The 57,212-nt window shown below is 70.5% G+C and carries 47 protein-coding genes, 1 tRNA gene and 1 pseudogene (2 of these 49 cut by a window edge); 25 read left to right on the top strand and 24 right to left on the bottom strand.

The features are described 5' to 3' along the window. Positions 1-439 carry the 5' portion of a GTP cyclohydrolase II gene (ribA, locus tag ACWC1K_RS13625; protein ID WP_365841053.1) on the bottom strand. 221 nt of this gene lie to the left of the window's left edge, so the window shows 439 of its 660 coding nt (coding positions 1-439); it begins with the start codon at positions 437-439; its stop codon lies off the left edge, out of view. Positions 440-477: 38 nt separating this feature from the next. Here ribA and ACWC1K_RS13620 point away from each other — a divergent pair, with 38 nt between their 5' ends. Then, complete coding sequence (locus ACWC1K_RS13620; protein WP_450831076.1) at positions 478-1,284, top strand: creatininase family protein; 807 nt, start codon at positions 478-480, stop codon at positions 1,282-1,284. A 143-nt stretch (positions 1,285-1,427) separates the two neighbouring features. Here the strand turns inward: ACWC1K_RS13620 and ACWC1K_RS13615 are convergent. The 5 genes and pseudogenes from ACWC1K_RS13615 to ACWC1K_RS13595 form a co-directional block, all read right to left on the bottom strand. Beyond that, positions 1,428-2,258 (bottom strand): annotated as a pseudogene (locus ACWC1K_RS13615) (lysylphosphatidylglycerol synthase transmembrane domain-containing protein); the annotation flags it as partial. 359 nt (positions 2,259-2,617) lie between these two features. Next, the gene (locus ACWC1K_RS13610) at positions 2,618-3,601 is read right to left on the bottom strand and encodes a class I SAM-dependent methyltransferase (RefSeq protein ID WP_450831075.1); all 984 of its coding nucleotides are present in this window, start codon (positions 3,599-3,601) and stop codon (positions 2,618-2,620) included. Next, positions 3,598-4,800 (bottom strand): glycosyltransferase family 4 protein, encoded by a 1,203-nt coding sequence (locus ACWC1K_RS13605; protein WP_450831073.1) that lies wholly within the window; start codon positions 4,798-4,800, stop codon positions 3,598-3,600. Before ACWC1K_RS13605 ends, ACWC1K_RS13610 begins: the two co-directional genes overlap by 4 nt. Continuing rightward, complete coding sequence (locus ACWC1K_RS13600; protein WP_450831072.1) at positions 4,797-5,195, bottom strand: 6-pyruvoyl trahydropterin synthase family protein; 399 nt, start codon at positions 5,193-5,195, stop codon at positions 4,797-4,799. Before ACWC1K_RS13600 ends, ACWC1K_RS13605 begins: the two co-directional genes overlap by 4 nt. 116 nt (positions 5,196-5,311) lie before the next feature. Beyond that, the gene (locus ACWC1K_RS13595) at positions 5,312-6,292 is read right to left on the bottom strand and encodes a zinc-dependent alcohol dehydrogenase (protein ID WP_450831071.1); all 981 of its coding nucleotides are present in this window, start codon (positions 6,290-6,292) and stop codon (positions 5,312-5,314) included. A 108-nt stretch (positions 6,293-6,400) separates the two neighbouring features. On the opposite strand from ACWC1K_RS13595, the gene ACWC1K_RS13590 reads away from it, so the two are divergent. The 3 genes from ACWC1K_RS13590 to ACWC1K_RS13580 all read left to right on the top strand — a co-directional run bounded on the left by ACWC1K_RS13590 (position 6,401) and on the right by ACWC1K_RS13580 (position 8,692). Next, positions 6,401-7,177 carry a CDP-alcohol phosphatidyltransferase family protein gene (locus ACWC1K_RS13590; protein WP_450831069.1) on the top strand — a complete coding sequence of 259 codons (777 nt, stop codon included), beginning with the start codon at positions 6,401-6,403 and terminating at the stop codon, positions 7,175-7,177. Positions 7,178-7,292: 115 nt separating this feature from the next. After that, positions 7,293-8,249 carry an ATP-binding protein gene (locus ACWC1K_RS13585; RefSeq protein ID WP_450831067.1) on the top strand — a complete coding sequence of 319 codons (957 nt, stop codon included), beginning with the start codon at positions 7,293-7,295 and terminating at the stop codon, positions 8,247-8,249. A 50-nt stretch (positions 8,250-8,299) separates the two neighbouring features. Next, positions 8,300-8,692 carry an SCO5389 family protein gene (locus ACWC1K_RS13580; RefSeq protein ID WP_450831066.1) on the top strand — a complete coding sequence of 131 codons (393 nt, stop codon included), beginning with the start codon at positions 8,300-8,302 and terminating at the stop codon, positions 8,690-8,692. A 42-nt stretch (positions 8,693-8,734) separates the two neighbouring features. Here the strand turns inward: ACWC1K_RS13580 and ACWC1K_RS13575 are convergent, their stop codons facing one another. The 5 genes from ACWC1K_RS13575 to ACWC1K_RS13555 all read right to left on the bottom strand — a co-directional run bounded on the left by ACWC1K_RS13575 (position 8,735) and on the right by ACWC1K_RS13555 (position 15,129). After that, positions 8,735-10,378, bottom strand: a complete 1,644-nt coding sequence (locus tag ACWC1K_RS13575; protein WP_450831064.1) for an APC family permease — start codon at positions 10,376-10,378, stop codon at positions 8,735-8,737. A 165-nt stretch (positions 10,379-10,543) separates the two neighbouring features. Beyond that, positions 10,544-11,908: a GH1 family beta-glucosidase gene (locus tag ACWC1K_RS13570; RefSeq protein ID WP_450831062.1), complete on the bottom strand. Its 1,365-nt coding sequence runs from the start codon at positions 11,906-11,908 to the stop codon at positions 10,544-10,546. Positions 11,909-11,949: 41 nt separating this feature from the next. Then, entirely contained in the window at positions 11,950-12,789 is an 840-nt protein-coding gene (locus ACWC1K_RS13565; protein ID WP_450831126.1) for a carbohydrate ABC transporter permease, read from the bottom strand. Between the two features lie 22 nt (positions 12,790-12,811). Continuing rightward, positions 12,812-13,807 carry a carbohydrate ABC transporter permease gene (locus ACWC1K_RS13560; RefSeq protein WP_450831060.1) on the bottom strand — a complete coding sequence of 332 codons (996 nt, stop codon included), beginning with the start codon at positions 13,805-13,807 and terminating at the stop codon, positions 12,812-12,814. A gap of 5 nt (positions 13,808-13,812) precedes the next feature. Further along, positions 13,813-15,129 (bottom strand): ABC transporter substrate-binding protein, encoded by a 1,317-nt coding sequence (locus ACWC1K_RS13555; protein WP_450831058.1) that lies wholly within the window; start codon positions 15,127-15,129, stop codon positions 13,813-13,815. 211 nt (positions 15,130-15,340) lie between these two features. Here ACWC1K_RS13555 and ACWC1K_RS13550 point away from each other — a divergent pair, with 211 nt between their 5' ends. Continuing rightward, positions 15,341-17,128 (top strand): coagulation factor 5/8 type domain-containing protein, encoded by a 1,788-nt coding sequence (locus ACWC1K_RS13550; RefSeq protein ID WP_450831057.1) that lies wholly within the window; start codon positions 15,341-15,343, stop codon positions 17,126-17,128. A gap of 734 nt (positions 17,129-17,862) precedes the next feature. Here the strand turns inward: ACWC1K_RS13550 and fusA are convergent. Continuing rightward, the gene (fusA, locus tag ACWC1K_RS13545; RefSeq protein WP_450831055.1) at positions 17,863-19,938 is read right to left on the bottom strand and encodes an elongation factor G; all 2,076 of its coding nucleotides are present in this window, start codon (positions 19,936-19,938) and stop codon (positions 17,863-17,865) included. Between the two features lie 398 nt (positions 19,939-20,336). On the opposite strand from fusA, the gene ACWC1K_RS13540 reads away from it, so the two are divergent. Together ACWC1K_RS13540 and ACWC1K_RS13535 are read left to right on the top strand one after the other, a co-directional pair. Next, entirely contained in the window at positions 20,337-20,792 is a 456-nt protein-coding gene (locus ACWC1K_RS13540) for a tellurite resistance TerB family protein (RefSeq protein WP_232650709.1), read from the top strand. Between the two features lie 81 nt (positions 20,793-20,873). Beyond that, positions 20,874-21,977, top strand: coding sequence for an acyltransferase family protein (locus ACWC1K_RS13535; protein WP_450831053.1), 1,104 nt, complete (start codon positions 20,874-20,876; stop codon positions 21,975-21,977). 53 nt (positions 21,978-22,030) lie between these two features. Here ACWC1K_RS13535 and ACWC1K_RS13530 read toward each other — a convergent pair. Together ACWC1K_RS13530 and ACWC1K_RS13525 are read right to left on the bottom strand one after the other, a co-directional pair. Continuing rightward, positions 22,031-22,118: transfer RNA gene (locus ACWC1K_RS13530), tRNA-Leu, on the bottom strand. Positions 22,119-22,314: 196 nt separating this feature from the next. Next, positions 22,315-22,632: an ANTAR domain-containing response regulator gene (locus ACWC1K_RS13525; RefSeq protein ID WP_450831052.1), complete on the bottom strand. Its 318-nt coding sequence runs from the start codon at positions 22,630-22,632 to the stop codon at positions 22,315-22,317. A 437-nt stretch (positions 22,633-23,069) separates the two neighbouring features. Here ACWC1K_RS13525 and ACWC1K_RS13520 point away from each other — a divergent pair, with 437 nt between their 5' ends. From ACWC1K_RS13520 to ACWC1K_RS13495, 6 genes are read left to right on the top strand one after another with little or no spacing between them, the layout of a single operon-like run. Next, positions 23,070-25,478: a glycosyltransferase gene (locus ACWC1K_RS13520; protein ID WP_450831050.1), complete on the top strand. Its 2,409-nt coding sequence runs from the start codon at positions 23,070-23,072 to the stop codon at positions 25,476-25,478. Then, positions 25,475-26,998, top strand: coding sequence for an ArnT family glycosyltransferase (locus tag ACWC1K_RS13515; RefSeq protein ID WP_450831048.1), 1,524 nt, complete (start codon positions 25,475-25,477; stop codon positions 26,996-26,998). Before ACWC1K_RS13520 ends, ACWC1K_RS13515 begins: the two co-directional genes overlap by 4 nt. Further along, positions 26,995-28,251, top strand: a complete 1,257-nt coding sequence (locus tag ACWC1K_RS13510; RefSeq protein ID WP_450831047.1) for an alkaline phosphatase family protein — start codon at positions 26,995-26,997, stop codon at positions 28,249-28,251. Before ACWC1K_RS13515 ends, ACWC1K_RS13510 begins: the two co-directional genes overlap by 4 nt. Then, on the top strand, positions 28,248-29,237 hold the full coding sequence (locus ACWC1K_RS13505; RefSeq protein WP_450693698.1) for a hypothetical protein: 990 nt from the start codon (positions 28,248-28,250) through the stop codon (positions 29,235-29,237). Before ACWC1K_RS13510 ends, ACWC1K_RS13505 begins: the two co-directional genes overlap by 4 nt. Beyond that, positions 29,234-30,331 carry an endo-1,3-alpha-glucanase family glycosylhydrolase gene (locus tag ACWC1K_RS13500; protein ID WP_450831046.1) on the top strand — a complete coding sequence of 366 codons (1,098 nt, stop codon included), beginning with the start codon at positions 29,234-29,236 and terminating at the stop codon, positions 30,329-30,331. The genes ACWC1K_RS13505 and ACWC1K_RS13500 overlap by 4 nt, the downstream gene beginning before the upstream one ends. After that, complete coding sequence (locus ACWC1K_RS13495; RefSeq protein ID WP_450831044.1) at positions 30,328-31,818, top strand: fibronectin type III domain-containing protein; 1,491 nt, start codon at positions 30,328-30,330, stop codon at positions 31,816-31,818. Before ACWC1K_RS13500 ends, ACWC1K_RS13495 begins: the two co-directional genes overlap by 4 nt. A gap of 71 nt (positions 31,819-31,889) precedes the next feature. Here ACWC1K_RS13495 and ACWC1K_RS13490 read toward each other — a convergent pair whose 3' ends face one another. The 3 genes from ACWC1K_RS13490 to sucC form a co-directional block, all read right to left on the bottom strand. Further along, positions 31,890-33,431 carry an aldehyde dehydrogenase family protein gene (locus ACWC1K_RS13490; protein ID WP_450831042.1) on the bottom strand — a complete coding sequence of 514 codons (1,542 nt, stop codon included), beginning with the start codon at positions 33,429-33,431 and terminating at the stop codon, positions 31,890-31,892. A gap of 137 nt (positions 33,432-33,568) precedes the next feature. Next, on the bottom strand, positions 33,569-34,468 hold the full coding sequence (gene sucD, locus ACWC1K_RS13485; RefSeq protein ID WP_450831040.1) for a succinate--CoA ligase subunit alpha: 900 nt from the start codon (positions 34,466-34,468) through the stop codon (positions 33,569-33,571). Between the two features lie 11 nt (positions 34,469-34,479). Beyond that, positions 34,480-35,610, bottom strand: coding sequence for an ADP-forming succinate--CoA ligase subunit beta (sucC, locus tag ACWC1K_RS13480; RefSeq protein ID WP_450831039.1), 1,131 nt, complete (start codon positions 35,608-35,610; stop codon positions 34,480-34,482). Between the two features lie 144 nt (positions 35,611-35,754). Between sucC and ACWC1K_RS13475 the strand changes: the two genes are divergently transcribed. From ACWC1K_RS13475 to ACWC1K_RS13455, 5 genes are all read left to right on the top strand, one after another. After that, positions 35,755-37,437 carry a thiamine pyrophosphate-binding protein gene (locus ACWC1K_RS13475; protein ID WP_450831037.1) on the top strand — a complete coding sequence of 561 codons (1,683 nt, stop codon included), beginning with the start codon at positions 35,755-35,757 and terminating at the stop codon, positions 37,435-37,437. Between the two features lie 10 nt (positions 37,438-37,447). Continuing rightward, positions 37,448-38,689 (top strand): formyl-CoA transferase, encoded by a 1,242-nt coding sequence (gene frc, locus ACWC1K_RS13470; RefSeq protein WP_450831036.1) that lies wholly within the window; start codon positions 37,448-37,450, stop codon positions 38,687-38,689. Between the two features lie 4 nt (positions 38,690-38,693). Then, positions 38,694-40,838, top strand: coding sequence for an acetate--CoA ligase family protein (locus tag ACWC1K_RS13465; protein WP_450831124.1), 2,145 nt, complete (start codon positions 38,694-38,696; stop codon positions 40,836-40,838). A 120-nt stretch (positions 40,839-40,958) separates the two neighbouring features. Next, the gene (locus ACWC1K_RS13460) at positions 40,959-42,347 is read left to right on the top strand and encodes an OFA family MFS transporter (RefSeq protein WP_450831034.1); all 1,389 of its coding nucleotides are present in this window, start codon (positions 40,959-40,961) and stop codon (positions 42,345-42,347) included. A 2-nt stretch (positions 42,348-42,349) separates the two neighbouring features. After that, the gene (locus ACWC1K_RS13455) at positions 42,350-43,741 is read left to right on the top strand and encodes an OFA family MFS transporter (RefSeq protein WP_450831032.1); all 1,392 of its coding nucleotides are present in this window, start codon (positions 42,350-42,352) and stop codon (positions 43,739-43,741) included. A gap of 91 nt (positions 43,742-43,832) precedes the next feature. Here ACWC1K_RS13455 and ACWC1K_RS13450 read toward each other — a convergent pair whose 3' ends face one another. Then, the gene (locus ACWC1K_RS13450) at positions 43,833-44,342 is read right to left on the bottom strand and encodes a hypothetical protein (protein ID WP_450831031.1); all 510 of its coding nucleotides are present in this window, start codon (positions 44,340-44,342) and stop codon (positions 43,833-43,835) included. Between the two features lie 258 nt (positions 44,343-44,600). Between ACWC1K_RS13450 and ACWC1K_RS13445 the strand changes: the two genes are divergently transcribed. After that, positions 44,601-45,770 (top strand): low temperature requirement protein A, encoded by a 1,170-nt coding sequence (locus tag ACWC1K_RS13445; protein ID WP_450831029.1) that lies wholly within the window; start codon positions 44,601-44,603, stop codon positions 45,768-45,770. A gap of 108 nt (positions 45,771-45,878) precedes the next feature. Here the strand turns inward: ACWC1K_RS13445 and ACWC1K_RS13440 are convergent, their stop codons facing one another. From ACWC1K_RS13440 to ACWC1K_RS13425, 4 genes are all read right to left on the bottom strand, one after another. Beyond that, on the bottom strand, positions 45,879-46,553 hold the full coding sequence (locus tag ACWC1K_RS13440) for a GntR family transcriptional regulator (protein ID WP_450831027.1): 675 nt from the start codon (positions 46,551-46,553) through the stop codon (positions 45,879-45,881). A gap of 140 nt (positions 46,554-46,693) precedes the next feature. Beyond that, positions 46,694-47,632, bottom strand: coding sequence for a beta-ketoacyl-ACP synthase III (locus ACWC1K_RS13435; protein WP_450831026.1), 939 nt, complete (start codon positions 47,630-47,632; stop codon positions 46,694-46,696). Between the two features lie 149 nt (positions 47,633-47,781). Then, positions 47,782-47,916, bottom strand: a complete 135-nt coding sequence (locus ACWC1K_RS13430) for an MFS transporter small subunit (RefSeq protein ID WP_266962832.1) — start codon at positions 47,914-47,916, stop codon at positions 47,782-47,784. After that, entirely contained in the window at positions 47,885-49,219 is a 1,335-nt protein-coding gene (locus tag ACWC1K_RS13425; protein WP_450831024.1) for an OFA family MFS transporter, read from the bottom strand. Before ACWC1K_RS13425 ends, ACWC1K_RS13430 begins: the two co-directional genes overlap by 32 nt. A 235-nt stretch (positions 49,220-49,454) precedes the next feature. On the opposite strand from ACWC1K_RS13425, the gene ACWC1K_RS13420 reads away from it, so the two are divergent. Genes ACWC1K_RS13420 through fdhD form a run of 5 tightly spaced genes read left to right on the top strand, consistent with a single transcriptional unit; the run spans position 49,455 to position 55,904 of the window. Next, complete coding sequence (locus ACWC1K_RS13420; protein ID WP_450831022.1) at positions 49,455-50,426, top strand: 2-dehydropantoate 2-reductase; 972 nt, start codon at positions 49,455-49,457, stop codon at positions 50,424-50,426. A gap of 10 nt (positions 50,427-50,436) precedes the next feature. Beyond that, positions 50,437-52,362, top strand: coding sequence for a molybdopterin oxidoreductase family protein (locus ACWC1K_RS13415; protein ID WP_450831021.1), 1,926 nt, complete (start codon positions 50,437-50,439; stop codon positions 52,360-52,362). A 4-nt stretch (positions 52,363-52,366) separates the two neighbouring features. Next, positions 52,367-54,190, top strand: a complete 1,824-nt coding sequence (locus ACWC1K_RS13410) for an NADH-ubiquinone oxidoreductase-F iron-sulfur binding region domain-containing protein (protein WP_450831019.1) — start codon at positions 52,367-52,369, stop codon at positions 54,188-54,190. Then, entirely contained in the window at positions 54,187-55,047 is an 861-nt protein-coding gene (locus tag ACWC1K_RS13405; RefSeq protein WP_450831017.1) for a 2Fe-2S iron-sulfur cluster-binding protein, read from the top strand. Before ACWC1K_RS13410 ends, ACWC1K_RS13405 begins: the two co-directional genes overlap by 4 nt. A gap of 8 nt (positions 55,048-55,055) precedes the next feature. After that, positions 55,056-55,904, top strand: coding sequence for a formate dehydrogenase accessory sulfurtransferase FdhD (gene fdhD, locus ACWC1K_RS13400; protein WP_450831016.1), 849 nt, complete (start codon positions 55,056-55,058; stop codon positions 55,902-55,904). 97 nt (positions 55,905-56,001) lie between these two features. On the opposite strand, the gene ACWC1K_RS13395 is transcribed toward fdhD, so the two are convergent. Beyond that, positions 56,002-56,529, bottom strand: a complete 528-nt coding sequence (locus ACWC1K_RS13395) for an isochorismatase family protein (RefSeq protein ID WP_450831014.1) — start codon at positions 56,527-56,529, stop codon at positions 56,002-56,004. Positions 56,530-56,548: 19 nt separating this feature from the next. Next, a complete protein-coding gene (locus tag ACWC1K_RS13390; protein ID WP_450831012.1) occupies positions 56,549-56,986 on the bottom strand; it encodes a MarR family winged helix-turn-helix transcriptional regulator in 438 nt (145 codons plus the stop codon). A 104-nt stretch (positions 56,987-57,090) separates the two neighbouring features. Between ACWC1K_RS13390 and ACWC1K_RS13385 the strand changes: the two genes are divergently transcribed. Continuing rightward, positions 57,091-57,212: the 5' end (the start) of a quinone oxidoreductase family protein gene (locus ACWC1K_RS13385; RefSeq protein WP_450831010.1), read on the top strand. It continues 796 nt past the right edge of the window; only the first 122 of its 918 coding nucleotides appear in the window; the start codon lies at positions 57,091-57,093; its stop codon lies beyond the right edge, outside the window.

Raw genomic sequence — 57,212 nt, 5'->3', positions numbered from 1 at the left:
CGCCGTAGTCGCGGGCGTCCACCGGCAGCCCCAGGGCGAGGTTCGCCTCGACGGTGTCCAGGCCCTCCGCCTGCAGCGCCATCGCCCGCAGCTTGGCGAGCAGACCGATGCCGCGGCCCTCGTGGCCCCTCAAGTAGACGACTATGCCGCTGCCTTCGGCGACGACGGCCTTCAGCGCGGAGGCGAGCTGGTCGCCGCACTCGCAGTGCTGGGAGCCGAACGCGTCGCCGGTCAGGCACTCGGAATGCAGCCGGGTGAGAACGCCGTCCGTGCCGATGTCACCGTGGACGAGGGCCACTTGCTCGTCGCCGCGATCGTGATCCATGTAACCCACCGCCCGGAATTGCCCGTACACCGTGGGCAGTGGGGCATTCACAATCCGCTCCACGCCCGTGCGCTGTGGGGACTTCTTGCCGAGGACGCCGATTTTATCTGTCATGATCTGATTCCTAAGCAGAGACGAAAGGCCGTGAAGAAATGAGTGGTTCGGGCGCGCGTACGGCGGCATACGGGCTGGTGCCGGCGGACACTACGGAAGAGGTACGGACCAGGGCGGCGGGTGTCTCAACGCAGGTCGCCGTCCTTCCGGTCGGGAGCTTCGAGCAGCACGGTCCGTTCCTTCCGCTGGCGACCGACACGCTCGTCGCCTGCGCGGTGGCCCGGGAGATCGCGGAGGCGTACCCGGTGCACCTCCTTCCGCCGGTGACGATCTCCTGCTCGCACGAGCACGCGGCCTGGCCCGGCACCGTCAGCATCTCCTCCGTGACCCTTCACGCGGTGGTATGTGACATCGCACAGTCGCTGCGCCGCTCCGGCGTCGACGTCCTGGTGGTGGTCAACGGGCACGGCGGAAACTACGTACTGGGCAACGTCGTTCAGGAATCCTCCGCCCGCGGCGAGCGCATGGCACTGTTCCCTGCCGCGGAGGACTGGGAAGCGGCGCGGCAGCGGGCGGGGGTGACCACCTCGCTGCTGACCGACATGCACGCGGGAGAAATCGAGACCTCCATCCTTCTGCACGCTCACCCGGAATTGCTCCGCCCCGGTTATGAGGCCTCCGATTTCGTCGCGGACGACCGGCGTCATCTGCTCACCCTCGGGATGTCCGGCTATACCGATTCGGGCGTCATCGGACGCCCTTCGCTCGGTTCCGCGGAAAAGGGGAAGGAACTGCTCGCCGCCCTGGCGGATTCCTTCGGAGCGTATTTCTCACTCCTCACCTCGGCGGACGATTCCGGCACGGAAACCCGGGAAACGGGTGAGGCCGGCAGCGCACGCGGGTAGTCGGGTTCGCGGGCGGGTTCCGGGGCGGCCGCCGCGGAGCCTGCCCGCAGGCCCGTGTACCAGCGGGCGACGAGGACGGCGAGGCCGGGCAGGGCCGCCACGAAGCTGAGCACCCCGTACACCACGGAGACGGCCACCCCGCTGCTCGCGCCCAGTCCGGCCGCTCCGAACGCCCAGGCGGCGACGCCCTCGCGGGGGCCGAAGCCGCCGACGTTCAGCGGCAGGCCCATCGCGATCAGCGCGAGGACCGCGAGCGGCAGCAGCGCGGCGACCGAGGCGCCGGAGCCGGCGACCCGCGCGGCCAGCACGAACATCGCGATGTGGCCGGCCAGGACGAGCACCGACGAGACGACGACACCCGGCCAGTTGCGGCGCGACAGCAGCCCCTCGCGCGCCTCGGCGAGCGTCGCGCGCAGCGCCCGCCCGCGGCGGGAGGGCGTCCGGTTCATCCGCAGCGCCACCATGACGGCGAGCGCGCCCACCGCCGCGAGGCCGACCAGCGGCGCGAAGTGGCGGGTCTCGGCGAGCACGGGGGACGGCATCGTCAGCAGCACGGCCCCGCCGACGGCGGTCAGCGCGACCTGCCCCGAGACCCGTTCCAGGACCACCGAGCGCACGCCGCGCCCCATGTCACCGGCGCTCTGCCCGTGCCGTACCGCCCGGTGCACATCGCCGAGGACACCGCCGGGCAGGGCCGCGTTCAGGAACAGTGCCCGGTAGTAGTCGGCCACGGCCGCCCCGAGCGGCAGCCGGATCCGCAGCCCCCGCGCCACCAGCGCCCAACGCCACGCGCTGAGCACGGTGGTGACCACTCCGATCCCCAGCGCCACCAGCAGCGTCGGCAGGTCGATCCGCCGCAGCCCGTCCAGCAGCACCCCGGTACCGAGGCGCCACAGCAGCGCCCCGAGGATGACGGCGCCGGCGACGGTACCGAAGTGGGTCCGCACGGCACGGGAGTTGAGACGGGACACCATGGCACGCCACCAGGGCGTCCGCGCGGCGGCCGACTCGGGCCGGGCCGCGGAGACGATCACGCCGATACGGGCCTCGGAGACGGCGGGACCCACGGGTGGGGCGGACGCGAGTACATCCGCCCGCGTCCGCAGCGCCGCGTCCCGCGCGGCGAGGCAGGGCGCGCCGTCCGCCCATACCTCGACCGCGACGGAGGCGGCACCGCCGTCCGCACCCGCCGCTGCCGGGCGAACTGCGCATTCGGTCCGCGTCTCCAGGCCGACGCCGGTCGGCGCCCCGGACACGACATCCACACCGCGCCCGGCCGCCACGGCGCCGCGCAGGTCGGCTCGCACCACGTGTGCCCGCACCGTCTCCACGCTCATGACGCGCCGCCCGTCGGCCGGGACAGTGCCAGCAGGTCGCTGTGGTGGACCACGACGTGGAGTTCGCCCGCCTCGCAGGCGGCCAGGCGGTCCCGCAGATACCGTTCTGCACGGGCCTTCAGCTCGGGGCGTTCCTCCACGGCCGCGCCCACCCAGCCGCGCAGCCACTGGGCCGTCAGCGCGGCCTCCTCGGGGCCGAGGCGCCAGGGGCTGGGGTTGACCCGTACCGTCGCGCCCCGCTCCGAGAAGGCCTCGCAGGCCACCGTGATCGCGTCCGGGCCGAGCAGGCCGCCGCGGCGCTGGTGCGCGTTGAACGCCTCGGTGAGCTCCTCGTCCATCGGGTCGGACGGCGTGAGTTCCACGCGTCCGGCCACCGAGAGCGTCAGCAGGGCGGGGCAGCCGGCCCCGGTGCAGGCGGCGGCGAGGGTCTCGATCTCCTCGCGGGTGAGGACGTCGAGGAGCGCGGAGGCCGTCACCAGCGAGGCGCCGGCGAGGGCGTCCGGGGTGAGCCGGGCGACATCGCCGCGGCGTGTCTCCACCGTGACCCGGCTGCCGTCGGCGGCGGAGCGCGGGGAGGCGACGGCCGCGAAGTGCAGCAGGTACGGGTCGCGGTCGTGCAGGACCCAGTGCTGGGGACCGTCCAGGCGGGGTGCGAGCCAGCGGCCCATCGAGCCGGTGCCGCAGCCCAGGTCGTGGATGACCAGACCGGCCTTGCCCGGCAGATTGGCCAGCCGGATCCGCAGCGGGTCGAGCAGGTCGTGTGCCCGCCCCGCGGCGTCGGCGGGTTCGCGCAGCTCCAGCCACTCGGGCGCGTAGCGAGGCGGTTCCTCGGCGCCCGTGTCCCGCAGCCGCACGGTGGCGCGCTCGCCGGGGCGCGGGGCGGGGCCCGCGCCGGGTATCACGGAGTCATCCGTCTCGGAGGCGTTGCGCGGTCCGGGCTGCGCCGGAATCTTCTCGCTGATCTGTGCCGTCCTGTTCATGCCGCCCTCCTGGGCTCGCTCGGCAGCCGGCCCAGTACTCCGGCAAGGCTTCGGGCCGTGGTGGCCCATCCGTCCAGGGCGGCCCGCCGGCCCCGGGCCGCGGCCTTCAGCCGGCGTCGTACGTCGGCCTCGCCGAACCAGCCGCGCAGTTCGGCGGCGAGGGCGGCGGGGTCCTCCGGCGGCACGAGGATGCCGGGGACACCGCCGTCGGGGGCGCGTCCGACCGCCTCCGGGAGACCGCCGACATCCGTGGCCAGCACGGGGATGCCGCGCGCGAGGGCCTCCGTCACCGCCATGCCGTACGTCTCCGCGTACGAGGTGAGGACCATGAGATCCGCCGCGTTGTAGGTGGCGTCGAGCTCGGCACCGGCCTGCGGGCCGGCAAGGTGGATGCGGTCCTCCAGACCGTGCTCCTTGATCAGCAGCCGCAGCTGGGCGACGTACTCGGGGTCGTGCCCGAGCCCTCCGACGCACACACAGCTCCACGGCAGGTCGGCCGCCGCGGCCAGCGCCTGCACCAGCCGGTGCTGCCCCTTGCGCGGGGTCACCGACGCCACGCACAGCAGCCGGGAGACGCCGTCGGTGCCGGAGGCGAGGGGCGCGATGTCGGCACCGGGGGCGGCGACGTGCACCCGCTCGGGGGCGAGGCCGTGGTGGGCGACGAGGCGGCGGACCGCCCAGTCGCTGGTGGCGATCACGGCGGGCACGGCCCGCAGCACGTCACGCTCCTTGGCGTCCAACTCGGCGGCCACGGCGGGCTCCAGGCCCCGCTCGTCGCCGAGCGGAAGATGCACGAGGACCGCGAGGTTCAGCCGCTCCGTCTCCGGTACGACGATCTCGGGGACCCCGCAGGCGACGATCCCGTCCAGCAGGACGACCGTCCCGTCCGGCAACTCCCGCAGTGTCCGCGCGAGTTCCGCACGGGCCGCCGCCCCCGGCCGGGGCCACTCGCCGGCCACGGCGTGCTTGTGCACCTGCCAGCCGAAGCCGGGCAGGTCCAGGCTGACGCGCCGGTCATAGGCGTTGCCGCCGCTCGGCGCGGCCGGGTCGTCGACGCCGCCCGGCATGACGAAGTGCACGGAGCGCAGGGACATGGGGATGATCTCGGCGTTCTTCAGGGCGGAGTGCTGCACGGGCACATAGCTGAGCGACGGCATCTCCGCCTCCCCCGGGGCCTTCTCCAAGGTCACGTCGGTCACAGCGCACGCTCGTAACTCGCCCAGGCGATGTGCGACTCGTGCAGGGTCACCGAGAGGCCCGCGATGCCCTTGGCGCCCTCGCCCAGCGCGCCCTTCTCGATCCGCTCGGCGAGCCGGTCGGCGATCACCTTGGCCAGGAACTCCGTGGAGGTGTTGACGCCTGCGAACTCGGGCTCGTTGTCGAGGTTGCGGTAGTTCAGCTCGCTGACGACAGCACCGAGTTCCTGGGTGGCGAGTCCGATGTCGACGACGATGTTGTCGTCGTCCAGCTGCTCGCGCCGGAACGTGGCGTCCACCAGGAACGTCGCTCCGTGCAGGCGCTGCGCGGGTCCGAAGACCTCGCCGCGGAAGCTGTGGGCGATCATGATGTGATCGCGGACGGTGACACTGAACAACGGACGACCCTCCAGGTGCGGCGCGTCTGGTCCTCCGGCCGTTGACCGCCGGAGGATGCCGTGTAGTACGGCTCTTCGCTTCCCCCCGTTCAGCCGAGTCTCACTCTTTTCTCAGGTCAGACCGTTTCGGGGTACCTCACACGGTGACACAGCGCGGGAATCTCGCCGTTGGCCAGCCGGGGCATCACCTCCGGCAGATCCTCGAACGCGCTTTCCCCTGTGATGAGTGCGTCGAGTGCCGGGTCGGCGAGCAGGTCGAGGGCGAGGGCGAGCCGGTCGGCGTAGCTGCGGTTGGCGCGGGCCGGGGAGACGGTACCGACCTGGCTGCTGCGGATCGCCAGCCGCCGGGAGTGGAAGGCCTCGCCGAGCGGGAGGCTCACCCTGCGGTCGCCGTACCAGCTCAGTTCGACGACGGTGCCTTCGGCGGCCAGGAGTTCCAGGGCCCGCGCGAGGCCCTGCTCGGTGGCACTGGCATGCACCACCAGGTCCCTTTCCCCGAGCGCGTCCTCGGGCAGCGCGAAGTCGACTCCCAGGGCCTCGGCGGTCTTGGCGCGGGCCGGGTCGGCGTCGACGAGTTGCACGCGTACGCCCGGGAAGCGGGCCAGCAGGGCGGCCACCGAGCAGCCGACCATGCCGCCGCCGACCACCGCGATCCGGTCACCGACCAGCGGGGCGGCGTCCCACAGGGCGTTCACGGCGGTCTCCACGGTCCCGGCGAGGACGGCCCGCTCGGCAGGAATGGTGTCCGGCACGACCGTAACGGCCGAAACCGGCACCACATACCGCGTCTGGTGCGGATACAGACAGAAAACCGTGCGCCCGACCAGCTCCTCGGGCCCCTCCTCCACCCTGCCGACACTGAGGTAGCCATACTTCACAGGTGCGGGGAACTCGCCCTCCTGGAAAGGCGCTCGCATGGCCGCGTGCTGACTCTCCGGAACGCCGCCGCGGAAGACGAGCGTCTCCGTGCCGCGGCTGACCCCGGAGAAGAGCGAGCGCACCAGCACCTCGCCCTGAGCGGGTTCGGGCAGGTCGACGCTCCGGATCTCGCCGAGACCCGGACGACTCAGCCAGAACGCGCGTGCGATGCGGTTCATCCGGCCTCCTCCTGAACGATCGGGAAGTTGTTCACGTACCGAGGTGTGCACAGGCCGCGCACAGTACGCGGCGTTGATCGACTTTGTCATTCGGCCGGAGGGTGTGCGGTGGCCCTGAACAACACTTACGACGCAAGGCTGGTCCAGCAGGAGACCGCTGTGGGAGCGGGCGTTCAGATCCTGTTGCTGGCCCTGCTCGGCACGGCGATCGGCATGGGGCCGGCGGGCTGGCTGACCGGCCTCGTCTTCGCCGTCGCCATGTGGGCGGTGCTCTCGCGGGCACTGCACCGCACCCGGCCGCGCTCGTTCGGCCCGGCCAACCGCGTGACGCTCGGCCGGGCGACCCTGGTGGGGGGTGTGACGGCCCTGGTCGCGGACTCCTTCGAGAGCTCCCCGCCGGTCACCGCCCTCGTCGGCCTCACGGCGGTGGCCCTCATCCTGGACGGCGTCGACGGCAAGGTCGCCCGCGCCACCAACACGTCCACCCCCCTGGGCGCCCGCTTCGACATGGAGGTCGACGCGTTCCTGATCCTGGTGCTGAGCGTCTACGTCTCCATGCAGCTCGGCCCGTGGGTCCTGCTCATCGGCGGCATGCGCTACGCCTTCGTCGCCGCGGCCCGCGTCTGGCCGTGGCTGAACGCATCCCTGCCGCCGAGCACGGCCCGCAAGACGGTCGCGGCCATGCAGGGCATCTGCCTCCTCCTGGCGGCCTCGGGCTACCTGCCCCCCATGGCCACCCTCGGGGTCGTCGTACTGGCCCTGGGCTCGCTGATCTGGTCCTTCGGCCGTGACGTCCTGTGGCTGCGGCGGACCTCGCGGGTCCAGGACGGCGAGGTGGAGGAGATGCTGGACCTGGAGTCGGAACGCGAGACGGTGGCGTCCTGAACGACCCTCACGCCTCGGGCGGGTACCGGCAGCGTGTCCCGATTTGACAGACCGTCGGAACCTGCCTAAAACCTAGCCACATGACATTCATTTTCAAAATGAGGTCGGCCCGGTAATGCGGGTCGCGTTCGTCGGCAAGGGCGGCAGCGGCAAGACCACCCTCTCCGCGCTCTTCACCCGTCATCTGGCCCGCTCCGGCGCGCCGGTACTCGCCATCGACGGCGACATCAACCAGCACCTGGCCGAGGCGCTGGGACACGACGAAGACCATCTGGACGCCCCGCCCCTGGGCGCCCACCTGCCCGAGATCAAGGACTATCTGCGGGGCGCCAACCCGCGCATCGCCTCCCGCGAGGCGATGATCAAGACGACCCCGCCCGGGCGCGGCTCCCGCCTCCTGCGCCTCCTCGGCGACGACGAACTCCACGCCCGCCACGTCCGGCGCGTGGGCGACGTACCGCTGATGGTGACGGGCGAGTTCGACGAGAGCGACCTCGGGGTGGCCTGCTACCACTCCAAGCTGGGCGGCGTCGAGCTCTACCTCAACCACCTGGTCGACGGCCCCGGCGAGTACGTGGTCGTCGACATGACGGCGGGCGCGGACGCCTTCGCCTCGGGCCTGTTCACGCGGTTCGACATCACGTTCCTGGTGGCGGAACCGACCCGCAAGGGCGTCTCCGTCTACCGCCAGTACCGCGACCACGCCCGCGAGTTCGGGATCCGCATCGCCGTGATCGGCAACAAGGTGACGGGCGAGGACGACCTGCTGTTCCTCAAGGAGCAGGTGGGCGACGACCTGCTGACCCACCTGGTCCACTCCCCCTGGGTGCGGGCGGCCGAACAGGGCCGCGCCGAAGGCGGGTTGGACGCCCTCGAGCCGCACAACCGCCACGCCCTGAACATCCTGCGCGAGACCGTCGACGCCCACCCCAGGGACTGGCCCGCTCTCCACCGCCACGCCGTCGAGTTCCACCTGCGCAATGCCCGCGCGTGGGCGGACGAGGCGACCGGCCTGGACCTGGCCGGCCAGGTGGACCCGGAGTTCGTACCGGGCCCGACGGCGCTCACCTGACCATCCCCCGTGAAGCACTCCCCCACCTCTTGGAACGGACGCCCCTTTTCATGTCTCTCGACGTCTCCCCGAAGCTCCTCGCCGAAGCCGAGTCCGGTGACATCCGCGAGGAGGACTTCGTGGACACGGTCCGCACGTCCCTCCCGTACGCCTACGCCCTGATCGCCTCCCTCGCCGGCGAACTCAAGGGCGGCACGGCCGAGTTCACCGACAACCACACCCCTCCGCCCTCCGAGCAGGAGCGCGGCCAGCTCCTGCGCGCCCTCGCCAGCGACGCCATCCGCGGCAGCCTGGAACGCCACTTCGGCGTGGAACTGGCCTTCCAGAACTGCCACCGGGTGGCGGCGTTCCGGCCGGGGGCACGGCACGGCGAGACGTACGGGCGGTTCACCTCGGTGCGGTCGCAGGTGCTGAACCAGTCACCGGAGTTCCGGGACTGCTGACGCGCTCGATGCCCTGTCGGCCGACTCGGCCGAAGGCCCCGGTCAGAGGACCTCTTCCTCCTCGGGGACGACGACCTGGTCGATCATGTACTGGATCTTCTCGGCCGGCAGGGCGACCGCCATGGCCCAGTAGTAGATGACGAGGCTGAAGCCGGCGGTGACCAGCATGTCCCACCACAGCGGGAACCACGGGTGCTTCAGGGGTCCGAAGTCGCTCAGGTAGACGATCAGGCCCATGCCGATCAGATAGGCGGGCAGCCACTGCGCGGCCCGCAGGTCCAGCTGCGGGGTGATCGGGTTCATCTTGAACACGCGGTTGGCGACCAGGATGACGTAGCCGATGAGGATGGCGACGCCGAGCTTCCAGTCGGTCGTCCAGCCCGACCAGAGGATCAGCAGGTTGGCGACGATGAAGGCGAGCGGCGACATCCAGCTGCCGCCGGGCAGCCGGTAGGGGCGGTGGGCGTCGGGCAGGCGGTTGCGGAACACCCCGAAGGACAGCGGTGCGCCCGCGTACATCAGCACGCTCGCGCTGGTGATCAGTCCGACCAGGGAGCGCCAGCTCGGGAAGGGCAGGAAGCAGATGCAGCCGATCACGAAGGCGGTGATCAGACCGACCCAGGGGACACCGCGCTCGTTGGTCTTCTCGAACGCGGACGGCACGTAGCCGTTGCGGCTCAGGCCGTACGAGACCCGGGAGGAGCCGGTGATGTAGATCAGGCCGGTGCCGGCGGGGGAGACCACCGCGTCGAGATAGAGGATCGTGGCCAGCCAGCCGAGGCTGATGAGCGTGGCGACCTGGGCGAACGGTCCGCTCAGGGCGTTGAACGCGGAGTCGGCCCAGGTGTGGCCGATCTGGTTCGCGGGGAGTGCGGCCAGGAAGACGACCTGCAGGAGGATGTAGATGATGATGCCGAGGATGATCGAGCCGATCACCGCCCGCGGGATGTCCCGCTTGGGATGGGCGCTCTCACCGGCCAGCTGGTCGGCCTGCTCGAAGCCCAGCAGGGCGAAGATGATGCCGCTGGTCGAGACGGCGGACAGGATGCCTTTGGCGCCGTAGGGGTTGAATCCGTCGGCCGCGGTGAAGTTGCCCGTGTGGAACGTGGCGATGGCGAAGACGAAGATCGTCAGCAGGGGGACGCCGACCTTCCACCAGGTCGCCGCGCTGTTGGTGCGGGCCAGCAACCGGATGCTGAGGAAGTTGATCGCCGTGATGACCGCCATCAGTCCGACCGCGACGGCGATGCCGGACCCGGTCAGGACGTGCTCCCCGCCCTTGATCTTCTCCCAGCCGTGCGCCCAGGAGTAGTGCTGGCCGTACGTGATCATGGCCAGCACTTCGATGGGAGCCACCGTGGCGGCCTGCAGCCAGGAGAACCAGCCGAAGGAGGCGCCGGCGGCGCCGCCATAGGCGTAGTGCGGGAAGCGGGCGGTCCCGCCGGACACCGGATACATTCCGCCGAGCTCGGCGTGCACCAGGGCCAGGATGAGAATCGCCACGCCGCCGATGGCCCAGGAGATGATCGCCGCCGGCCCGGCCGCGGCCAGGGCGCCCTGAGCGCCGAACAGCCACCCGGATCCGATGATCGATCCCTCCGAGGCCCAGATGAGGCCGATGAAGCCGATCTCGCGCTTCAGTCCGGGTTTGGTTCCCGCGCTGGGCGCCTTTTCCGATGTGGCCATGACGCACACCACCTCACAAGGTGATCCTTATCACATTATCGTGCCACGTCGGCGCGCCCGCGACAGCTGCCCGTGCGTACATGACTCGGCAAAATGCCCATGACCGGGCAACCGCGCCTGTGCCGGACCCGGCTCCCGCGCCCGGTCCGACACAGGGGTCCCGTCTCAGGCCGCCCTGCGGTTACGGCCCTGGTGGGCGCGGACGATTTCGGCGTAGCGGTGCCCGCTCCCCTTGATCGTCCGCACCTGCGTCCGGTAGTCCACATGCACCAGCCCGAACCGCTTGTCATAGCCGTACGCCCACTCGAAGTTGTCGAGCAGCGACCAGGCGAAGTAACCGGCCAGCGGGGCGCCCTTGCGGACCGCGGATGCGCAGGCCGCGAGGTGGCGTTCCAGGTAGTCCTGGCGCTCGGGGTCGTCGACGGTCCCGTCCGGGCGTACGACGTCCGGGTAGGCGGAGCCGTTCTCCGTGACGTACAGGCGCCGGGCGCCGTACTCCTCGGTGAGCCGGAGCAGGAGCGTCTCGATGCCGTTCGCGTCGATCTCCCAGTCCATGCCGGTGCGCGGGACGCCGAGGCGGCGGACCGATCGCACGTGGGGCGCCGGGGCCGAGGGGTCGTCGGCGACGGTCGCCGGCATGTAGTAGTTCAGGCCGTGCCAGTCGAGCGGCGCGGCGATCGTCGCCGAGTCGCCGTCCCGCTCGGGGAGTTCGACGCCGTACACCTCGCGCATGTCGGCCGGGAAGCCGCGGCCGTACACCGGGTCCAGCCACCAGCGGTTGACGTGGCCGTCCTGCCTGCGGGCGGCCCGCACGTCCTCCTCGCGGTCGCTGGCGGCGTGCACCGTGGAGAGGTTGGTGACGAGGCCGACCTGCGCGGACGGGGCCGCGGCCCGGATCGCCCCGACGGCGAGACCGTGGCCCAGGAGCAGGTGGTAGGAGGCGCGGACGGCGGCTGTCAGGTCGGTCAGGCCGGGGGCCATCCTGCCTTCCAGGTGGCCGATCCAGGCCGAGCACAGGGGTTCGTTGAGCGTGGCCCACTGCGACACGCGGTCGCCGAGACGTGCGGCGACGACCGAGGCGTACTCGGCGAAGGCCAGTGCGGTGTCCCGCTCGGGCCAGCCGCCGCGGTCCTGGAGGGTCTGCGGCAGGTCCCAGTGGTAGAGGGTGACGAACGGCGTGATGCCCGCCGCCAGCAGGCCGTCGATCAACCTGTCGTAGAAGGCGAGGCCCTTGGGGTTCACCGGTCCGTCCCCGCCCGGCATCACCCTCGGCCACGCGATCGACAACCGGTAGGCGTTCGTGCCCAGTCGGCGCATCAGGCCGATGTCCTCGCGCCAGCGGTGGTAGTGGTCGCACGCGACGTCGCCGTTGTCGTTGCCCGCGACCTTGCCGGGCGTGTGGGAGAAGGTGTCCCAGATCGACGGGGAGCGGCCGTCCTCCGCGACGGCGCCCTCGATCTGGTAGGCCGCTGTGGCCGTGCCCCACAGGAAGTCGGGCGGGAAGGCGGCGAGGTCGATGCGGTCGGACACGGAAGTCCCTTCGGAATCGGTGGAGTTGGTATCCCGACGGCTCACTTGACGGCTCCCGCCGTCAGCCCGGCGACGAGATAGCGCTGCAGCAGCAGGAACCCGGCCACCACGGGCACGCTGACGACCAGCGAGGCGGCCATGATCTGGTTCCAGTAGACGTCGTTGAGGGTGGAGTAGCCCTGGAGGCCGACGGCGAGCGTGCGGGTGGTGTCGTTGGTCATGACGGAGGCGAAGAGGACCTCTCCCCATGCGGTCATGAAGGCGTAGACGGCGACGGCGACGATGCCGGGGATCGCGGCCGGTACGACGATCCGCAGCAGCGCGCCCAGCGGTCCGCAGCCGTCCACCAGCGCCGCCTCGTCCAGGTCGCGCGGCACCGAGTCGAAGTACCCGATCAGCATCCAGATCGAGAACGGGAGGGAGAAGGTGAGGTACGTGAGGATCAGGCCGCCGCGGGAGCCGAAGAGGGCGATGCCGGTGGCGTTGCCGATGTTGACGTAGAGGAGGAACAGCGGGAGCAGGAAGAGGATGCCCGGGAACATCTGCGTGGACAGGACGGTGACCGTGAAGACGCGTTTGCCGCGGAAGTCGTAGCGGCTGACGGCGTAGGCGGCGAACACCGCGATCACCACCGAGCAGACGGTCGCCGTACCCGCCACGACCAGCGAGTTCACGAAGTAGCGCGCCAGCGGGACCGTGGACCAGATGTCGATGTACGGGCGGATCGTCAGACCGCTGGGCAGCCAGCGGAACTTGCCCGTGACGTCGGCGAGGGGCTTCAGGGAGCTGGAGACCATGACGTACACCGGCACCAGGACGAAGCCGGTGAGCAGAGTGAGGAAGATCCGCCGGGACCAGAGGAAGGAACTCGGCGGGGCCATCGGGGACCTGAGCCTCTGGGTCTCAGACATCGGCCGTCCTCCGTCCGCGTGCGGTGAGCGCCAGATAGACGCCGGTCACCATCAGCAGGAAGAGCAGCAGCAGTACGGACATCGCGGAGCCGGTGCCGAAGTTCCAGGTGACGAAGGACGCCTGGTAGATATGGACCGAGATGAGGTCCGCCGCCTCGGGCGCGGCCTTCCCGAACAGGACGTACGGCGTGTTGAAGTCGTTGAAGGTCCACAGGAAGAGGACCAGGACCAGGACCTGGTTCACGGGCCGCAGGGACGGCAGCGTGATGCGGCGGAGCTGCTGCCACATGCCGGCACCGTCCAGTGCGGCCGCCTCGTACAGCTCACGCGGGATGTTCTGCAGGCCGGCCATGACGATCAGGAAGGCGAACGGCCAGCCCTTCCACACCGACACGGTGAGCAGCGCGTAGAAGCTGTTGTCGCCGATCAGCCAGAAGGACGGCTTGTCGGTCAGGTGCAGCTGGTCGTGCAGGACGTGGTTCACCAGGCCGTTGTCGTGCTGGAACATGAACACCCAGGTGATCACGGCCGCGTACACGGGCAGGGCGTACGGCACCAGGAACAGCGCCCGCAGCAGACCGCGGCCGCGGAAGGTGTCCTGCATGAAGACCGCGGCCGCCGTGCCGGTCAGCCAGCACAGGCCGACCGAGAGCAGGGTGAAACCGACCGTGACGAAGAAGGAGTGCAGCAGTGCCTCGCCGACCGGGGCGTCGAAGTCCACCGACACCCTGTAGTTGCCGAGGCCGGACCAGGGCGCGGTGCCCCAGTCGCGGATGTAGAACTGCGTGAGTTCCTTGAAGCTCATCACGATGCCGATGACCATCGGCACGAGGTGGACGAGGAGTTCGAGGATCAGCGCGGGCAGCAGGAGCAGGTACGGGAGGCCGGTACGGCGGATCCGGCCGGGGCGGCGGCCACGCTGTTCGCGTGCCGCAACCCCGGCGGAACTCCCGCTCACCGAAGGCTCCTTGAGGGCGGTGGTCGTCATCGGGCTCACTTCGCCGGCATCTGCTGCTGGGCCTTTTCGAGCGCCGCCTTCACCGAGCCGGCGGTCACCGCGCGCCCGGCCGCCGCCTCCGCGAACAGCTCCTTGACCGCCGTACCGACCGCCGTCTCGAACTGCGACTCGTCGGCCACCTGCGGCAGCGCGGCGGCGCTCGTCGCGAGGGTCTGCTTCAGCACGGAGTTGGACGCGCTGTTGAACGCGGCATCCGACTGGGCGGCCTTCACGGGCGGGATCGAGCTGTACGCCGTGTTGAGGATCTTCTGCTCGGCGTCGCTGGTCATGAACTTCACGAACTTCGTGGCGCCGTCGAGGTTGTCGGTGTTCTTGAAGACGGCCAGGTTGATGCCCGCGACCATCGAGTTGACCTGGGTGCCGGTGCCGGGGGTGCCGGACTGCACGGGCACGGGCGCGATGCCGTACGAACTCTCACCCATCCCCTGGGACTTGAGGTTGGCCGCGGCGGACTGCCACAGCAGCATGGCCTGCTTGCCCTTGGCGAAGTCGCTGACGGACTGGTTCTGCGCGTACTCGGCGTCGCCGGTCGGGATGACCTTGTCCTTGGCCATCAGGTCGACGTACTGCTTGACCGCGGTGACCACGCCGTCGCTGGTGAAGTCGGGTTTGCCGTCGGCGGTGAAGAAGTCGGCGCCGTGCTGCTTGGCGAAGACGAAGACGTGGTGGATGTTCTCCGCGAGGTTGGCTCCCTCGGCGCCGAGCGGTGACTTGCCCTTCGCCTTGATCTTCTTGCCGTCGGCGACCAGTTCGTCCCAGGTGGCCGGGGGCTTGGAGATGCCCGCGTCGGCGAAGATCTGCTTGTTGTAGTAGAGGGCGTAGGCCATCGAGTAGAGCGGTACGGCCGCCGGGTCCTTGCCCTGCGCGCCGGTCGAGCCGAGTGCCGAGTCGACGAAGCGGTCCTTGCCGCCGATCTTCGCGAAGTTCTTGGCGTCCCAGGGCAGCAGGGCACCGGTGGCCTGCAGGGAGGCGCTCCAGGTGTTGCCGATGTTGAGGACGTCGGGGCCCTGGCCGGAGGTGGTCGCGGTGAGGATCCGGTTCAGCAGGTCCGACCAGGGGACGACCTCCAGCTTCACCTTGATGCCCGTCTGCTTCTCGAACTTGTCGAGCTCGGGCTGCAGGACCTTCTTGTCCACGGCGATGCTCGCGCCCTGGTTGGAGGCCCAGTAGGTGAGCGTCTTCGGCGAGTCGTTGGACCCGCCGCCCGTCGACGAACCGCCTCCGCAGGCCGAGGCGGCAAGGGCGAGTGACATGGTGACGGCGCCTACGGCCGCGGCTCGGATGCTGCGCATGGCTCCCGGTGTCCCTTCGGGGATTGCACTCATGACTTAATTTAGGACGTGAGTTAAACCTCAAGGGATGACCGAGTCAAGGGGTACGGCAACCCTTGTGGAACTCCGGTCGCACCCCTTGACGCGCCCGTTCGGGCAGTTGAAGCATTCACCGGCGAGAGAGCGCTCCCAAACCCCACCTCGTTCACTTCCTGAACAGGAGAGCCGCCCCATGCCCCTGCCTGACTCCGGCCTGCCATCCGTGGGCCGCAGAACCGTCCTCGGCGCCGCCGCCGCATCCGCCCCCGCGGTGCTCGGTCTGTCCGCCCGCGCGTCCGCCGCCCCGTCCTCGCCCCGGAAGCCGAAGCTCCTCCCCGGCGGCGGCGACCTCGGCCCGAACGTTCTGGTCTTCGACCCGTCCACCCCCGGCATCCAGGCCACACTGGACGAGGTGTTCCAGCAGCAGGAGTCGGCCCAGTTCGGCACCGGCCGCTACGCGCTGCTGTTCAAGCCGGGCACCTACAACGGCCTCAACGCCCAACTGGGCTTCTACACCTCGATCATGGGCCTGGGCCTCTCCCCCGACGACACCACCATCAACGGGGACGTCACCGTCGACGCCGGCTGGTTCAACGGCAACGCGACGCAGAACTTCTGGCGTTCGGCGGAGAACCTGGCCCTGGTCCCGGCGAACGGCACCAACCGCTGGGCGGTCGCGCAGGCGGCCCCCTTCCGCCGTATGCACGTCCGCGGCGGCCTCGACCTCTCGCCCACGGGCTACGGCTGGGCGAGCGGCGGCTACATCGCCGACAGCCGTATCGACGGCCAGGTCGGGCCGTACTCGCAGCAGCAGTGGTACACCCGGGACAGCGCGATCGGCAGTTGGCTCAACGGCGTCTGGAACATGGTGTTCTCGGGCGTCGAGGGCGCCCCCGCCCAGAGCTTCCCGAACCCGCCGTACACCACGCTGGACACCACCCCGGTCTCCCGCGAGAAGCCCTTCCTGTACGTCAGCGGCGGCTCCGGCCTCCAGGTGTTCCTGCCGGAGAAGCGGACCGACGCCCGCGGTGTCACCTGGGGCAACGGCACCCCGCGAGGCACCTCGCTCCCCCTCTCACAGTTCTACGTCGCCCGGCCCGGCGTCTCCGCGGCCACCCTCAACCAGGCGCTGACGCAGGGCCTTCACCTGCTGCTCACACCGGGGATCTACCACCTCGACCAGCCGATCCAGGTGAACCGCGCCAACACGGTCGTGCTGGGACTGGGTTACGCAACTCTCGTACCGGACAACGGAGTTACCGCGTTGCGCGTCGCCGACGTGGACGGTGTGCGCCTCGCGGGCTTCCTGATCGACGCCGGACCGGTCAACTCCCCCACGCTGCTGGAGGTCGGCCCGCGCGGCGCCTGGCGGGACCACTCCGCCAACCCGACCACCGTGCAGGACGTGTTCGTCCGCATCGGCGGCGCGGGCGCCGGCAAGGCCACCACCAGCATGGTGATCAACAGCAGGCACACCATCGTCGACCACACCTGGGTGTGGCGCGCCGACCACGGCGCCGGGGTCGGCTGGGAGACCAACCGCGCCGACTACGGAATCGTCGTGAACGGCGACGACGTGCTGTGCACCGGCCTGTTCGTCGAGCACTTCAACAAGTACGACGTGCAGTGGTACGGCCAGCGGGGCCGCACGATCTTCTTCCAGAACGAGAAGGCCTACGACGCCCCGAACCAGGCCGCGATCCAGAACGGCCCGGTGAAGGGCTACGCGGCCTACAAGGTCGGCGACGGCGTCACCGCGCACGAGGGCTGGGGCCTGGGCAGCTACTGCTACTACAACGTCGACCCGACGATCGTGCAGCACCACGGCTTCGCCGCCCCGAACCGCCCCGGCGTGCGCTTCCACGACCTGCTGGTGGTCTCCCTGGGCGGAAACGGCCAGTACGAGCACGTCATCAACGAAACGGGCACACCGACGTCGAGCACGTCGACGGTGCCGTCCACGGTGGTGTCGTATCCGTGAACGGGGGCGGCCGCACCAGTGTTCGGGAGCAGGCCCGCGTGGATCACCGGACGGCGCCCAGCACGCAGCCCAGGGACGGTGCCCCTGCGTGAGCTGCGTGACCCTGCGGGCGGTCGTGCCGCTCGGGGCGGCACGGGTGGGCGCAGGCGGGCCCCGGCAGCGCCGGATCGCCCGGCCCGCCGCCGCCCCGCTTGCGGCACAACGACAGCCGCACGGGCTCGGCACCGACGCAAACGGTGACGGCCCGCAAACCCGCGTGAGCCTGCGAGCACTCATGCCGCTCGGGGCAGCACGGGGGGGGGGCACAGGCGGGCCCCCGCAGCGCCGGATCGCCCGGCCCGCCACCGCCCCGCTTGCGGCACAACGACAGCCCTACGGGCTCGACACCGACGCAAACGATGGCGGCCCGCAAACCCGCGTGAGCCTGCGGGCACTCGTGCCGCTCGGGACAGCACGGGGGGGCACAGGCGGGCCCCCGCAGCGCCGGATCGCCCGGCCCGCCACCGCCCCGCTTGCGGCACGACGACAGCCCTACGGGCTCGACACCGACGCAAACGATGGCGGCCCGCAAACCCGCGTGAGCCTGCGGGCAGTCGTGCCGCTCGGGACAGCACGGGGGGGCACAGGCGGCGCCCCGCAGCGCCGGGCTGCGCGGTCCGCCGCCGCCCCGTTTGCGGCGCGCGCCGACGGGCGGGGCGGCCCCCGCCCGTGTACGGCGGGGGCCGCCTTCTCGTTCACCGGACCGGTGTCACCGCCGGCGCCGGCGCATAGCCCGTCGGGCGGGCCGTGAAGGTTCCGCGGCCCTGTGTGCGGCTGCGCAAGCGGGTTGCGTAGCCGAAGAGTTCGGCCAGCGGCACGGTGGCCGTGACGATCGCCGCGCCGCCGCGCGTGGCCGAGCCCGAGACCCGGCCGCGGCGGGCGGCGAGGTCGCCGAGGACCCCGCCGACGGCGTCCTCGGGGACGGTGACCGTCACCTCGACGACCGGTTCCAGCAGGACCATCGCGCAGGCCCGCAGGGCTTCCCGGAGACCGAGCCTGCCCGCCGTGCGGAAGGCCGTCTCCGAGGAGTCCTTCACATGGGTCGCCCCGTCGGTGAGGGTCACCCGCAGACCGGTCACCGGGTGACCGCCGAGCGGTCCCTCGGCGAGGGCGTCCCGGCACCCGGCCTCGACCGCACGGACGTACTCCTGCGGCACCCGCCCGCCGACGACGGCCGAGCGGAACTCGAACCCGGCCTGCGAGGGCTCGACATCGAGGACCACGTGCGCGAACTGGCCTGCTCCGCCGTCCTGCTTGACGTGCCGGAAGACCAGCCCGGACACCCCGCGGCCGACCGTCTCGCGGTAACTCACCCTCGGGCGGCCGATGTTGACCTCCACCCCGTGGGCGCTCCGGAGCTTCTCCGCCGCGACCTCCAGGTGCAGTTCACCCAACCCGGACAGCACCGTCTGGCCGGTCTCGGGGTCCGTCCGCACGACCAGCGAGGGGTCCTCCTCGGCCAGCCGCGCGAGCGCCGAGGCCAGCTTGTCGGCGTCGGCGGAGCTGCGGGCCTCGACGGCCACGGAGACCACCGGCTCGGCGACACCCGGCGGTTCGAGCACGATCGGCGCGCCGGGGGCGCACAGGGTCGAGCCCGCGCGGGCGGACTTCAGCCCGACCACGGCGACGATGTCCCCGGCGACCGCCCGGTCCACGTGCGCGTGCCGGTCGGCCTGCACCCGCAGGATCCGCCCGATGCGCTCGGTGCGGCGCGCGCTCGCGTCCCACACGGCGTCTCCCTTCTCGATCGTTCCCGAATACACGCGTACGTACGTCAGCCGCCCCGTCGGGGTGGCGTTCACCTTGAAGGCCAGCGCCGCGAACGGCGCCGAGGGATCCGCAGCCCGCTCCTGCTCCGTACCGTCGAACGTCCCTCGTACGGCGGGCACGTCGAGCGGCGAGGGCAGATACGAGACCACGGCGTCGAGCAGCGGTTCGATGCCGCGGTTGCGGTACGCCGAGCCGCACAGGACGACGACGCCCTCGCCGCTGCGGGTCAGGTCGCGCAGGGCGGCGGCGAGGGTCTCCGGCGTGAGGGCCCCGTCCAGACAGAACTCCTCCAGCGCACCGGCGTGCAGCTCGGCCACCGTCTCCTCCAGCAGCCGCCGACGCCGCGCCGCCTCGGCCCGCAGTTCCTCCGGCACCGCACTCTCCACGGCCGCATCGGCGCTGTCGGCCCAGACCAGCGCCCGCACACGGACGAGATCGACGAGTCCGCGGAACCCGTCCTCCGCGCCGATCGGCAACTGCACGACCAGCGGCGCCGGATGCAGCCGTTCGCGGATCGACGCGACGGCCGCGTCGAGGTCGGCGCCCGCGCGGTCCAGTTTGTTGACGAACGCGATCCGCGGCACGCCGTGCCGGTCGGCCTGCCGCCACACGGACTCGCTCTGCGGCTCGACCCCGGCGACGGCGTCGAACACCGCGACCGCCCCGTCGAGCACCCGCAGCGAGCGCTCCACCTCGTCCGCGAAGTCCACATGTCCGGGGGTGTCGATGAGATTGATCCGGTGGCCGTCCCAGGCGCAGCTGACCGCCGCGGCGAAGATGGTGATCCCGCGATCGCGCTCCTGCGGATCGAAGTCGGTGATCGTGGTGCCGTCGTGGACCTCACCGCGCCGGTGCGTGGTCCCGGTGGCGTACAGGATCCGCTCGGTGACGGTGGTCTTGCCCGCGTCGACATGGGCGAGGATGCCGAGGTTGCGGACGACGGCGAGAGTGCTGAGGTTGGTGCGCACGGCCCGTTGGCCTTTCTGGTGATCACTGATCATCGGTGATGATCGGAACAGGGCAGCGCGATTCCCGGGCGAACGGGCCCGACCACGGGCGCCGGTGAAAACGGCAGGCCGCGTCAGACGTTCGTCACGGGCATCCGGTACCGGCCGCGCAGCGGGCACCGGACGGACGAGGACACGAGGATCACCTCGAACTGCGAGCAGGGGACGACGACATCGGTGCGGTAGCGCACAGCCGTCCTCCTCGCTCGTCCCGCGCGTCACGGCGACGCACGGTGCGTGGCGAGTGTAGGGAACGCGGAGGGGGCGGGGCACCGGATTTTCCGGCGGCGCGCGGCAGGTGAACTCTCACGGAACGCGCGGAACTTATCCTCCGGGTCATGAGTTTCCACGGTGCTGTAGATCTCTGACGACACCGAACACATGGAGTTCTCATGGCCCTGTGGGACCGCATCAAGGAATCCGCGTCGACGATGCAGACCCAGCTCGTGGCGAAGAAGAACGACCTGAAGAGCGGGGCGTTCCGCGACGCCAGCATGGCGATGTGCGCCCTGGTCGCCGCCGCCGACGGCACCATCGACCCGGCCGAGCGGCAGCGCGTGGCCCAGTTGATCGCCACCAACGAGGTCCTCCAGAACTTCCCCGCCGACGATCTGCGCCGCCGCTTCGAGGAGAACCTGAACAAGCTGACGACGGACTTCGCCTTCGGCAAGGTCAGCGTGCTGCAGGAGATCGCCAAGGCGAAGAAGAAGCCCGCCGAGGCCCGTGCCGTCGTCCAGATCGGCATCGTCATCGGCGGGGCCGACGGCGACTTCGACAAGACGGAGCAGGCCGTGGTGCGGGAGGCCTGCTTCACCCTCGACCTGCCGCCGCACGAGTTCGACCTCTGATCGGGCGTCTGCCTGAGCTGCGGTGCCCTGGCTCACCTCCCCGGGTGGTTTACCTCGCGCAGAACCGGTGAGGCGCGTGGGATGTCCCACCCCCAGGCCACAGCCGTAACTCAGGTAAGACACGCATCAGAGAGCGCAGGTTCCCCACGCGGTGTGCAGCAAGGGCGGGTGAAGCAGCGCGACGCCTACTTCGACAACGCGAAGTATCTGGCGATCGTGCTGGTGGCGATGGGCCACGCGTGGGAGCCGCTGCGGGACGGCAGCCGGACCGTCACCACGTTCTACAACCTCGTCTACGCCTTCCACATGCCGGCCTTCATCGTGATCTCCGGCTACTTCTCCCGTGGTTTCGACGCGAGCCCGGCGAAGATCAGACGACTGGTGACCGGTGTCGCCGTTCCGTATGTCGTCTTCGAGACGGCGTACACCCTTTTCACTCGCTGGACGGACGGTGTCCCGGACCGGCCCATCACCATCCTGGACCCCTTGTATCTGACCTGGTTCCTGGTGGCGCTGTTCATCTGGCGGCTGACGACCCCGCTCTGGCAGAAGGTGCGCCGGCCGTTGCCGGTGGCGCTCGTCGTGGCGATGCTGGCGACTGTGTCCCCGTCCATCGGCAACGACCTCGATCTGCAGCGGGTGCTGCAGTTCCTGCCGTACTTCGTGGTCGGTCTGTGCCTGCGTCCGGAGCACTTCCGGCTGGTTCGCCGCTGGAAGGTGCGCGTCCTGGCCGTGCCGGTGGTCGTCTGCGCGCTCGCCGCTTCGTACTGGGCGGTGCCGCGGATGACCGGCGCCTGGTTCTTCCACCGCGACAGCGCCCAGGAGCTGGGCGCGCCCGCCTGGTACGGGCCGGTGATGACCCTGGCCGTGTTCGGCTGCTCGATGGTCCTGGTCGCCTGCTTCCTGGCCTGGGTGCCGGGTCGCCGCCTGTGGTTCACCGCACTGGGCGCGGGCACGCTGTACGGCTACCTGCTGCACGGCTTCGTCGCCCAGGGGTCGAAGTTCTGGGGCTGGTACTCCCCCGCCTGGATCCACGGGCCGCTCGGCGAGCTCACCGTCACGCTCGTGGCCGCCGCGGTCGTGACCGTGCTGTGCACACCGCCCGTACGGCGGATCTTCCGTTTCGCGGTGGAGCCGACCATGGAGTGGGCGTTCCGCCGGAACACCCACGCGGCGCTGTCCTGACGCCGCCGCATCCAGAAACGCAAAAGACCCCTGCTGAGCAGGGGTCTCACTGGTGGTGTCCGAGGGGGGACTTGAACCCCCACGCCCGATAAAGGGCACTAGCACCTCAAGCTAGCGCGTCTGCCATTCCGCCACCCGGACCAGGTGTCTGCCGCCTGGCCGGGGGTGTTCCCCGCGGCGACATGGACAACAATACCAAGGTTTCGGAGTGCCTTTCACCTGCATATCCGTCGCTCGGACACCGGTTGCGGACAGCCCGTCGCGGGCAGCGGGACACGTCACCGGAGGTGATGGCGCGACTACGGCCGCCGGCCGGATCACGCCACCTCGCGCGCTTTCACGTGAGTGGCTGGATCCCGTCGTTGCCCGCGAAGTCCGCCGCCACCGCCCGCACCTTGCGGCGCTGCTTGCGGGAGAGGGTCACGAGCATCTCGAAGGCGGCGGCCTCGTCGCAGCCGCGGCGGGCCATGAGCATGCCCTTGGCGCGCTCGATCAGGGCGCGTCCCTCCAGGGCCTCTCTGAGCTGGCGGTTTTCGACTCTGAGCGCCTCCACGTCGTCGATCAGGGCGAGCGCCGCGCGCATTGCGTCCATGAGGGTGGCCGCATGGTCCCGGTCCTCTCGGGGCGAGGGACCCGGTGGTCCGTCGTAAGACATGCGGGTCATGCTTGTCGCGGAATCACAGGTTCAGCAGGGGGTCTGTGAAGAATGCGGTGACTTTCACCTCCACGTAATCAAGGCGTAGGTCTGGCTGCGTTTGACCGTGACGGACGGGGCCGCAGTGTACGTATGAGACGCAATGCGATCGAACAAGTAAACAGCAGGATAATTACCCACGGATACAGGCCAAACGACCGGCGAACGCGTCAACTCCGCTGCTAGCCTCTGGCATCCGCTCCTGACCGTGGAGCCCGGTGCGCGTTCGCCGTTGCACTGCGCACCTCCGGCACGTCCCGCACCTCCCCGCGCCGCGTCGAGACCGTACGCCCGCGAGGGTCACCGCTCATTCCTCCGCCCGTGTTCACGGGCGGTCGTCGGTGTCCGTCGCGCCGCTCGGCCGACGGCACGCGTTCTGGGGGGACTCCATGGCGCACATGATCGATTCCCTTCCGGCTGCCCATGACGGGGTGCCGGCAGGTGTCCGGGAACTCGGCGGCGGAGGCGACGGCGACGCTGCCACGCCCCGGCTGACCGTCCTAGTACCCACCCGCAACGAGCAGGAGAGCGTGCCGCTGCTGCTCGACCGGCTCGGGCCGGCGCTCGCCCCGCTCGGGGCCGAGATCCTCTTCGTGGACGACAGTGATGACGCGACCGTCCAGGAGATCGCCGCCCTCGCGCCGGACTGTCCTGTCCCGGTCCGCGCCCTGCACCGGCCCTCCGGACTGCGCACCGGCGGTCTGTCGGGGGCCGTGGTGGCCGGGATCCGGGCCGCGCGCGGCGCCTGGGTGCTGGTCATGGACGCGGATCTGCAGCATCCGCCGCAGGCCGCCGCACTGCTGGCCAGGACCGCGATGCGGGAGGGCGTCGACATCGCCGTCGGCACCCGGTACGCCGGGACCGGCCAGTCCGACGGGCTCGCGGGCGCGGGCCGGCAGGCCACCTCGTCGTCCGCGACCCGCCTGGTCAAGACGGCCTTCCCGCGCCGGCTGGCCACCGTCAGCGACCCGCTCAGCGGGCTGTTCGCGTTCCGCCGGGACGCGATCGACACCGAGCGGCTGCGGCCGGTCGGATTCAAGATCCTGCTGGAGATCCTGGTTCGGCATCCGGCCGCCCGGGTCGCCGAGGTGGCGTACACCTTCGCACCTCGCGAGGCGGGCCGGTCCAAGGCGTCCTTCAGGGAGGGCCTGGCCTTCGTACGGCATGTCGTGCGGCTGCGCCGCGGGGTGGCCGGCGGGCAGCGGCAGTTGATGCGGATGGTCGCGTTCGGACTGGTGGGCCTGTCCGGGGTCGCGGTCAACACGGCCGCCCTGTGGCTGTTCTTCGACGTGCTCGGGGTGCACCACCTGGTGGGGGCGGCGCTCGCGACCCAGTTCTCCACGGCCTGGAACTTCCTCCTCACCGACGCCGCCGTCTACCGGAACGGACAGCGCAAGGGCAGCTGGCCCGGGCGGGCCGGCCGCTTCTTCGCGATGAACAACCTGCTGCTGATCGCCCGGCTCCCGTTGCTGCAGTGGCTCGTCGTCGCCGGTGTGGGTGTCCTCACGGCCAACGCGCTCACCCTCGTCCTGCTCTTCGTCCTGCGGTTCCTGATCAGCGACCGCATGATCTACAGCGGCGGCGAGAAGAAGGTCCGGCGGCGCGATCCCGTGAAGATGCTCGTCGACGCCGATGCTCCGAACGCGCCGGTGAGCAGGAAGCGGTCCGTGTACCTGCCCTACCGCTACGACGTCGCCGGGACCGTCACCATCGGCTCCCAGATACGGCTTCCCGAGCTGGAGTTCTTCCGGGCGCAGTGGATCCCGGACGCGGACGTCGACATCGCCGTGCGCGTCGGGGACGTCGGGCGCCGCAGGCCCCGCGGGCGGGCGGCACTGACCGAGGACCACAGCGACACGGCGGCACTGCGCTACGAGGAGCATCTGGGCCGCTTCGGCGCGAACTTCCGGGTGCGGCTGGGTCCGCCGATCACGGTGGAGGTGGGCCCGCTGCTGGCCCGTTCACCGCACGTCGTCTACACGAACGTCGTCGAGGCGCTGCTGCGTTTCGTGCTGATCTCCCGTGGGCGGATGCTGCTGCACTCCGCCTGCGTGGAGCTAGACGGACGCGGGGTGATGCTGTCGGCGCTGACCGACACCGGCAAGACCGCGACCGTACTGCGACTGCTGCGCGAGCACGGCGGGCGGTTCCTGTCGGACGACATGACGGTCGTGGACGCGAGCGGGCGGGCCGTGTGCTTCCCGAAGCCGCTCACCATCAGCGCGCACACGCTGCGGGCCGTGCAGGCCGAGGACCTGACGAAGAAGGAGTGGCGCCGGCTCAATCTGCAGTCGCGGCTGCACTCCAAGGGCGGTCGTTCGATCGCGCTGATGCTGTCCCGCTTCAACCTGCCGATCATGGGCATCAACGCGGTCACGCAGATCCTGGTGCCGCCGCCGAAGTACAGCGTCGACCGGCTGGTGCCCTGCCGGCTGGGATCGAGCACCGAGGTCCGGGACCTGTTCGTCATCGAGCGCGGTGTGCCCGACCTGTACGACCTCGACGGCGACGTGGCGCTGGAGCGGATGCTGGTCAACACCGAGGACGCGTACGGCTTCCCGCCCTACCGTTATCTCGCGCCGGCGCTGCGCATCGACGGTCTCGACCATGCCGAACTGCGTGCCCGGGAGCGGGAGATCCTCGCCGGGTTCCTGTCGGGTGTCCGTACCCGGGTGCTCGCCTCGGACTGCTTCGGCTGGGCCGACGAGATACCGCGGCTGCTGGCGGACGAGGAGCACCGTCCGACGATGAGTGCCTCCGCCGAGGCCTGGCCGCGGTGGGGACTGCAAGCCGGCTCGGCCGCATGACCGACCGGTTCGTGCTCCCCAGAGGAGCATCCCGCACCGCCCCGGCGCCGGCCCCCTCCGGCGCCGGGGTGCGGGCTGCCGCGCCCCTGACCGCCGTACTGCTGCTGGCGGCCTTCCTGCGGCTGTGGCAGCTCACCGCGGCCGGGTTCAACAGCGACGAGGCGGTGTACACGGGTACGGCGGCCTCGCTCGCGGGGGACGATCGCCTCGGCTCGCTCTTCCCGGTGTTCAGGGCGCATCCGGTGCTGTTCCAGTCGCTGGTGTCGCTGGCGCTGCGCGTCCACGAGAGCGACTGGGCGGCGCGCGCGGTGCCGGCGCTGCTGGGTGTGGCGACGGTGGCGGTGACGTACGGGCTGGGCCGGCGGCTGTACGGGCGGCGGGCCGCGCTGGTCGGGGCGCTGCTGCTGGCGGTGATGCCGTACCACGTGGTGGTCAGCCGCCAGGTGCTGCTGGACGCGCCGATGACGCTGTGCGCGACCGGCGCCCTGTACTGCGTGGTGCGCTACGCAGAATCGCCGTCCCCGCGCTGGCTGCTGGCGGCCGGCGGGATGCTCGGGTTCACGGTGCTGGCGAAGGAGACGTCGGTCGTCTTCCTGGGTTCGCTGTACGCGTTCTTCGCGCTGACCCCGGCCGTGCGCACCCGCTGGCGGCATCTGCTGCCCGCGCTGGGCGTGATCGGGGTGGTGGCGGTGGCCCATCCGCTGTCACAGCTGCTGGCCGGGCATGCGCGGGCGGGCGGCAACTATCTGCTGTGGCAGATGTTCCGCCGCGCCAATCACCCCTATTCCTTCTACGGCCGTGAAGTGCCCTGGGCGCTCGGCCCGTTGGTGGTCGTGGCGGCCCTGGCGGGGCTGGTCCTGCTGCGGCGCGAGAACACGTGGCGGGAGCGGCTGCTGGTCTGCTGGGTCGTGGTGCCCGCACTGTTCTTCACGGTGTGGCCGGTGAAGGGCTTCCAGTATCTGCTGCCCGTGGCACCGGTGTTCGCGGTGCTGGCGGGCAGGACGCTCACCTCGTTCCCGCGAGTGGTGCGGATCCAGCGCTTCGCGGCGGCCGCCGCCGTCTGGCTGGTCGTGGCCTCGCTGGCGGTGCCGTGCTGGATGCGGATCCAGCCGCAGACGAGCACCCGCTTCCTGGCCGGGACGGGCGGGCTGCCGGGAGGCCGGGAGGCGGGACTGTGGGTGCGCGAGCACGCGCCGGAGGGCTCGCGTCTGCTGGCCATCGGTCCGTCCATGGCCAACGTGGTGCAGTACTACGGCTTCTGTCCGGTCTCCGCGCTCTCCGTCTCGCCCGACCCGGCCCGCCGCAACCCCAGCTACCGGGCGGTCCCGAACCCGGACCGGGCGCTCAGGGACGGCGACTTCCAGTACCTGGTGTGGGACGCGTACACGGCCCGCCGTACGCGGTTCTTCACCGCCAAGTTGCAGGGACTGGTGGGGCGTTACCACGGGACGGCGGTGTTCACGGCGCGCAACGGGGCCGGGGTGAAGGTGGTCGTGATCTACCGGGTGAGGGTGTCATGAGTGTGCTGCTGGTGGCGCTGATCCTGCTGCTCACGGGCAGCGGGACGGCGACGGCATCAACTCGCCACCCACACACGCCCGTTCAGCACTTCGTCTATCTCATGCAGGGTGACCGCACCTTCGACCACTACTTCGGCACGTACCCGGGAGCCGACGGCCTGACCGCGGGGATCGGTCAGCCGCGCGACCCCGCACATCCGGGCGCGGGCACGGTGGCGCCCTACCCGCTGCACGGCTCGCCGCCCCTGTCCCCCGGCGCCGGGCCGCGTCTGGTGCGGCAGCAGTACGACGGCGGGCGCATGGACGGCTTCGTCGGCGCCTTCGAGCGGCAGGGCCGGGACGGACGCGTGGCCATGGGCCACTACGACCGCCGTGACCTGCCCTTCTACTGGAACGCAGCCGACCGCTACGAGCTCTTCGACCACTTCTTCGCGTCCTCGCTCGACGGCACCCGCGCCAACCGTGCCCACTGGGTTGCCGGTACACCGGACCTGACCGGACCCACCGTCTTCGACCGGCTCGAAGAGGCAGGCGTGAGCTGGAAGTTCTACGTCCAGAACTACGACCCGAAGCAGACCTACCGCTCCCCCGACGACCTGACCACCCAGACCGTCCGCGTCCCGCTCCTGGACATCCCGCGCTTCGTCGACAGCAGGCGGCTGAGCGCGCACATCGTCGACCTCGGCGAGTACTACCGGGACCTGGACCGCGGGACACTGCCCTCGGTGGCGTTCGTCGCGTCATCGGGTGCGGGCGAGCGCTCGGCGCGCTCCGTGCCGGCCGGACAGCGGCTCGTGCGGGAGCTCACCGCACAGCTGATGGTCAGTCAGTACTGGTCGTCTTCGGCACTGTTGTGGTCCTACGACGGGTCCGGGGGCTGGTACGACCATGTGAAGCCGCCGGCCGGTCGGGGGCTACGCGTGCCGGCGCTGCTGGTCAGCCCGTACGTGACGCGGGGGAAGGTGCAGCACGGGCAGTTCGAGGCCGCGAGTGCGCTGCGGTTCGTGGTGGACAACTGGCGGCTGCGGCCACTGGGCGGCCGCACCACGCAGGCGCGGAGTCTCGCCGACGCCTTCGACTTCTCGGCGGCGCCGCGGCGGGCCGAGCTGATTCCGACGGGGGTGCGGGAGGCGGCGCTTCCGGTGGCGCGGCGGCCCTCGCCGGCGCCCGTGTACGCGGTGTACGGCGCCGCGTCGTTGCTGGTGGCAGGGTTGCTGTGGGGGGCGGTGCGGCCGAAGTGGCGTATGTCGTGAGGTGGTTGGTGCTGGTCGGGGTGGTGCTGGTGGGGCTGGCCCCGAGTTCTGCCGTGGCCGTCACGGCGGTCACCGTCACCGTGCGGACGACCCCACAGCTCGCCGGCGTGCCGTTCACGTTCGACGGACGGACGGCGGTCACCGGGCCGGACGGGGCGGTGAGCTTCACCGGTGCGCACGACTTCGCGGGGCACAGGCTGGCCGTCGACGATCACGGACTGGCCTCGGAGGGACGGCAGTTCACGTTCTCCCGGTGGGCCGGGCAGCGCGATCCCGACCAGGCGTTCCGGCGCACGGTGCAGGGGCTGCCGCTGCGCCGGGACTACACGGTGACGGCGGCGTTCACGGCCCGCTTCCGGGTGACGGTGCGCTGCGTCGACCAGGAGGGTCGCGCCGTACCCCGTGACCGGGTGCCGTATGTGACCGTGCGCAGCGACACCGGGCACACCCAGCGGCTGCCGGTGGGACAACCGGTCTGGTTGGACGGGCTGTTGCCCGTGTACCGCAAGAGCGTGCTGACCTCGCGGAGGGTCGGGTACGCACTGCTGTCCGCAAACGCGTACGGCACGAACACGGTGGACGCCGGGCGGCAGCGGTTCCAGCCGGCGTCGCATCAGGAGGCCGTCTTCACCACGCCGTTCCACGATCTGACGGTCTCGGCGCGGGACGCCGTCTTCGGGTCGTCGGCCGGGCGGGCGGCGCGGGTCACCCTGCCGGACGGGTCGGTGCGCGAGGTGACGTTCGGTGCAGGACGGGAAGCGACGCTGCGGGATCTGCCGCACGGGCAGTACGAGGTGGAGGTCACCGGCGGCCAGGGGCTGCGGGCCGTGCAGCAGGTCCGGCTGTCGCGGACGCAGAGCATGCAGCTGCGCGTGGTCAGCCGGGCCGATCTGGCGCTGGCGGCGGGCACGGTGGGGGTGCTGGCGGCCGGACTGCTGCTGGTCGGGCGGTGGATGCGGCGACGCCGGGGTGGTGAGCACGGATGAGAAGACCGGGGCTGCTCGCCGTCCTGGTACTGGTCCTGGCGGGGCTGTTCCCGGCGTCCGCGAGCGCGGCCGAGGGGCGTCGGGTGCCGCTGCTCGCGTACTACTACCAGTGGTTCGAGCCGTCGTCGTGGCAGCGCGCGAAGACCGACTACCCGCGTCTGGGCCACTACTCCAGCGACGACGCCTCCGTGATCCGCACGCATGTCGACTGGGCGAAGTCCGCGGGCATCGACGGTTTCGTGGTGAGCTGGAAGTCCTCGGCCGTCAACGACCGACGGCTGCGGCTGCTGCTGGACGTGGCGCGGGCGCGTGACTTCAAGGTGGCGGTCATCTATCAGGGGCTCGACTTCCACCGCCGGCCGCTGACGACGGACCGGGTCGCCGCCGACTTCCGTCTGCTGTACGGGCGTTACGCCCGCGACCCGGCCTTCTTCCGTCTCGACGGCAAGCCGCTGACGGTGTTCAGTGGCACCTGGCAGTACTCGACCGCGGACATCGCGCGCATCACCGGACCGGTACGGAAGGGGATGCTGGTGCTCGGCACCGAGAAGAGCCCGCAGGGCATCCGCAGGCTGGCGCACGTCACCGACGGGGACGCCTACTACTGGTCGTCGGTCAACCCGGACACGAACGCCCGGCACGCGAGCAAGTTGCGCGAGATGGCCGCCCTCGCACACGCGGCGCACGGCTACTGGATGGCGCCGTTCGCCCCCGGCTTCGACGCCCGCCTGGTGGGCGGCACGAAGTCGGTGCCACGGGACGGCGGCCGGACGCTGCGCACCGAGTACGCGGCCGCCCTGGCCTCGGGCCCGGATCTGCTGGGGCTGATCAGCTGGAACGAGTTCAGCGAGAACTCGCATGTGGAGCCGTCGGTCCGGCACGGCACGCAATCACTGGACGTGCTGCGCGAGTTGCGCGGCCTTCCCGTGTCGGACTCGCCGTCGGCGCCCTCCTCCTCAGCCGCCCGTCGCGGCCCGCTCGGCTACTGGCCGGGCGTGCTGCGGATCACCGGCTGCGCGGTGCTGCTGGTGGGCGCCGTCGCGGCACTGGCACGGCTGCGCGGGATCAGAATGAGAAAGGAAGAAAGAACATGACCAGAAGACTCTCGCCCCGGCACCGCAGACTCTCCCTGAGCCACGCTCGCAGCGCCGTGTTCGCCCTCGTCCTGGGGGCGGGCACGGCGCTGTCGTTCGCTCCGGCGGCGCACGCCGACCTGCCGGGCGCCGACGCGCAGTTGACACGCGCCCCCTATCTCTCCGACGCCACGACGACGTCCCTCCAGGTGAGCTGGGCGACCACCACACAGAGCCGCGGCTCGGTCCGCTACGGCCCGCTGGGCAACTGCGCGGCGAACACGGCCGCTTCGTCGGCCCTGGGCAGCCCGATCACCGTCGGCTCGACCCGGGAGTACGCCAACTCGGTGACGGTGACGGGCCTGACCGCGAGCACCACCTACTGCTACCGCGTCTACACCGCATCCGGCACCGACCTGCTGGGCACCCTGCCGACTCCCAGCTTCACGACCCCCGACTCCGCGGGCTCCACGACGTCGTTCACCTTCGATGTCCTCGGCGACACCGGTGAGACCACGAACTCCGGCGTCGACGACGGCTCGCTGAATGTGAACCAGGCGAACGTGATGAGCCAGATCGCCGCGAGCGGCGCCCGGTTCGTCGTCCAGACCGGCGACAACACGCATCCGGGCACCTCGCAGACCCAGTACGGCGACCTCAACCAGACAGGCGTGGACGTCAGTTCGTGGTTCGGTCCGTCGTACTGGACGCAGCCGGGCATGCGCATCCCGCTCATCGGCACCGTCGGCAACCACAGCATGACCAACACCTATCTGCAGGTGTGGAAGCAGTCGGCGCTGGCGGCGGCCTCCGGCGGGGTGTGGGCGCTGGCCGACTATCCGTCGTACCTGGGCTCGAGTCCGATCAGCTATCCGACGACGTACTACGCCTTCACCACCGGCGGCGTCCGTTTCTATCTGCTAGACACCGCGTGGGGGAACTCCAACACCGGTGACGCCACGGGTGGTTCGTGCGGCTCGCACTGCGCGATCTACGAGCAGGACGCGCACGCCCACTGGCAGGACGGATCCGCCGAGTACGCATGGCTGAGGGCCGACCTCACCGCCCATCCCGGCGTGCCGAAGTTCGCCTTCTTCCACTTCCCGCTGCGCTCCGACAGTGCGAGCGAACCGAGCGACACCTTCCTCACGAGCGTCGAGCAGACCCTGCTGGACGGCGGCGTGGACCTGGTCTTCAACGGCCACTCCCACCTCTATCAGCGCAACACCGCGGGGGCGGGCCGGATCGCGTCGTATGTCACCGGTGGCGGCGGGGCCGATGTGCACTCCGTCGGGGAGAACGGCTGCTCGGCCACCGACGCCTACGCCATCGGCTGGTCCTACGGCCGCAACCGGGGTTCGGCCTGCGGAGCCGCGTCGGTGCCCACCGACGACGCGCAGGTCTACCACTTCCTGAAGGTGACCGTGAACGGCACCTCGGTGACGGTGGCGCCGACGAACTCGCTCGGTCAGACCTTCGACGTGCAGACGTACACGGTCACTCCCTGACGCTTTCGTGCGCCGGCCGGAGCTGATCCCCGGGTGGCGCCCTCGGAACGAGGACGCCACCCGGCCCTCTGTCACGGCATGAGGTGGTAGTCCGGGAAGTTCCCCGGCAGCCGCTCTCCCGCCGGGCCCTGGGTCACGGCGCGCACCAGCAGCTCGCCGCCGACGAAGGCGCCGTGCCAGGACGCGCCGAAGCCGCCGAACAGTTCGTCGCGGTCGCCGCGGGAGCGCGGCTTGCCGTGGCCGACCTTGAAGGCACGGATCTGCGGGGCGAGTCGGTCGAAGGTGGCCCGGTCGTCCGTGGACAGGGTGGCCACGAGCGCGCCGTTGGACGCGTTCATCGCGGCCAGCAGCTCCGCCTCCGTGTCGACCAGGACGATGGTGTCGACCGGGCCGAACGGTTCCGCGTGGTGCAGGGGTGAGGACGGCGGCGGGTTGAGGAGCGTCACCGGATGGACGTACGCGGAGGTGTCCTGACCGGGCAGGAACCGGCCGTCGGCCTCGCTGCCGCGGTGCAGTGGGACCGCGCCCCGGTCGATGGCCTCGGCGACCTGGTCGCGCAGCTCCTTGGCCTTGGCCGCGTTGATGACCGGCCCGAAGTCCAGCTGCGGGTACGGGTCGTCGCTGTGCTCGACCGCCAGCGGGTGTCCCACCCTGAGCGTGCGCACCGCCGGGAGGTAGGCCGCCAGGAACTCGTCGAACAGCTGTCGCTGGACGACGAAGCGCGGGTACGCCGTGCAGCGCTGCTTGCCGTAGTCGAAGAGCTTCGGGATCACCGCGGTGAGCGCGTCCCAGTCCGAGTGGTTCCAGATGCCCCAGGTGTTGAGTCCTTCCTGTTCGAGTACATGGCGCTTGCCGAGGTCGGCGACGGCCGTGGCGACGGCCGCGCCGGTGTCCCGGCCGCCGACGAAGGAGACGCAGCCGATCTCGGGCGCCCGTACCAGCGCCTGGGACAGCTCGCCACCGCTGCCGCTGACGAGGGTGGCGGGAATCCCCTCACGCGCGGCGAGCGCACAGGCCAGGGTCAGACAGGCGAGGCCGCCGTCGGTCGGGGTCTTGGCGATCACCGCGTTGCCGGCCAGGGCCTGTACCAGCATGGCGTGAACGAGCACGCTCATCGGATAGTTCCAGCTCGCGATGTTGGACACCGGGCCGTCCAGCGGGGTGCGCCCGTCGAGCATGGGGTCGATGCCGTCGACGTACCAGCGCACACCGTCGATGGCCCGGTCGACGTCCGCCTGCGCGAGCCGCCAGGGCTTGCCGATCTCCCACACCAGGAGCAGGGCGAGCAGTTCGCGGTGCTCGGTGAGGGCGTCCAGGGTCGCCGCGACACGGGCGCGGCGCTCGTCGAGGGGGACGTGCCGCCAGGCGCGGTGCTGGTCGAGCGAGGCGCGTACGGCCTGGTACGCGGTGTCGCGGTCGAGGCGGGGCGGGCCGGCGATGGGGCTGCCGTCGACGGGGCTGGTGGCGGGCAGGGCCCGGCCGTCGGCCTGCCAGGCGGAGTTCCAGAGGTTGAGGACGCGGTCGTCCTGGAAGGCCTCCGGGGCGACGGACAGGCAGCGCTGCCAGGCATCGGACCAGGACGTGCCTGATTTGAGGGTGAGGGTGGTTGCCATAGGGGTTTCTCCGCTCGCGGTGCACAGTCGGGGGCGGGGGGTGCATGGCTCGTCGCGCGCCGGCTCGCACTGCCGTGCGCGGACGTCGTACGAGGGACGCCGTGACGCGCGCGGTGGTGCGTCACGGTCGTCTCCCATCAACTATGAGCGGCCGCGCGCCCGCGTTCGAGACATGCGAGCACAAGTTTCGCCGTCTCGGTCGGTGTGCTTCCCACACTCACCCCGGCCGCCTCCAGGGCCTCCTTCTTCGCCCGGGCGGTGCCGGAGGAGCCGGACACGATCGCGCCGGCGTGCCCCATCGTCCTGCCCTCGGGGGCGGTGAATCCGGCGACGTAGCCGACGACGGGCTTGGTGACGTGCTCGCGGACGTATGCGGCCGCGCGTTCCTCGGCGTCGCCGCCGATCTCGCCGATGAGGACGATCAGTTCGGTGTCGGGGTCGTCCTGGAAGGCGGCCAGGCAGTCGATGTGGGTGGTGCCGACGACCGGGTCGCCGCCGATTCCGACACATGTCGAGAAGCCGATGTCGCGGAGTTCGTACATGAGTTGGTAGGTGAGCGTGCCGGACTTGGACACCAGGCCGATGCGGCCCGGCTTGGTGATGTCGGACGGGATGATGCCCGCGTTGGACTGTCCTGGGGTGATCAGGCCCGGGCAGTTGGGGCCGATGACGCGCGTGCCCTTCGCCTTGGCGTGGGCGTGGAAGGCGACGGAGTCGTGGACGGGGATGCCCTCGGTGATGACGACCGCGAGGCCGATGCCGGCGTCGGCGGCCTCGACGACGGCCGCTTTCGCGAAGGCGGGCGGGACGAATACGACCGTCACGTCCGCGCCGGTCGCACGGATGCCCTCGGCGACCGATCCGAAGACGGGGACGCCGCGGTCGTCGAAGTCGACGGTGCGGCCCGCCTTGCGCGGGTTGACGCCGCCGACGACGTTCGTGCCGGCCGCGAGCATGCGCCGGGTGTGCTTCATGCCCTCGCCGCCGGTCATGCCCTGGACGAGGACCTTGCTCTCCTTGGTGAGATAGATGGCCATGTCGGGCTCCTTCAGCCGCTGGTGGCGAGTTGGGCGGCACGGCCGGCGGCGCCGTCCATGGTGGTGGCCTGCTGGACCAGGGGATGCGCGCGCTCGTCGAGGATGGCGCGTCCGCGGGCCGCGTTGTTGCCGTCGAGCCGCACGACCAGCGGCTTGGTCAACTGCACGCTGTCCAGGGCCCGCACGATGCCGTCGGCGACCGCGTCGCAGGCGGTGATCCCGCCGAAGACGTTGACGAAGACCGACTTGACGGCCGGGTCGGACAGGACGACCGAGAGCCCGTCGGCCATGATCTGCGCGGAGGCTCCGCCGCCGATGTCGAGGAAGTCGGCGGGGCGGGCGCCGCAGCCCGCGACGACGTCGAGGGTCGACATGACCAGGCCCGCGCCGTTGCCGATGATGCCGACCTCGCCGTCCAGTTTGACGTAGTTGAGGCCCTTGGCCGCGGCCGCCGTCTCCAGCGGGTCGTCGTGCTCCACGTGCTCCCCGCCCCAACGCACCTGCCGGAAACGGGCGTTGTCGTCGAGCGTGACCTTGCCGTCGAGCGCGAGGATCTGCCCCTGCGCGGTCCGGACGAGCGGGTTGACCTCGACGAGGAGGGCGTCCTCCCGGACCAGGACCTCCCACAGCCGTACGAGGACGTCGACCGTCTGCGCGGGCAGTCCGGCCGCCTCGGCTATCTCGTTCGCCTTCGCCGAGGTGACGCCCTCGGCCGGGTCGATGGGGACACGGGCCACCGCCTGGGGTCGGCTCGCGGCGACCTCCTCGATCTCCGTGCCCCCCTCGGCGGAGGCGATGGCGAGGAAGCGGCCCGCCGCGCGGTCGAGCACATAGGAGACGTAGAACTCGGTCTCGATGTCCACGGGTTGGGCCAGCATCACCTTGCGGACCGTGTGGCCCTTGATGTCCATGCCGAGGATCTGCCGTGCGGTGAGCTCCGCGGCGGCCGGGTCCGCGGCGAGCTTCACACCGCCCGCCTTGCCGCGCCCGCCCGTCTTGACCTGAGCTTTCACTACTACGCGCCCACCGAGTGCGCGGGCGATCTCCCGGGCCTTCTTGGGAGAATCGGTGACCTCGGCCCTCGGCACCGGGATGCCGTGTTCTTCGAAGAGTTCCCTTGCCTGGTGCTCGTACAGGTCCATTCCGGCTCCTGACTCAAAAGTGCCGCACGCCCCCTGGACACCACCCACCGGATGCGGGATAACAAGGTTCATACAGTATTCGTCGACTGTATGCAATGTACCGCGAGAGCAGTTCGAACCCCTACGAAGGGACAGGACTTCGCCATGCCCGACGACACCCAGGACGTGATTTCCGGTGGTCATCTCGTTGCCAAGGCACTCAAGGCCGAGGGGGTCGACCGCATCTACACCTTGTGCGGCGGCCACATCATCGACATCTACGACGGCTGCGTCGACGAGGGCATAGAGGTCGTCGACGTCCGCCATGAGCAGGTCGCCGCCCATGCCGCCGACGGTTACGCCCGCCTCACCGGCAAACCCGGCTGCGCGGTCGTCACCGCGGGCCCGGGCACGACGGACGCCGTCACCGGTGTCGCCAACGCCTTCCGCGCGGAGTCCCCGATGCTGCTGATCGGCGGCCAGGGGGCCCTCACCCAGCACAAGATGGGGTCCCTTCAGGACCTGCCGCACGTCGACATGATGACGCCGATCACCAAGTTCGCGGCGACCGTGCCGGACACCGCCCGCGCGGCGGACATGGTGTCGATGGCGTTCCGCGAGTGCTACCACGGTGCGCCCGGCCCCTCCTTCCTGGAGATCCCGCGCGACGTGCTGGACGCCAAGGTGCCGGTGAGCAGGGCGCGCGTGCCGAAGGCCGGCGCCTACCGCGCCTCGACCCGCTCGGCCGGCGACCCGGAGGCCGTCGAGAAACTCGCCGATCTGCTCGTGCACGCCGAGAAGCCGGCCATCCTGCTCGGCAGCCAGGTGTGGACGACCCGCGGCACCGAGGCGGCGATCGACCTCGTACGGACCCTCAACATCCCCGCCTATATGAACGGGGCGGGCCGCGGCACCCTGCCGCCCGGCGACCCGCACCACTTCCAGCTGTCGCGCCGGTACGCCTTCTCGGGCGCCGACGTGATCGTCATCGTCGGCACGCCCTTCGACTTCCGCATGGGCTACGGCAAGCGGCTCTCCCCCGACGCGACCGTCGTGCAGATCGACCTCGACTACCGGACGGTGGGCAAGAACCGCGACATCGACCTCGGCATCGTCGGTGACGCGGGCCTGGTGTTGAAGTCGGTCACCGAGGCTGCCTCAGGGCGCATCAACGGCGGGGCGGCGAAGCGCAAGGAGTGGCTCGACGAGCTGCGGGCCGCCGAGCAGACCGCCCTGGAGAAGCGGCTGCCGAGCCTGAAGTCCAACGCCTCGCCGATCCACCCGTACCGCCTGGTCAGCGAGATCAACGACTTCCTCACCGAGGACTCCGTCTACATCGGCGACGGCGGCGACATCGTCACCTTCTCCGGACAGGTCGTCCAGCCCAAGTCACCCGGGCACTGGATGGACCCGGGCCCGCTGGGCACCCTCGGCGTCGGCATCCCCTTCGTCCTCGCGGCCAAGCAGGCACGGCCCGACAAGGAGGTCGTCGCCCTCTTCGGCGACGGTGCCTTCTCCCTCACCGGCTGGGACTTCGAGACCCTCGTCCGCTACGGCCTCCCCTTCGTCGGCATCGTCGGCAACAACTCCTCCATGAACCAGATCCGCTACGGCCAGGCCCAGAAGTACGGACTGGAGCGCGAGCGGGTCGGCAACACCCTCGGCGACGTCCACTACGACAAGTTCGCGCAGATGCTGGGCGGTTACGGCGAGGAGGTCCGCGACCCCGCCGACATCGGCCCCGCCCTGCGGCGTGCCCGTGAGTCGGGCAAGCCGTCGCTGATCAACGTCTGGGTCGACCCGGACGCGTACGCCCCCGGAACCATGAACCAGACGATGTACAAGTGAGGTGGCCCGCATGACTGGAACGCCCACCAAGGCCCTCGCGGGCATCCGCGTCCTCGACATGACCCACGTCCAGTCCGGACCCTCCGCCACCCAGCTGCTCGCCTGGCTCGGGGCGGACGTGGTCAAGCTGGAGGCGCCGACCGGTGACATCACGCGGGGGCAGCTGCGCGACCTCCCGGACGTCGACTCCCTCTACTTCACGATGCTCAACTGCAACAAGCGGAGCATCACCCTGAACACCAAGACCGAGCGCGGCAAGGAGATCCTCACCGAGCTGATCCGGCGCTCGGACGTCATGGTCGAGAACTTCGGACCGGGCGCGGTCGACCGCATGGGGTTCACCTGGGACCGCATCCAGGAGATCAATCCGCGGATCGTCTATGCCTCCATCAAGGGGTTCGGGGACGGCCCGTACACCAACTTCAAGGCGTACGAGGTCGTCGCGCAGGCCATGGGCGGGTCGATGTCGACCACCGGTTTCGAGGACGGGCCGCCGCTGGCGACGGGGGCCCAGATCGGGGACTCGGGGACGGGCGTCCACGCCGTGGCGGGGATACTCGCGGCGCTGTTCCAGCGGGAGCACACCGGGCGCGGTCAGCGGGTGAACGTGGCCATGCAGCACGCTGTGCTCAACCTCTGCCGGGTGAAGCTGCGCGACCAGCAGCGCCTGGCCCACGGCCCGCTCGCTGAATATCCCAACGAGGACTTCGGCACGGAAGTTCCCCGGTCCGGGAACGCGTCCGGCGGCGGCCAGCCCGGCTGGGCGGTCAAGTGCGCGCCGGGCGGACCCAACGACTACGTGTACGTCATCGTGCAGCCCGTCGGCTGGAAGCCGCTGAGCGAGCTCATCGGCCGGCCGGAGCTTGCCGATGACCCCGAGTGGGCGACGCCCCAGGCCCGGCTGCCCAAGCTCAACAAGATGTTCCAGCTGATCGAGGAATGGTCCTCCACGCTTCCCAAGTGGGAGGTGCTGGAGCGGCTCAACGCCCACAACATCCCGTGCGGGCCGATCCTGTCCACCAAGGAGATCATCGAGGACGACTCGCTGATCGCCAACGAGATGGTCGTCACCGTGCCACACCCCGAGCGCGGCGAGTTCACGACCGTGGGCAGCCCGCTGAAGCTCTCCGACTCCCCCGTCGAGGTGACCAGTTCACCCCTGCTCGGCGAGCACAACGAAGAGGTCTACATCGGCGAACTCGGCCTCGGCGACGAGGAACTGCGCCTGCTCAAGTCGAACGGAGTGATCTGACGTGATGGCCGAAGACCGGGAGCCGAGGGTGCGGTCGCTCCTCGACACCGTGCGGGCCGAGGGGCGCACCGCGCTCACCGCACCCGAGGGCAAGGTGATCGCCGACGCGTACGGGATCGCCGTACCCGGCGAGGAACTCGCGACGGACGTCGACGAGGCCGTCTCGTACGCCGCCCGCTTCGGCGGGCCCGTGGTGATGAAGATCGTCTCGCCGGACATCCTGCACAAGACCGACGCGGGTGGAGTGATCGTCGGGGTCGAGGGGGCGGCGGACGTCCGGGCGGCGTTCCACAAGATCGTCGACAACGCGCGCGCGTACAACGCGTCCGCGCGCATCGAGGGCATACAGGTGCAGGAGTTGCTGCCCCAGGGGCAGGAGGTCATCGTCGGCGCGGTGACGGACCCCACCTTCGGGAAGGTCGTCGCCTTCGGGCTCGGCGGGGTGCTCGTCGAGGTCCTCAAGGACGTGACGTTCCGGCTGGCGCCGGTGAGCGCGGACGAGGCGCTGTCCATGCTGGACTCGATCCGCTCGGCGGAGATCCTGCGCGGGGTGCGCGGCGCGCCGGCCGTGGACCGGTGGGCGATCGCCGAGCAGATCCGCCGGGTCTCACAACTGGTCGCGGACTTCCCGGAGATCGCGGAGGTCGACCTCAACCCGGTGATCGCCACCCCGGAGGGCGCGATCGCCGCGGACATCCGGGTGATCCTCGCCGAGTCGGTGCCGAAGCCTCGGCGCACGTACACACGCGAGGAGATCCTCACCTCCATGCGCCGTCTGATGCAGCCCTCGTCGGTCGCCGTCATCGGTGCCTCGGGCGAGCAGGGCAAGATCGGCAATTCGGTGATGCGCAACCTCATCGACGGCGGCTTCGCCGGAGAGATCCATCCGGTGAACCCCAAGGCCGATGACATTCTGGGCCGCAAGGCGTACAAGAGTGTCACGGACGTTCCCGGTGAGGTGGATGTGGCGGTCTTCGCCATCCCCGCCAGGTTCGTGGCCTCGGCCCTGGAGGAGGTGGGACGGAAGAACATCCCGAACGCCGTGCTGATCCCCTCCGGGTTCGCGGAGACCGGCGAGCACGAACTCCAGGAGGAGATCGTCGCGATCGCCGAACGGCACGGCGTGCGCCTCCTCGGGCCGAACATCTACGGCTACTACTCGACGTGGCAGGACCTGTGCGCCACGTTCTGCACGCCGTACGACGTCAAGGGCGGTGTCGCGCTGACCTCGCAGTCCGGTGGCATCGGGATGGCCATCCTCGGCTTCGCGCGTACCACGAAGACGGGCGTGTCGGCGATCGTGGGCCTGGGCAACAAGTCGGACCTGGACGAGGACGACCTGCTGACCTGGTTCGGCGAGGACCCGCACACCGAGTGCATCGCGATGCACCTGGAGGACCTCAAGGACGGCCGCGCCTTCGTGGAGGCCGCGCGGGCGACCGTGCCGAAGAAGCCGGTCGTGGTGCTCAAGGCGGGCCGTACGGCGGCGGGTGCGAAGGCCGCCGGTTCGCACACCGGGGCGCTGGCGGGCGACGACGCCGTGTACGACGACATCCTCAGGCAGGCGGGTGTCATCAGGGCGCCCGGGCTGAACGACATGCTCGAGTACGCGCGCGCGTTGCCGGTGCTTCCCGCCCCCAAGGGCGACAACGTCGTGATCATCACCGGGGCCGGCGGCAGCGGTGTGCTGCTGTCCGACGCGGTGACCGACAACGGGCTGTCCCTGATGGAGATCCCGCCGGACCTGGACGAGGCCTTCCGCAGGTTCATCCCGCCCTTCGGAGCCGCGGGCAACCCGGTCGACATCACCGGGGGCGAGCCGCCGTCGACGTACGAGGCGACGATCCGGCTGGGCCTTCAGGACCCGCGCATCCACGCGCTCGTCCTCGGCTACTGGCACACCATCGTCACTCCCCCGATGGTCTTCGCGGAGCTCACCGCGCGCGTGGTGGCCGAGTTCCGCGAACGCGGCATCGAGAAGCCCGTGGTGGCCTCCCTCGCGGGCGACGTCGAGGTCGAGGAGGCCTGCCAGTACCTCTACGAGCGAGGGGTCGTGGCCTACCCGTACACGACCGAGAAGCCGGTGGCCGTACTCGGTGCGAAGTACCGGTGGGCGCGGGCGGCCGGCCTGTTGGGGGGCGGCTCATGAGGTGAGCGAAGCGCGGGGCCGGCCGACAGTGCGGTCGGCCGGCCCCGGGACCCGTGCGCACGCGAAAGGCATTGGACAGGGGGCGCTGGCCAGAGCTTTCGATGCAAGGGGTGCTGAGCGATGACAACCACCGACCACTCGACGTCCGTCCCCTACAGGGAGGTGACGGATCGCAACGGCCGCGTGTACCGGATCGGTGAGTCCGATACCGACGTCATGGGCCGAACACGCAAGTGGATGGTCGTCCTGCCCTGGGTGGGCATGATGGGCATCAGCTCCGCCGAGTACGCGTTCACGTCGGCGGAGGACACGCTCCACGAGGCTCATCTGTGGAGCAGCGGACACATCTTCTGGCTGATGGGCGTCTGGGTGTTCTTCCAGGCGGCCGTGGCCTTCCCCGCCGGGCAGCTGCGGGAGAGCGGCAGGCTGCCCGCCCGTACGGCGATGATGATCGGCGCCGTCGGCACCTTGCTGGGCTATCTGTCGCTGGCGTTCGCGCCGGACGTGGCCGTCGCGTATGTCGGCTTCGGCATGTTCAGCGGCATCGGAGCCGGCCTCGTCTACGCGACCTGCGTGAACATGGTCGGCAAGTGGTATCCGGAGCGCAAGGGCGGCAAGACGGGCTTCGTCAACGGCGGTTTCGCCTACGGGTCCGTGCCCTTCGTCTTCCTGTTCACCTCGTACATGGACCTGAGCAACTACCGGACCGTGCTCGCCTGTGTGGGCGTCGGGCTGTGCCTGGTGGTGGCCGCGGCCGGCCGGTTCTTCAAGGACCCGCCGAAGAACTGGTGGCCCGCGCACGTCGACCCGCTGAGGATGACCGCCGACCCGAAGATCCGCCGGGCCCTGGAGAAGAACCCGCCCGCCGTCAAGCAGTACACCCCCAAGGAGGCCGCCCGTACCCCTGTCCTGTGGATGATGTGGTTCTGTCTGCTGTGCACGGCCGGCATCAACATCTTCGGCATCGCCTTCCAGGTGCCGTTCGGCAAGGACATGGGGTTCGCGGGCGGGATCGTGGCCACGGCGATGTCCCTGAAGGCCATCGTCAACGGCACCGGGCGCGGTGTCATCGGATGGATCTCCGACCGCTACGGCCGCCGCAACACACTGATCATCGTCTGCATCGTGCTCGGCACGGCGCAGTTCGGCGTGCTGGTCTCCGGCCAGACGGGCAGCATGCCGTTCTTCCTGTTCTGCTCCATGGTCTCCGGTTTCGGCGGCGGGGCGATCTTCCCGCTGTTCGCGGCCATGACGGCGGACTACTTCGGCGAGAACAACAACGCCACCAACTACGGAATGGTCTACAGCTCGAAGCTGATCTCCGGGCTCGTCGGCTCCGGCCTGGGAGCGGTCGTCGTCGGCGCATGGGACTACCACGGCGCGTTCGTGCTGGCGGGTTCCGTCGGCCTGGCCTCCGCGGTGCTGGCGCTCTTCCTGAAGTCCCCGGGCCGGCCGAAGGCCCGGCGCATCGTCCCCAACCCGCACCCGCTCGGCGAGGAGATGGCATAAGCATGACAGCAGACCCGCTCTCGGCCGATCCGACAGCCGCGAACCGTCCCTACCGTGAAGTGACCGACGCCGGAGGCCGCGTCTACCGCATCGGCGAGACCGACCGGGACGTCCTCGGCCACTCCCGCAAGCTCATGGTGTACCTCCCCTGGATCGCCATGATGGCCATCAGCGTCTTCGAATACGCGTACGGCTCCGCGGAGGACACGCTGTCCCACGCGCACGGCTGGACGCAGTCCAACACCTTCTGGATCCTCAGCGTCTGGGTGTTCTTCCAGGCCGGCATCGCCTTCCCGGCGGGCTGGCTGCGCGAGAAGGGCATCCTGACGGCCCGCAAGGCCATGTACACCGGCTCCGGGATGTGCCTGGTCGGATTCCTCGCCCTGTCGCATCTGAGCAATGTGTGGCTGGCGATCCTGGGCTTCGGTGTCATCGGGGGGCTCGGTGCCGGCCTGGTCTACGCGACCTGCATCAACATGGTCGGCAAGTGGTTCCCCGAGCGCCGCGGCGCCCGCACCGGCTTCGTCAACGGCGGCTTCGCCTACGGGTCGCTGCCGTTCATCTTCATCTTCAACTACGCCTTCGACACCGGGAACTACCACCGCGTCCTGGACCTGATCGGCTGCTACATCATGATCGTGGTGTTCGGGTGTGCGTTCTTCTTCAAGGACCCGCCGAAGAACTGGTGGCCCGCGGACATCGACCCACTGACCTTCTCCGGGTCCCGGAAGAGCGCGGACAGCCTCGCCAAGAACCCGCCCGCGACGAAGCAGTACACGCCCAAGGAGGCCATCAGGACGGGCATGCTGCCGCTGATGTGGATCTCCATCGTGATGACCGCCGGTGTGTCGATCTTCGGGATCTCCTTCCAGGTCGACTACGCCAAGGACGTCGGCTTCGGGCCCCTGGTGGCGGCGTCCTCCATGGGTGTCATGGCGGTCATCAACGGCATCGGACGCGGTGTGGTGGGCTGGCTGTCCGACAAGTGGGGCCGCAAGCCGACCCTGGTGTTCGTCATCGTCGTCCTGGGCCTTGCCCAGTTCGGTGTGATCCTGGCGGGCGAGATGAAGAGCGAGTGGCTCTTCCTGTTCTTCGCCTTCCTCTCCGGCTTCGGCGGCGGCGCGTTCTACCCGATGTTCGCGGCGCTCACGCCGGACTACTTCGGTGAGAACTACAACGCCACCAACTACGGCCTGGTGTACAGCGGAAAGCTGGTCAGCGGCCTGTTCGGCGGCGGCCTCGGCTCCATGGTGGTCGCGGCCTGGGGCTACGACGGGGCGTACGCGCTGGCCGGCGGCGTCTCGATGGTCGCGGCGGCGATCGCCCTGCTGCTGCGGCAGCCGGGACGCAGCAGCTCGGATGCGCTGACCCCGCAGCCGCAGCCCGCAGGCTGACGGTTGACGGCACGCGCGCGTGAGGTGGCCCTCCCCAGGATCGCGGGGAGGGCCACCTCAGGCTGAACGGTCCCCTTCGGCAGACAGCGGGTCAGTCCGCGGAGACTGCGGGGCTCAGAGCGCGCGCCTGGTGCATTGAGCCGATGTCCTCTGCTGTCGCGGCGAAGAGCTCGGCCGCGTGGGCAGCGAGCATGCGCTGTTCGCCGGCCTCTGCCAATGGATCATTCCCCAGCGCCTCGACCTGGCGGGCGAACTCCGTTCGGGCCGACAGGCCTTGCGGGGTCAGTGCCGTGCCCTGGGCAGGGTTGTGTACCAGAGCGAGCCTGCCCTGGTGATCCGACGTCCGCTGATGCGGTCGCGGCAGCTTCGACGTGGGCAGTACCACCGAGCGGCGCTGGAACACCGTCGCCAGGTTCAGGTAGCGGGGCCCGTCGGGGATTCCCCGCTCGAACAGCCGCAGCAGACTGCCGGTGAAGCCCGTATGACGGTCCGTCATGTCCGGGTCGGTGACCTTCACCTTGAACGGGATCGCGCCACCGAAGCCGAACAGCCGCCCGTCCTGCGCACGTTCGAGCGTCACCTTGTGCGCGGTGTTGCCCACGACAATCTGCTCGCTCGCGCTGCCGGTGCGGCCGGTCGGGTCCTGGGCGGTGAGGGAGCCTGAGGGGAGTTCGCAGGTCGTGCCGTCATGCGTCTCACGAGCCCCTCCCCGCCGAACCCGGGAAGAAACCGTGCACGAGTTACCGCCGACTTTCTCCACTGACAGGACAAAGGAAAGTCGCGCGCCGCAGCCATGTCAGGCTCATACGATCTGGTCAACGCGTTCCAGGGGGAACGCGCGATCGATCCAGGGGGAGTCATGAACAGCGCAGTGGAGCAGGAGCCGGGTCGAAGAGTCACGACTCTCGAACTCTTCTTCGACCTCGTCTTCGTCTTCACCCTCACCCAGCTCACCGTGCTGCTCGCCGGCGATCTCACCTTCGCCACGGCGGGCCGGGTCGCGCTGGTCTTCGTGGTGCTGTTCTGGATGTACGGCGCCTACGCGTACCTCACCAACCAGGTCCCGCCGGACCGCCCCTCCCGCCGGCTGCTGCTCATCCTGGGCATGGGCGCGTTCCTGGTGTGCGCCCTCGCCATCCCGCGCGTCTTCGACGACACCGGCGTGGTGTTCGGGCTCGGCTTCCTCACGGTCGTGGTCGTGCACACCGCGCTCTACACGCGCAGCCACGGGCGGGACTCGATCTGGTACGGCGTCCCGAACTCGCTGGCCGCCCTCGCCGTGACCGCGGCCGGTTTCTTCGACGGTCTCGCGGCGGACGGCCTGTGGCTGCTCGTCCTCGTCCTGCAGTTCGTGACGCCGTTCTTCGCCGAGCACGGGCCGGGCAGGGCCGACGGACGGCGGTCGGCCGCCGCGTTGCGCGTCCAGCTGGGCAGCCTGGACCCGGCGCACTTCGTGGAGCGCCACGGCCTGCTGCTGATCGTCGCGTTCGGCGAGTCCGTCATCGCGATCGGCACCGGAATCGGCCGACTGCCGCTCACTCCCGGCCTGGTCGGTGGCGCGTTCCTCTCGCTGGCCCTCGCGGTCGCGCTGTGGTGGACGTACTTCGTGCGGGACGAGGAGGCTGCCGAGGCGGCGTTCCGGGCCGCACCGGCGCCGAGCCGGTGGCGGCTGGCGATGAACGCGTATTACTACTGCTTCCTGCCGATGCTGCTCGGCATCGCCTACCTGGCCGCGGGCGTGAAGAAGACGCTCGGCCATCTCACGGAACACCTGCACACGGGCCCGGCGCTGGCTCTCGCGGGTGGTGTGGCGCTCTTCCTCGCCGGGGACGTGGCCTTCCGCGCGGTCCTGCGCATGCACCCCTTGCGCTTCCGCGCCACGGCCGCACCCGTCGCCCTGGCGGCCGCGCTCCTCGGCGTCCGCGTCTCGGCGGTGGCCGAACTCTTCGCCCTGGTCGCGGTGTTGGTGGCCATGCTGGCGGTCGAGGCGCGGGAAGCCCGGCGCCCGGAGACCGCCATCCTGGCCTGACCGGCGTACTTCCGCCCGCCTCGCCCTGGTCGAGCTCCTCGCGGAGAACGCACCCGCTGCTCGTGCCCTACGCCGACCTGCCCGAGTCCGAGAAGGAGCGCCCGGCGGTCACTTCGTCCGGTCGTGGTACGAGCGCCGGGTGTGCTCGGTGTGCTCCCGCATCAGCCGGGTGGCCCGCTGCTCGTCACGGTCCAGGATCGCTGCGATCAGCTCGCGGTGCTCGACCCAGGACTGCCGGCCGCGCTGCCGGGCGACCGGCGTGTAGTACCAGCGCACCCGGCGGTCGACCTGCGCGGCGAGTTCGGCGAGAACCGCGTTGCCCGCCAGCTCCATGATCTTCGCGTGGAAGCGCGCGTTCATCGTCACGGCGCCGTCCACGTCGTCCGCGGCGACGGCCTTCTCGCCCTCCGCGCACAGCTCCTCCAGGACCGAGATGCCGGCGCTGCCCGCGTTGGCGGCGGCGAGCCGGGCCGCCTCGGCCTCCAGCAGCGTGCGGACGGTGAGGAGCTGGTCGGCCTCCTCCTCCGTGGGTTCGTGCACGAACGCGCCCTGGGCGGGCCGCAGATCGACCCAGCCCTCGGTGTTCAGCCGCTGCAGCGCCTCCCGTACGGGCTGCCGGGACACCCCGAGGTGGCCTGCGAGTTCGCTCTCGACGAGGTGCTGGCCGGGCTGCAGGGCGCGTGTGGTGATCAGTTCGAGGAGCGCCTCGTAGACGCGGTCGCGCAGTGGGCCGGGCCGTTCCAGCTTGGGTACCGCGCCCTGCGGCAGTCCTGTCGACAACATCGGTCGGTCCCCCTCCTGAGCAGCGCGGAGCAACTGCAACCGGAAAGCCAGTATGGATTGTCTTTCGTCTACAGTCTACGGCGCACAGTGGCCAGGGGTACGGCGGGTCGAGTGCGTCACATCGGGGCCGTACGCGCAGGTCACGGGCAGCGGACGACCTGTCCGGCGTACGACAGGTTTCCGCCGAAGCCAAACAGCAGCACCGGGTCCCCGGTCGAAATGGCGCCCTGCTCGACCAGCTTGGAGAAGGCGAGCGGGATGCTCGCCGCCGAGGTGTTCCCGGACTCGGCGACGTCCCGCGCGACGACGGCGTTGACGGCGCCGATCTTCTCGGCGAGGGGCTCGATGATCCGCAGGTTCGCCTGGTGCAGGACGACTGCGGCGAGGTCCTCGGGGGCGAGTCCGGCGCGCTCGCAGGCCTTGCGGGCGATGGGCGGCAGCTGGGTGGTGGCCCAGCGGTACACGCTCTGCCCCTCCTGCGCGAACCGCGCGGGGGTGCCCTCGATGCGTACGGCGTGTCCCATTTCGGGCACGGAGCCCCACAGCACGGGTCCGATGCCGGGCCCGTCGGCGGCTTCCACGACGGCGGCCCCCGCGCCGTCGCCCACGAGGACGCAGGTGGTGCGGTCGCTCCAGTCGGTCACGTCGGACATCTTGTCGGCACCGATGACCAGCGCACGCGTCGAGGCACCCGCCCGCACCGCGTGGTCGGCGGTGGCGAGGGCGTGGGTGAACCCGGCGCACACGACGTTGACGTCCATCGCGGCGGGCGAGGGGATGCCGAGCCGGGCGGCGACCCGGGCGGCCATGTTGGGCGAGCGGTCCACGGCGGTGGAGGTGGCGACCAGGACCAGGTCGATCTCGCCGGGCGCGAGGCCGGCGGCCGCGAGCGCCTTGGCCGCGGCATGGGCGGCCAGCTCGTCGACCGGCTCGTCGGGCCCGGCGATGTGGCGTGTGCGGATGCCCACCCGGGACGTGATCCACTCGTCACTGGTGTCGACCAGACCCGCCAGGTCCTCGTTGGTGAGCACCTTGGCGGGCTGGTAGTGGCCGACGGCGGCGATGCGCGAGCCGTTCATTGGGCGGTCCCCCTCGTTGCCTTGGGTAGCGGGATCCACCAGTCTGATCAGTGACTCACGGGTACGACGTCAGCCAAGACGACAGGATTCGGGCGCCGGGGTTGTCGGCTTCTGTCAGGCCTTCGGACGCCCGAACACCTACCGAACAGTCACCCGGTGAACAGCTTCGTCGCCTTCTGCACGAGCTCGTACACCCCGTAGGCGAGCGGTGCCCCCACCCACAGCCAGGCGAAGGCGATCAGCGGGCGCCGGTCAGGCGGACTCTGGCTGCTGTCGTTCGACATCGACGGTCTCCTCCCTCGGGGCGGGGATGTGGTGGCGGGCGTTGACGGGCCGGACGAGTTCGTTGGCCACGAAGCCGACGACGAGCAGCCCGATCATGATGATGAAGGAGAGGCTGTAGAGGGACGCGCCGCTCTTGCCGTCGGCCTTCTGGTGGTCGGCGATCCAGTTCACGATCAGCGGTCCGAGGACGCCGGCCGTGGACCAGGCGGTGAGCAGCCGCCCGTGGATGGCACCGACCTGATACGTGCCGAAGAGGTCCTTCAGATAGGCCGGGATGGTCGCGAAGCCGCCGCCGTAGAAGGACAGGATCACCATCGCACACAGGATGAACAGCGGCTTGGAGGAGTCGCCGAACAGGGCGATCAGCGCGTACATCACCGCTCCGAAGCCCAGATAGACGCGGTAGATGTTCTTGCGTCCGATCAGGTCGGAAGTGGACGACCAGCCGATGCGGCCCGCCATGTTGGCGGCGGAGAGCAGCGCCACGAAACCGGCCGAGGCCGAGACGGACACCGGGGTCGAGGTGTTCTTGAAGAAGTCCTGGATCATCGGCGCGGCCTTCTCCAGGATGCCGATGCCCGCGGTCACGTTCATGCAGAGCACGACCCACAGACACCAGAACTGCGGGGTGCGGATGGCCGTGCCCGCCGAGACCTGCGGCCCCTGGAAGGCGCTCGGCGCGCCCTCGACCGGCCGCTCGCTGCGCGGCACTCGCACCAGCAGGACACCGAGCGACATGAAGACGGCGTACGACAGCCCGTGCACGAGGAACGCGAGCGCGATCCCTGAGCTGTCGGTGCCGAAGGACTCCAGCATCTGCGTGGACCACGGCGAGGCGATGAGCGCGCCGCCGCCGAAGCCCATGATCGCGATGCCGGTGGCCATTCCGGGCCGGTCCGGGAACCACTTGATCAGTGTGGAGACGGGCGAGATGTAACCGATGCCGAGGCCGATGCCGCCGACGAAGCCGTAGCCGAGGACGATCAGCCAGAACTGCTCGGTGGCCGCGCCCAGCGCGGAGATCAGGAAGCCGGACGAGAAGCAGACCAGGGCGACGGTCATCGCCCAGCGCGGCCCGTTGCGCTCCACCAGCGTGCCGCCGAACGCGGCCGACAGGCCGAGCATGACGATGGCGAGCTGGAAGGGCAGCGCGCTCTGCGTTCCGCTGAGACCGAGCGAGGACTCCAGGGGCGGCTTGAAGACGCTCCAGGCGTAGGCCTGGCCGATGGAGAGATGGACGGAGAGAGCAGCGGGGGGGACCAGCCAGCGGCTCCAGCCGGCCGGTGCGACGGGGGGACTCATGATCCCGAACGTAAGGGAGCAGCAAGGCAGTTGAGAAGGCGGCGCGTCGACCGTATGCGATGAGCGGTATCCAGCGAGCGCCGAACGGTCGGACCGCCCGGTTTTCTCGGCCGTGCGCGGACTCTTGTGGCCCCCGCCTCCATACTGTAGACAATATTCAGTCGACAACGTTCGGCAGAGTTCGACTGTGCGGCCATCTCCTCGGTATCCCTCGACCGAACGGAGCTCCCTCGTCATGAAAGTCGCAGTTCTCGGCGCCGGTGCGATCGGCGCCTACGTCGGTGCCGCGCTCCATCGCGCCGGCGCCGATGTGCATCTCGTCGCCCGTGGACCGCACTTGGCGGCCATGAGGCAGCACGGAGTGCGGGTGCTCAGCCCGCGCGGCGACTTCACCGCGCACGCCCACGCCACCGACGACCCGGCCGAGATCGGCCCGGTCGACTTCGTCTTCCTGGGTCTGAAGGCCCACTCGTACGCGGCGTGCGGGCCGCTGATCGAGCCCCTTCTGCACGACACCACAGCGGTGATCGCCGCCCAGAACGGCATCCCCTGGTGGTACTTCCACCGGCACGGCGGCCCCTACGACGGCCACCGCGTCGAGAGCGTGGACCCGGACGGCGCGGTCAGTGCGGTGCTCGCGCCCGAACGGGCCGTCGGATGTGTCGTCTACGCGGCCACCGAGCTCGAAGGACCGGGTGTCGTACGGCACTTGGAAGGCACCCGGTTCTCCATCGGGGAGCCCGACCGCAGCGTGTCCAAGCGCTGTCTGGCCTTCAGCGAGGCCATGGTCGCAGGTGGCCTGAAGTGCCCGGTCGAGCCGGAGTTGCGGGGCGACATCTGGGTCAAGCTGCTCGGCAACATCTCCTTCAACCCGATCAGCGCGCTGTCCCGCGCCACCATGCGGCAGATGTGTCTGCACGGCGGCACCCGCAAGGTCATCGAGACCATGATGGCCGAGACGCTCGCCGTGGCCGAGGCCCTCGGCTGCGAGGTCGGCGTCTCCATCGAACGCCGCCTCGCCGGCGCCGAGCGCGTCGGCGACCACCGCACCTCCACGCTCCAGGACCTGGAGCGCGGCAAGCCGCTCGAACTCGACGTCCTGCTCGCGGCCGTCGTCGAGCTGGCGGAGATCACCGGCGTGGAGGTGCCCACCCTGCGCACCGTGCACGCCATCTCGGACCTGCTCGCGCTGAGGAGCGCCGCATGAGGAGTGTCGTATGAGCAAACGCGACCGGACCCCGAAGACCTACACCCGGCTCACCCACCCGCTGGTCCGCGACTCCCGTGCCGAGCCGTTCCGGCAGGCGAGCTGGGAGGAGGCCCTGGACCGCTCGGCCCGCGGCCTGGAGCGCAACCGAGGCGCGTTCGGCATGTTCTCCTGCGCCCGCGCGACCAACGAGATGAACTACGTGGCGCAGAAGTTCGCCCGGGTCGTCATGGGCACCAACAACGTCGACTCCTGCAACCGCACGTGTCACGCCCCGAGCGTCGCGGGCCTGTCGGCCGCGTTCGGCTCGGGCGGCGGGACGTCGTCGTACGAGGAGATCGAGCACACCGACGTCATCGTGATGTGGGGCTCCAACGCCCGCTTCGCACACCCGATCTTCTTCCAGCACGTCCTGAAGGGCATCAGGAACGGCGCCCGGATGTACGCCGTCGATCCGCGCCGTACGTCGACCGCCGAGTGGGCGGAGAGCTGGCTCGGCCTCAACGTCGGCACCGACATCCCGATGGCGCACGCGATCGGCCGCGAGATCATCCACGCGGGCCTGGCCAACGCGGCGTTCATCGAGCGGGCGACGACCGGCTTCGAGGAGTACAAGGCGCTCGTCGAGCCGTGGACGCTGTCCCTCGCCGAGAGGGTCACGGGCGTACCGGCGCGTGCGATACGGGAGTTGGCGCACGCCTACGCCCGCGCCGAGCGCGCCCAGCTGTGCTGGACCCTCGGCATCACCGAGCACCACAACGGCACCGACAACGTCCGCGCGCTGATCAACCTCTCCCTGCTGACCGGCCAGGTCGGCCGCTACGGCGCCGGCTTGCAGCCCCTGCGCGGCCAGAACAACGTGCAGGGCGGCGGCGACATGGGCGCGATCCCGAACCGCCTGCCCGGCTTCCAGGACATCCTCGACCCCGGCTCCCGGCTGAAGTTCGAGTCGGCCTGGGACACCGTCATCCAGCCGCACTACGGGCTGAACCTGACGGAGATGTTCGAGGCGATGGAGGAGGGTTCCCTCAAGGCCGTCTACTGCATCGGCGAGAACCCGGCGCAGTCGGAGGCCGACAGCGAGCAGGCCGTGCGCCGGATGCGGCAGCTCGACTTCCTCGTCGTGCAGGACATCTTCCTGACGAAGACGGCCGAACTCGCCGACGTGGTCCTGCCCGCGACCGCCGGCTGGGCGGAGACCGACGGCACGACCACCAACAGCGAGCGGCGGGTGCAGCGGGTGCGCCGGGCGGTCACCCCGCCCGGCGAGGCGCGCGAGGACATCGACATCATCTGCGCACTGGCGGCACGCCTCGGCCACGACTGGAAGTACACGGATGCCGAGGCCGTCTGGAACGAGCTGCGCTCGGTCTCCCCGGACCACTACGGGATGACGTACGCACGCCTGGAGGAGCACCAGGGCATCCAGTGGCCGTGCCCGAGCACCGACGAGCTCGAACCGACGTATCTGCACGGCAGGTTGTGGGAGAAGGACCCGGCCCGGCGCGGGATGCCCGCGCCCTTCGGGATCGTCCAGCACGATCCGCCGGTCGACCTCACCGACGAGGAGTACCCGATCCGGCTGACGACGGGGCGGCGCCTCGACTCCTACAACACCGGTGTGCAGAGCGGGGGCTTCGCCTCGCCGCTCCGGCGCGGCGAGTACATCGAGCTGTGCCCGGAGGACGCCGAGCGCTACGGGGTGGTGGTCGGCGAGGAGGTCCAGGTGTCCTCGCGACGGGGGTCGGTCGTGGCACCCGTATGGGTCGACACGGCGCTGCGGCCCGGGCTCGCCTTCATGACCATGCACTTTCCCGACGAGGTGGACACCAACCAGCTGACGATCGAGGCGAACTGCCCGATCGCGGGGACGGCGGAGTTCAAGGCGTCGGCGATCCGGATCGAGAAGCTCCCCGTCGCGACCGTCGTGAGGTGACCTGGTGGATCTGCACTTCGGCGACAGCAAGCCGACGGACGACGAACGGGCCGCTGTGGACGCCCTGTTGGGCCCCCCGGAGTCCTCCTGGGAGGGCGCGGACCGATCCGACGCCGATCTGAGGTGGGCCCGCGGCGGCCGCGAGGCCCGGGAGAGGCGCGACCTGCTGTTGCCTGGGCTGCACGCGATCAACGACCGGATCGGCTGGATCAGCGAGGGCGCCCTGGACCACCTGTGCCGGCGGCTGACCGTACCGCCTGCGGAGGCGTACGGCGTCGCCACCTTCTACGCCATGTTCTCCGTGAAGCCCCGCCCCGCCACCGTGCTCCACGTGTGCACGGACCTGGCCTGCGCGGCCGCCGGGGCGCCCGAGCTGTGCGCCGGGATCGAGGCGCGGCTGGGCCCGGGCAGCGGGGTGAGCGTCGAGCGCGGCCCCTGCCTCGGACTGTGCGAGCGGGCCCCGGCGGCCCTCGCGATCAAGGCGGGGGACCCGGTGCGTACGGCGGTGTCGGCGCCGGCGACGGTCGAGGCGGCCGTACTCGCCGCGAGCGCGCCGGACTCGGCGCCGGAGGAACCGCCGGCGGCGATGGCGGTGCCACAGGCGGGACAGGACGGGCTGGTCCTGCTGCGGCGGGTCGGCGTGGTGGACCCGGAAAGCCTCGACGACTACCGGGCCCACGGCGGCTACGCCGCCCTGCGCCGGGCCTTCGGGCTCGGTCCCGCCGGGGTCATCCGCGAGGTCACCGACTCCGGCCTGGTCGGGCGTGGCGGCGCCGCCTTCCCCACCGGCCGCAAATGGCAGGCCACGGCGTCGCAGCCCGACCACCCGCACTACCTCGTCTGCAACGCCGACGAGTCCGAGCCGGGCACCTTCAAGGACCGCGTGATCATGGAAGGGGACCCGTACGCGCTGGTCGAGGCGATGACCATCGCCGGGTACGCGACCGGCGCGCACAAGGGGTACGTGTATCTGCGCGGCGAGTACCCGCGGGCCCTGCGCCGACTGGAGCACGCGCTCGCGCAGGCACGCGCGCGTGGCTTCCTCGGCGAGGACGTCCTCGGCCAGGGCTACGCCTTCGACATCGAGATCCGGCGCGGTGCGGGCGCCTACATCTGCGGCGAGGAGACGGCCCTGTTCAACTCCATCGAGGGCTACCGCGGCGAGCCGCGCTCGAAGCCGCCCTTCCCGGTGGAGAAGGGCCTGTTCGGCAAGCCGACGGTCGAGAACAACGTGGAGACGCTGGTCAACGTCCTGCCGATCCTGACCATGGGCGCCCCGGCCTACGCTGCGATCGGCACCGCGAGGTCCACCGGACCGAAGCTGTTCTGCGTCTCGGGCAGCGTGGACCGGCCCGGCATCTACGAGCTGCCGTTCGGGGCGACACTGGGCGATCTGCTCACCCTGGCCGGGGTGCGGGACCGTCTGCGGGCGGTGCTCCTCGGCGGGGCGGCGGGCGGCTTCGTACGGCCGGACGAACGGGACATCCCGCTCACCTTCGAAGGCACCCGCCAGGCGGGCACCACGCTGGGCTCCGGTGTCGTCATGGCCTTCGACGACACGGTCCCGCTGCCTCGGCTGCTGCTGCGCATCGCGGAGTTCTTCCGCGACGAGTCGTGCGGCCAATGCGTGCCCTGCCGGGTCGGGACCGTGCGCCAGGAGGAGGCGCTGCACCGGATCGCCGAGCGCACGGGCGCGGCGGCCGCCGACGACATCGCCCTGCTCAGGGAGGTCGGCCGCGCGATGCGGGACGCCTCGATCTGCGGCCTGGGACAGACCGCGTGGAACGCCGTGGAATCCGCCATCGACCGTCTGGGGGCGTACGAATGACCGCGACACCGCTGGGGATCCCGCGCCGGCTGCTGGAGTTCACCCTCGACGGGGAGCCGGTGCGCGCCCCCGAGGGCTCGACGATCCTCGACGCCTGCCGGGCGGCGGGCAAGGACATCCCGACCCTCTGCCAGGGGGACACGCTGCGGCCCAAGAACGCGTGCCGGGTCTGCATGGTGGAGGTGGAGGGATCCAGGACCCTGGTCCCGGCCTGCTCCCGCAGGGCCGAGCCCGGCATGGAGGTCCGCACCGACACGGAGCGGGCCCGCCACAGCCGCAGGCTCGTCCTCGAACTCCTCGCCTCCTCGGTCGACTTGTCGACGACTCCACAAGTCGCTGAATGGATCAAGGAGTACGAGGCGAAGCCGGACCGCTTCGGCCCCGACGCGGCCCGGCTGGGCGAGGAACCCAAGGTCGACAACGATCTGTACGTACGCGACTACGACAAGTGCATCCTCTGCTACAAGTGCGTGGACGCCTGCGGCGACCAGTGGCAGAACACCTTCGCGATCTCGGTCTCCGGCCGCGGCTTCGACGCCCGGATCGCGGTCGAGCACGACGCCCCGCTCACCGACTCGGCGTGCGTGTACTGCGGCAACTGCATCCAGGTGTGCCCGACGGGGGCACTGTCGTTCAAGTCGGAGTTCGACATGCGCGCGGCGGGTACCTGGAACGAATCGGCGCAGACGGAGACGACGACGGTGTGCGCGTACTGCGGAGTGGGCTGCAACCTCACTCTCCACGTGCAGGACAATGAAATCGTGAAGGTCACCTCACCGCACGACAACCCGGTGACCCACGGCAACCTCTGCATCAAGGGCCGCTTCGGCTACCAGCACGTACAGAACCGGGACTGAGACACGACATGGGACGAGTCACGGAACGACGCAAGGTGATCCGCATCCGCGACGGGGCGGTCTCGTCCCGCCCGGACACGCTCGTCGCCGAGGAACCGCTGGAGATCAGGCTGAACGGCAAGCCGCTCGCGATCACCATGCGCACCCCGGGCGACGACTTCGCGCTGGCGGCGGGCTTCCTGGTCAGCGAGGGTGTGCTCGCCGAGCAGGACGATCTGCAGAACATCGTGTACTGCGCGGGGGCCACGGTCGACGGTTCGAACACGTACAACGTGGTGGACGTGCGGACCGCGCCCTCAGTCGCGATCCCCGACATCACACTCGAGCGGAACGTGTACACCACCTCGTCCTGCGGACTGTGCGGCAAGGCGAGCCTCGACGCGGTCCGTACGACGGCCCGCTGGCCGATCGCCGACACTCCCCCGGTCCGCGTCGGACCCGAGCTGCTCGCGAGCCTCCCCGACCGGCTGCGCGCGGCCCAGCGGGTCTTCGACCGGACCGGGGGGCTGCACGCGGCGGCCCTGTTCACGGAGGCCGGCGAGCTGCTGGACATACGGGAGGACGTGGGCCGGCACAACGCGGTCGACAAGCTGGTGGGCCGCGCCCTGCAAAGCGGCGACCTGCCGCTGTCCCGCACGATCCTGCTGGTCTCGGGCCGGGCCTCCTTCGAGCTGGCGCAGAAGGCGGTCATGGCGGGGATCCCGGTCCTGGCGGCGGTCTCGGCGCCCTCGTCCCTCGCCGTCGACCTGGCGGCGGAGACGGGCCTGACCCTCGTGGGCTTTCTGCGGGGCAGCTCCATGAACGTGTACGCGGGCGAGGACCGCATCGCTCTGCGGACCGCGGCCGCCCAGGGGTGACCGGCTCTCCGCGACACGGCGGCGGGGCCCCGGCCGGCGGGGAGCGCCCCCTGCGCCGCAGGGGCCCCGCCTCAGCTGCTCCCGCCGCCCTGCGGGATCAGCCCGCCACGAACCGCACCTCGGCCACCGTCACCACGGTCCCCAGCCGCGGGAAGTCCAACCGCACCGACGCCTCGTGCTCGGCGGCCGTGAGCGCGGCCATGGCGTCCTCGACGAAGACCAGGTCGTAGCCGAGGTCTCCGGCGGCGCGGGCGGTGGACTCGACACCGAGGTTGGTGGCGATCCCGCCGAAGACGAGCGTGTTGACTCCCCGGTCACGCAGCAGGTCGTCCAGTCCCGTGCCCTGGAAGCCGCCGATCGTCCGCTTCACGACCTCCAGGTCGCCGTCCCGGGCCAGCCCCGCCACCAGGCCGCTGCCGGGCGGTTGTTCGGCGACGCCGGGGCGTTCGACCCGGACGAGGACGACGGTCGCGCCCGCCGAGCGGAACGCGGTCGCCAACTCCTGGGCGGCGGACAGGACTTCGGTGCCCTTGCGGGGCTCCAGGGGCAGCGCGACGATCCGGTCCATCAGATCGACGAGGACAAGAGCGCTGCGCGCGGGATCGAGAGCGAGGGATACGGCCATGACGGAACGTTATCCGCCGTCAGCTCTCCGTACCGGAAATCCGGATCAACAGACCCAGGAACTGGTCGCGTTCGGCCGCGGAGAGCGGCGCGAGCAGCTCGTCGTTGGCCGTCCGCGCCGCCCGCTCGCAGCGCCTGAGCAGCCGCGCGCCGTCCCCGGTGAGTGACACCGCGTTCTTGCGCTTGTCCTTGGGGTCCGGTTCGCGTACGACGAGACCCGCGGACTGCAGGTCGTTGAGAACGCCGACCAGGTCCTTCGGATCGAGCTGCACGCTGCGCCCGAGGTCGGCCTGCGCTACGGGCCCGAGGTCGCGTACGGCGGAGAGCACCACGTGGTGCCACATCTTCAGGCCCTCCGCGGCCAGCGCCTCGGCCACCAGCGCACGGCCGCGCGCGGCGGCACGGCCGAGCAGCCAGCTGGGGAGGGAGCGGATCGCGGCGAGGGGAGCTTCGGGCATGCGGACAGCCTAGCGAAAAGTCATTGGACTTCCCAATGAAGTTCGGCTTATCGTTGGGACTCCCAACGAATTCGTCGGAAGTCCCGACGCCCCCTGGAGGTGTGATGCGCCGCGTCCGCTACGAGTCCACCGGCGGCCCGTTGTTCCTGGAGGAAGCCCCGGTCCCCGAGCCCGGCCCGGGGGAACTCCTCGTCCGTTGCGAGGCCGTGGGCGTCACGCTGCCCGT

Source organism: Streptomyces sp. NPDC001492 (assembly GCF_053597275.1).
Note: the sequence above shows the minus strand (reverse complement) of the source record. Positions and strands in the feature narration are given on the sequence as shown.

Bases quoted from the DNA above. Each gene is read 5' to 3' on its own strand.
- ACWC1K_RS13620 (WP_450831076.1), top strand. From the start codon at position 478: ATGAGTGGTTCGGGCGCGCGTACGGCGGCATACGGGCTGGTGCCGGCG.
- ACWC1K_RS13610 (WP_450831075.1), bottom strand. From the start codon at position 3,601: ATGAACAGGACGGCACAGATCAGCGAGAAGATTCCGGCGCAGCCCGGA.
- ACWC1K_RS13595 (WP_450831071.1), bottom strand. From the start codon at position 6,292: ATGAACCGCATCGCACGCGCGTTCTGGCTGAGTCGTCCGGGTCTCGGC.
- ACWC1K_RS13585 (WP_450831067.1), top strand. From the start codon at position 7,293: ATGCGGGTCGCGTTCGTCGGCAAGGGCGGCAGCGGCAAGACCACCCTC.
- ACWC1K_RS13580 (WP_450831066.1), top strand. From the start codon at position 8,300: ATGTCTCTCGACGTCTCCCCGAAGCTCCTCGCCGAAGCCGAGTCCGGT.
- ACWC1K_RS13575 (WP_450831064.1), bottom strand. From the start codon at position 10,378: ATGGCCACATCGGAAAAGGCGCCCAGCGCGGGAACCAAACCCGGACTG.
- ACWC1K_RS13565 (WP_450831126.1), bottom strand. From the start codon at position 12,789: ATGGCCCCGCCGAGTTCCTTCCTCTGGTCCCGGCGGATCTTCCTCACT.
- ACWC1K_RS13560 (WP_450831060.1), bottom strand. From the start codon at position 13,807: ATGACGACCACCGCCCTCAAGGAGCCTTCGGTGAGCGGGAGTTCCGCC.
- ACWC1K_RS13555 (WP_450831058.1), bottom strand. From the start codon at position 15,129: ATGCGCAGCATCCGAGCCGCGGCCGTAGGCGCCGTCACCATGTCACTC.
- ACWC1K_RS13550 (WP_450831057.1), top strand. From the start codon at position 15,341: ATGCCCCTGCCTGACTCCGGCCTGCCATCCGTGGGCCGCAGAACCGTC.
- fusA (WP_450831055.1), bottom strand. From the start codon at position 19,938: ATGATCAGTGATCACCAGAAAGGCCAACGGGCCGTGCGCACCAACCTC.
- ACWC1K_RS13540 (WP_232650709.1), top strand. From the start codon at position 20,337: ATGGCCCTGTGGGACCGCATCAAGGAATCCGCGTCGACGATGCAGACC.
- ACWC1K_RS13535 (WP_450831053.1), top strand. From the start codon at position 20,874: ATGTCCCACCCCCAGGCCACAGCCGTAACTCAGGTAAGACACGCATCA.
- ACWC1K_RS13525 (WP_450831052.1), bottom strand. From the start codon at position 22,632: ATGTCTTACGACGGACCACCGGGTCCCTCGCCCCGAGAGGACCGGGAC.
- ACWC1K_RS13520 (WP_450831050.1), top strand. From the start codon at position 23,070: ATGATCGATTCCCTTCCGGCTGCCCATGACGGGGTGCCGGCAGGTGTC.
- ACWC1K_RS13515 (WP_450831048.1), top strand. From the start codon at position 25,475: ATGACCGACCGGTTCGTGCTCCCCAGAGGAGCATCCCGCACCGCCCCG.
- ACWC1K_RS13510 (WP_450831047.1), top strand. From the start codon at position 26,995: ATGAGTGTGCTGCTGGTGGCGCTGATCCTGCTGCTCACGGGCAGCGGG.
- ACWC1K_RS13500 (WP_450831046.1), top strand. From the start codon at position 29,234: ATGAGAAGACCGGGGCTGCTCGCCGTCCTGGTACTGGTCCTGGCGGGG.
- ACWC1K_RS13495 (WP_450831044.1), top strand. From the start codon at position 30,328: ATGACCAGAAGACTCTCGCCCCGGCACCGCAGACTCTCCCTGAGCCAC.
- ACWC1K_RS13490 (WP_450831042.1), bottom strand. From the start codon at position 33,431: ATGGCAACCACCCTCACCCTCAAATCAGGCACGTCCTGGTCCGATGCC.
- sucD (WP_450831040.1), bottom strand. From the start codon at position 34,468: ATGGCCATCTATCTCACCAAGGAGAGCAAGGTCCTCGTCCAGGGCATG.
- sucC (WP_450831039.1), bottom strand. From the start codon at position 35,610: ATGGACCTGTACGAGCACCAGGCAAGGGAACTCTTCGAAGAACACGGC.
- ACWC1K_RS13475 (WP_450831037.1), top strand. From the start codon at position 35,755: ATGCCCGACGACACCCAGGACGTGATTTCCGGTGGTCATCTCGTTGCC.
- frc (WP_450831036.1), top strand. From the start codon at position 37,448: ATGACTGGAACGCCCACCAAGGCCCTCGCGGGCATCCGCGTCCTCGAC.
- ACWC1K_RS13465 (WP_450831124.1), top strand. From the start codon at position 38,694: ATGGCCGAAGACCGGGAGCCGAGGGTGCGGTCGCTCCTCGACACCGTG.
- ACWC1K_RS13460 (WP_450831034.1), top strand. From the start codon at position 40,959: ATGACAACCACCGACCACTCGACGTCCGTCCCCTACAGGGAGGTGACG.
- ACWC1K_RS13455 (WP_450831032.1), top strand. From the start codon at position 42,350: ATGACAGCAGACCCGCTCTCGGCCGATCCGACAGCCGCGAACCGTCCC.
- ACWC1K_RS13445 (WP_450831029.1), top strand. From the start codon at position 44,601: ATGAACAGCGCAGTGGAGCAGGAGCCGGGTCGAAGAGTCACGACTCTC.
- ACWC1K_RS13440 (WP_450831027.1), bottom strand. From the start codon at position 46,553: ATGTTGTCGACAGGACTGCCGCAGGGCGCGGTACCCAAGCTGGAACGG.
- ACWC1K_RS13435 (WP_450831026.1), bottom strand. From the start codon at position 47,632: ATGAACGGCTCGCGCATCGCCGCCGTCGGCCACTACCAGCCCGCCAAG.
- ACWC1K_RS13430 (WP_266962832.1), bottom strand. From the start codon at position 47,916: ATGTCGAACGACAGCAGCCAGAGTCCGCCTGACCGGCGCCCGCTGATC.
- ACWC1K_RS13425 (WP_450831024.1), bottom strand. From the start codon at position 49,219: ATGAGTCCCCCCGTCGCACCGGCCGGCTGGAGCCGCTGGCTGGTCCCC.
- ACWC1K_RS13420 (WP_450831022.1), top strand. From the start codon at position 49,455: ATGAAAGTCGCAGTTCTCGGCGCCGGTGCGATCGGCGCCTACGTCGGT.
- ACWC1K_RS13415 (WP_450831021.1), top strand. From the start codon at position 50,437: ATGAGCAAACGCGACCGGACCCCGAAGACCTACACCCGGCTCACCCAC.
- ACWC1K_RS13405 (WP_450831017.1), top strand. From the start codon at position 54,187: ATGACCGCGACACCGCTGGGGATCCCGCGCCGGCTGCTGGAGTTCACC.
- fdhD (WP_450831016.1), top strand. From the start codon at position 55,056: ATGGGACGAGTCACGGAACGACGCAAGGTGATCCGCATCCGCGACGGG.
- ACWC1K_RS13395 (WP_450831014.1), bottom strand. From the start codon at position 56,529: ATGGCCGTATCCCTCGCTCTCGATCCCGCGCGCAGCGCTCTTGTCCTC.
- ACWC1K_RS13390 (WP_450831012.1), bottom strand. From the start codon at position 56,986: ATGCCCGAAGCTCCCCTCGCCGCGATCCGCTCCCTCCCCAGCTGGCTG.